The organism is Paraglaciecola sp. 20A4, from assembly GCF_011378905.1.
Classification (GTDB): domain Bacteria; phylum Pseudomonadota; class Gammaproteobacteria; order Enterobacterales; family Alteromonadaceae; genus Paraglaciecola.
The window spans coordinates 115,343-173,013 of record NZ_WTPY01000007.1; the positions used below are offsets into that span (position 1 = coordinate 115,343).

At 42.3% G+C, this 57,671-nt stretch carries 52 protein-coding genes and 5 tRNA genes (2 of these 57 running past the window's edge); 36 read left to right on the forward strand and 21 right to left on the reverse strand.

Translation table 11 applies throughout. The features are described from left to right. Positions 1–169, reverse strand: partial view of a phosphoribosylformylglycinamidine cyclo-ligase gene (gene purM, locus GQS54_RS09875; protein ID WP_166423833.1) — the beginning only. The gene continues 869 nt to the left of window position 1, outside the view; only the first 169 of its 1,038 coding nucleotides appear in the window; the start codon lies at positions 167–169; the stop codon falls past the left edge of the window. A 186-nt stretch (positions 170–355) separates the two neighbouring features. On the opposite strand from purM, the gene GQS54_RS09880 reads away from it, so the two are divergent. Beyond that, positions 356–1,444: a DUF2066 domain-containing protein gene (locus GQS54_RS09880; protein WP_166423834.1), complete on the forward strand. Its 1,089-nt coding sequence runs from the start codon at positions 356–358 to the stop codon at positions 1,442–1,444. Continuing rightward, a complete protein-coding gene (gene hda, locus GQS54_RS09885; protein ID WP_166423835.1) occupies positions 1,444–2,154 on the forward strand; it encodes a DnaA regulatory inactivator Hda in 711 nt (236 codons plus the stop codon). The genes GQS54_RS09880 and hda overlap by 1 nt, the downstream gene beginning before the upstream one ends. A gap of 51 nt (positions 2,155–2,205) precedes the next feature. On the opposite strand, the gene GQS54_RS09890 is transcribed toward hda, so the two are convergent. Genes GQS54_RS09890 through arsC form a run of 3 tightly spaced genes read right to left on the reverse strand, consistent with a single transcriptional unit; the run spans position 2,206 to position 3,620 of the window. After that, positions 2,206–2,634, reverse strand: a complete 429-nt coding sequence (locus GQS54_RS09890) for a DUF2069 domain-containing protein (RefSeq protein ID WP_166423836.1) — start codon at positions 2,632–2,634, stop codon at positions 2,206–2,208. 21 nt (positions 2,635–2,655) lie between these two features. After that, the gene (gene wrbA, locus GQS54_RS09895) at positions 2,656–3,252 is read right to left on the reverse strand and encodes an NAD(P)H:quinone oxidoreductase (protein WP_166423837.1); all 597 of its coding nucleotides are present in this window, start codon (positions 3,250–3,252) and stop codon (positions 2,656–2,658) included. After that, positions 3,249–3,620, reverse strand: a complete 372-nt coding sequence (gene arsC / locus GQS54_RS09900) for an arsenate reductase (glutaredoxin) (protein ID WP_166423838.1) — start codon at positions 3,618–3,620, stop codon at positions 3,249–3,251. The genes wrbA and arsC overlap by 4 nt, the downstream gene beginning before the upstream one ends. 79 nt (positions 3,621–3,699) lie before the next feature. Here arsC and GQS54_RS09905 point away from each other — a divergent pair, with 79 nt between their 5' ends. Continuing rightward, positions 3,700–4,170 (forward strand): TlpA disulfide reductase family protein, encoded by a 471-nt coding sequence (locus GQS54_RS09905; protein WP_166423839.1) that lies wholly within the window; start codon positions 3,700–3,702, stop codon positions 4,168–4,170. On the opposite strand, the gene GQS54_RS09910 is transcribed toward GQS54_RS09905, so the two are convergent. Then, a complete protein-coding gene (locus GQS54_RS09910; RefSeq protein WP_166423840.1) occupies positions 4,156–5,622 on the reverse strand; it encodes a M48 family metalloprotease in 1,467 nt (488 codons plus the stop codon). The two genes, GQS54_RS09905 and GQS54_RS09910, sit on opposite strands and share 15 nt — an antisense overlap. Positions 5,623–6,010: 388 nt before the next feature. Here GQS54_RS09910 and GQS54_RS09915 point away from each other — a divergent pair, with 388 nt between their 5' ends. Continuing rightward, the gene (locus GQS54_RS09915; protein ID WP_166423841.1) at positions 6,011–7,090 is read left to right on the forward strand and encodes an AI-2E family transporter; all 1,080 of its coding nucleotides are present in this window, start codon (positions 6,011–6,013) and stop codon (positions 7,088–7,090) included. 72 nt (positions 7,091–7,162) lie between these two features. On the opposite strand, the gene bcp is transcribed toward GQS54_RS09915, so the two are convergent. Both bcp and GQS54_RS09925 read right to left on the reverse strand, forming a co-directional pair. Beyond that, positions 7,163–7,627: a thioredoxin-dependent thiol peroxidase gene (gene bcp / locus GQS54_RS09920; RefSeq protein ID WP_166423842.1), complete on the reverse strand. Its 465-nt coding sequence runs from the start codon at positions 7,625–7,627 to the stop codon at positions 7,163–7,165. Positions 7,628–7,702: 75 nt separating this feature from the next. Next, positions 7,703–8,230 carry an ACT domain-containing protein gene (locus GQS54_RS09925; RefSeq protein WP_166423843.1) on the reverse strand — a complete coding sequence of 176 codons (528 nt, stop codon included), beginning with the start codon at positions 8,228–8,230 and terminating at the stop codon, positions 7,703–7,705. 161 nt (positions 8,231–8,391) lie between these two features. On the opposite strand from GQS54_RS09925, the gene dapA reads away from it, so the two are divergent. From dapA to asnB, 4 genes are all read left to right on the forward strand, one after another. Beyond that, complete coding sequence (gene dapA / locus GQS54_RS09930; protein WP_166423844.1) at positions 8,392–9,273, forward strand: 4-hydroxy-tetrahydrodipicolinate synthase; 882 nt, start codon at positions 8,392–8,394, stop codon at positions 9,271–9,273. 9 nt (positions 9,274–9,282) lie between these two features. Then, entirely contained in the window at positions 9,283–10,389 is a 1,107-nt protein-coding gene (bamC, locus tag GQS54_RS09935; protein ID WP_166423845.1) for an outer membrane protein assembly factor BamC, read from the forward strand. Between the two features lie 80 nt (positions 10,390–10,469). Further along, complete coding sequence (locus GQS54_RS09940; protein WP_166423846.1) at positions 10,470–11,573, forward strand: phosphoribosylaminoimidazolesuccinocarboxamide synthase; 1,104 nt, start codon at positions 10,470–10,472, stop codon at positions 11,571–11,573. Positions 11,574–11,825: 252 nt separating this feature from the next. After that, a complete protein-coding gene (asnB, locus tag GQS54_RS09945; protein WP_166423847.1) occupies positions 11,826–13,715 on the forward strand; it encodes an asparagine synthase (glutamine-hydrolyzing) in 1,890 nt (629 codons plus the stop codon). 378 nt (positions 13,716–14,093) lie between these two features. Here the strand turns inward: asnB and yfaE are convergent, their stop codons facing one another. The 5 genes from yfaE to ubiG all read right to left on the reverse strand — a co-directional run bounded on the left by yfaE (position 14,094) and on the right by ubiG (position 19,635). Further along, on the reverse strand, positions 14,094–14,363 hold the full coding sequence (gene yfaE, locus GQS54_RS09950; RefSeq protein WP_166423848.1) for a class I ribonucleotide reductase maintenance protein YfaE: 270 nt from the start codon (positions 14,361–14,363) through the stop codon (positions 14,094–14,096). Continuing rightward, positions 14,363–15,493, reverse strand: a complete 1,131-nt coding sequence (gene nrdB / locus GQS54_RS09955) for a class Ia ribonucleoside-diphosphate reductase subunit beta (protein WP_166423849.1) — start codon at positions 15,491–15,493, stop codon at positions 14,363–14,365. The genes yfaE and nrdB overlap by 1 nt, the downstream gene beginning before the upstream one ends. 65 nt (positions 15,494–15,558) lie before the next feature. Beyond that, a complete protein-coding gene (gene nrdA / locus GQS54_RS09960; RefSeq protein ID WP_166423850.1) occupies positions 15,559–17,874 on the reverse strand; it encodes a class 1a ribonucleoside-diphosphate reductase subunit alpha in 2,316 nt (771 codons plus the stop codon). 383 nt (positions 17,875–18,257) lie between these two features. Continuing rightward, complete coding sequence (locus GQS54_RS09965) at positions 18,258–18,914, reverse strand: HAD-IA family hydrolase (protein WP_205967701.1); 657 nt, start codon at positions 18,912–18,914, stop codon at positions 18,258–18,260. 1 nt (position 18,915) lies between these two features. After that, positions 18,916–19,635, reverse strand: coding sequence for a bifunctional 2-polyprenyl-6-hydroxyphenol methylase/3-demethylubiquinol 3-O-methyltransferase UbiG (gene ubiG, locus GQS54_RS09970; RefSeq protein ID WP_166423852.1), 720 nt, complete (start codon positions 19,633–19,635; stop codon positions 18,916–18,918). A gap of 280 nt (positions 19,636–19,915) precedes the next feature. On the opposite strand from ubiG, the gene gyrA reads away from it, so the two are divergent. From gyrA to pyrF, 9 genes are all read left to right on the forward strand, one after another. Next, positions 19,916–22,609, forward strand: coding sequence for a DNA topoisomerase (ATP-hydrolyzing) subunit A (gene gyrA / locus GQS54_RS09975; RefSeq protein ID WP_166423853.1), 2,694 nt, complete (start codon positions 19,916–19,918; stop codon positions 22,607–22,609). A 98-nt stretch (positions 22,610–22,707) separates the two neighbouring features. Then, complete coding sequence (gene serC / locus GQS54_RS09980) at positions 22,708–23,793, forward strand: 3-phosphoserine/phosphohydroxythreonine transaminase (protein WP_166423854.1); 1,086 nt, start codon at positions 22,708–22,710, stop codon at positions 23,791–23,793. A gap of 1 nt (position 23,794) precedes the next feature. Continuing rightward, entirely contained in the window at positions 23,795–25,084 is a 1,290-nt protein-coding gene (gene aroA, locus GQS54_RS09985; protein WP_166423855.1) for a 3-phosphoshikimate 1-carboxyvinyltransferase, read from the forward strand. A 125-nt stretch (positions 25,085–25,209) separates the two neighbouring features. Beyond that, positions 25,210–25,887: a (d)CMP kinase gene (cmk, locus tag GQS54_RS09990; protein WP_166423856.1), complete on the forward strand. Its 678-nt coding sequence runs from the start codon at positions 25,210–25,212 to the stop codon at positions 25,885–25,887. A 122-nt stretch (positions 25,888–26,009) separates the two neighbouring features. Beyond that, positions 26,010–27,683, forward strand: a complete 1,674-nt coding sequence (gene rpsA, locus GQS54_RS09995) for a 30S ribosomal protein S1 (RefSeq protein ID WP_158772242.1) — start codon at positions 26,010–26,012, stop codon at positions 27,681–27,683. A gap of 71 nt (positions 27,684–27,754) precedes the next feature. After that, positions 27,755–28,045 carry an integration host factor subunit beta gene (gene ihfB / locus GQS54_RS10000; protein WP_006991151.1) on the forward strand — a complete coding sequence of 97 codons (291 nt, stop codon included), beginning with the start codon at positions 27,755–27,757 and terminating at the stop codon, positions 28,043–28,045. Between the two features lie 163 nt (positions 28,046–28,208). Continuing rightward, positions 28,209–28,478 (forward strand): LapA family protein, encoded by a 270-nt coding sequence (locus GQS54_RS10005; protein ID WP_166423857.1) that lies wholly within the window; start codon positions 28,209–28,211, stop codon positions 28,476–28,478. A 2-nt stretch (positions 28,479–28,480) separates the two neighbouring features. Then, positions 28,481–29,650, forward strand: coding sequence for a lipopolysaccharide assembly protein LapB (gene lapB / locus GQS54_RS10010; RefSeq protein WP_166423858.1), 1,170 nt, complete (start codon positions 28,481–28,483; stop codon positions 29,648–29,650). A 6-nt stretch (positions 29,651–29,656) separates the two neighbouring features. After that, on the forward strand, positions 29,657–30,352 hold the full coding sequence (gene pyrF / locus GQS54_RS10015) for an orotidine-5'-phosphate decarboxylase (RefSeq protein WP_166423859.1): 696 nt from the start codon (positions 29,657–29,659) through the stop codon (positions 30,350–30,352). Between the two features lie 94 nt (positions 30,353–30,446). On the opposite strand, the gene ald is transcribed toward pyrF, so the two are convergent. Continuing rightward, complete coding sequence (gene ald / locus GQS54_RS10020; protein WP_166423860.1) at positions 30,447–31,577, reverse strand: alanine dehydrogenase; 1,131 nt, start codon at positions 31,575–31,577, stop codon at positions 30,447–30,449. A 148-nt stretch (positions 31,578–31,725) separates the two neighbouring features. Between ald and lrp the strand changes: the two genes are divergently transcribed. The 6 genes from lrp to serS all read left to right on the forward strand — a co-directional run bounded on the left by lrp (position 31,726) and on the right by serS (position 38,569). Further along, positions 31,726–32,211: a leucine-responsive transcriptional regulator Lrp gene (gene lrp / locus GQS54_RS10025; RefSeq protein ID WP_158770249.1), complete on the forward strand. Its 486-nt coding sequence runs from the start codon at positions 31,726–31,728 to the stop codon at positions 32,209–32,211. A 124-nt stretch (positions 32,212–32,335) separates the two neighbouring features. Then, a complete protein-coding gene (locus GQS54_RS10030; protein ID WP_166423861.1) occupies positions 32,336–34,873 on the forward strand; it encodes a DNA translocase FtsK in 2,538 nt (845 codons plus the stop codon). A gap of 3 nt (positions 34,874–34,876) precedes the next feature. Then, positions 34,877–35,539, forward strand: a complete 663-nt coding sequence (lolA, locus tag GQS54_RS10035; protein WP_166423862.1) for an outer membrane lipoprotein chaperone LolA — start codon at positions 34,877–34,879, stop codon at positions 35,537–35,539. After that, complete coding sequence (locus tag GQS54_RS10040; RefSeq protein WP_166423863.1) at positions 35,539–36,876, forward strand: replication-associated recombination protein A; 1,338 nt, start codon at positions 35,539–35,541, stop codon at positions 36,874–36,876. Before lolA ends, GQS54_RS10040 begins: the two co-directional genes overlap by 1 nt. Continuing rightward, a complete protein-coding gene (gene crcB / locus GQS54_RS10045; protein ID WP_166423864.1) occupies positions 36,877–37,260 on the forward strand; it encodes a fluoride efflux transporter CrcB in 384 nt (127 codons plus the stop codon). It begins immediately after the preceding gene. 10 nt (positions 37,261–37,270) lie between these two features. Further along, entirely contained in the window at positions 37,271–38,569 is a 1,299-nt protein-coding gene (gene serS / locus GQS54_RS10050; protein WP_166423865.1) for a serine--tRNA ligase, read from the forward strand. 135 nt (positions 38,570–38,704) lie between these two features. On the opposite strand, the gene GQS54_RS10055 is transcribed toward serS, so the two are convergent. The 5 genes from GQS54_RS10055 to GQS54_RS10075 form a co-directional block, all read right to left on the reverse strand. Further along, a complete protein-coding gene (locus GQS54_RS10055) occupies positions 38,705–39,043 on the reverse strand; it encodes a TusE/DsrC/DsvC family sulfur relay protein (protein WP_166423866.1) in 339 nt (112 codons plus the stop codon). Positions 39,044–39,083: 40 nt separating this feature from the next. Beyond that, positions 39,084–39,404, reverse strand: a complete 321-nt coding sequence (gene tusB / locus GQS54_RS10060) for a sulfurtransferase complex subunit TusB (RefSeq protein WP_166423867.1) — start codon at positions 39,402–39,404, stop codon at positions 39,084–39,086. Beyond that, on the reverse strand, positions 39,404–39,766 hold the full coding sequence (tusC, locus tag GQS54_RS10065; RefSeq protein ID WP_166423868.1) for a sulfurtransferase complex subunit TusC: 363 nt from the start codon (positions 39,764–39,766) through the stop codon (positions 39,404–39,406). Before tusC ends, tusB begins: the two co-directional genes overlap by 1 nt. Further along, the gene (gene tusD, locus GQS54_RS10070) at positions 39,763–40,152 is read right to left on the reverse strand and encodes a sulfurtransferase complex subunit TusD (protein ID WP_166423869.1); all 390 of its coding nucleotides are present in this window, start codon (positions 40,150–40,152) and stop codon (positions 39,763–39,765) included. Before tusD ends, tusC begins: the two co-directional genes overlap by 4 nt. A gap of 73 nt (positions 40,153–40,225) precedes the next feature. Next, a complete protein-coding gene (locus GQS54_RS10075; protein WP_158770239.1) occupies positions 40,226–40,894 on the reverse strand; it encodes a Bax inhibitor-1/YccA family protein in 669 nt (222 codons plus the stop codon). Between the two features lie 230 nt (positions 40,895–41,124). Between GQS54_RS10075 and GQS54_RS10080 the strand changes: the two genes are divergently transcribed. Both GQS54_RS10080 and GQS54_RS10085 read left to right on the forward strand, forming a co-directional pair. Continuing rightward, positions 41,125–41,216 (forward strand) — tRNA-Ser (locus tag GQS54_RS10080). A gap of 58 nt (positions 41,217–41,274) precedes the next feature. Then, positions 41,275–41,366: transfer RNA gene (locus tag GQS54_RS10085), tRNA-Ser, on the forward strand. A 554-nt stretch (positions 41,367–41,920) separates the two neighbouring features. On the opposite strand, the gene GQS54_RS10090 is transcribed toward GQS54_RS10085, so the two are convergent. Continuing rightward, the gene (locus tag GQS54_RS10090; RefSeq protein ID WP_166423870.1) at positions 41,921–43,093 is read right to left on the reverse strand and encodes a YbfB/YjiJ family MFS transporter; all 1,173 of its coding nucleotides are present in this window, start codon (positions 43,091–43,093) and stop codon (positions 41,921–41,923) included. Positions 43,094–44,166: 1,073 nt separating this feature from the next. Here GQS54_RS10090 and GQS54_RS10095 point away from each other — a divergent pair. From GQS54_RS10095 to GQS54_RS10140, 9 genes are all read left to right on the forward strand, one after another. Beyond that, the gene (locus GQS54_RS10095; RefSeq protein ID WP_166423871.1) at positions 44,167–44,400 is read left to right on the forward strand and encodes a hypothetical protein; all 234 of its coding nucleotides are present in this window, start codon (positions 44,167–44,169) and stop codon (positions 44,398–44,400) included. Positions 44,401–44,539: 139 nt separating this feature from the next. Beyond that, positions 44,540–45,184: a UvrY/SirA/GacA family response regulator transcription factor gene (gene uvrY, locus GQS54_RS10100; protein WP_158770236.1), complete on the forward strand. Its 645-nt coding sequence runs from the start codon at positions 44,540–44,542 to the stop codon at positions 45,182–45,184. 3 nt (positions 45,185–45,187) lie between these two features. Beyond that, positions 45,188–47,014, forward strand: a complete 1,827-nt coding sequence (uvrC, locus tag GQS54_RS10105; RefSeq protein WP_166423872.1) for an excinuclease ABC subunit UvrC — start codon at positions 45,188–45,190, stop codon at positions 47,012–47,014. A 69-nt stretch (positions 47,015–47,083) separates the two neighbouring features. Continuing rightward, on the forward strand, positions 47,084–47,662 hold the full coding sequence (pgsA, locus tag GQS54_RS10110; RefSeq protein ID WP_166423873.1) for a CDP-diacylglycerol--glycerol-3-phosphate 3-phosphatidyltransferase: 579 nt from the start codon (positions 47,084–47,086) through the stop codon (positions 47,660–47,662). 186 nt (positions 47,663–47,848) lie between these two features. Further along, a tRNA-Gly gene (locus GQS54_RS10115) sits at positions 47,849–47,923 on the forward strand. A 192-nt stretch (positions 47,924–48,115) separates the two neighbouring features. Continuing rightward, positions 48,116–48,189: transfer RNA gene (locus GQS54_RS10120), tRNA-Cys, on the forward strand. Positions 48,190–48,240: 51 nt separating this feature from the next. Next, positions 48,241–48,327: transfer RNA gene (locus GQS54_RS10125), tRNA-Leu, on the forward strand. 498 nt (positions 48,328–48,825) lie between these two features. Next, positions 48,826–49,071, forward strand: a complete 246-nt coding sequence (locus tag GQS54_RS10130) for a helix-turn-helix domain-containing protein (protein ID WP_166423874.1) — start codon at positions 48,826–48,828, stop codon at positions 49,069–49,071. 117 nt (positions 49,072–49,188) lie between these two features. Continuing rightward, positions 49,189–50,378 (forward strand): IS3 family transposase gene (locus tag GQS54_RS10140; protein WP_346766565.1). Its coding sequence is split into 2 segments (ribosomal slippage): positions 49,189–49,471 and positions 49,471–50,378, totalling 1,191 coding nucleotides; the frame shifts between segments, so codons are not numbered across the junction. A 180-nt stretch (positions 50,379–50,558) separates the two neighbouring features. Here the strand turns inward: GQS54_RS10140 and GQS54_RS10145 are convergent. After that, positions 50,559–52,913, reverse strand: a complete 2,355-nt coding sequence (locus GQS54_RS10145; protein WP_166423876.1) for a TonB-dependent receptor — start codon at positions 52,911–52,913, stop codon at positions 50,559–50,561. 844 nt (positions 52,914–53,757) lie between these two features. On the opposite strand from GQS54_RS10145, the gene GQS54_RS10150 reads away from it, so the two are divergent. Beyond that, the gene (locus tag GQS54_RS10150; RefSeq protein ID WP_166423877.1) at positions 53,758–54,603 is read left to right on the forward strand and encodes a transposase; all 846 of its coding nucleotides are present in this window, start codon (positions 53,758–53,760) and stop codon (positions 54,601–54,603) included. 86 nt (positions 54,604–54,689) lie between these two features. On the opposite strand, the gene GQS54_RS10155 is transcribed toward GQS54_RS10150, so the two are convergent. Next, on the reverse strand, positions 54,690–56,093 hold the full coding sequence (locus GQS54_RS10155; protein ID WP_240919892.1) for a PLP-dependent aminotransferase family protein: 1,404 nt from the start codon (positions 56,091–56,093) through the stop codon (positions 54,690–54,692). Positions 56,094–56,333: 240 nt separating this feature from the next. Between GQS54_RS10155 and cysI the strand changes: the two genes are divergently transcribed. Further along, positions 56,334–57,671, forward strand: partial view of an assimilatory sulfite reductase (NADPH) hemoprotein subunit gene (cysI, locus tag GQS54_RS10160; protein ID WP_166423878.1) — the 5' portion only. It continues 378 nt past the right edge of the window; 1,338 of the gene's 1,716 nt are visible here — the first part of the coding sequence; its start codon is at positions 56,334–56,336; its stop codon lies off the right edge, out of view.

Here is a 57,671-nt window from a genome sequence, read left to right on the forward strand (position 1 = left end):
GGTACTTGCTTGGAAGTGAGCACAGTGCGCCAAAACCCCCTAAACCCCCTCTGACTTCAGGACGATGTGTTTTCTTGCTAACTGATTTGATTCTTTCAACAAGTTCATTGCCCGCATCGATGTCGACACCTGCATCTTTATAGCTTAAGGAGGGTTTATTATCGGTCACGTAATTACCTATTTGAGGGTGAGGGTCCAAAAATGAGCGCGGATTTTACCAGTTCAGAATGGCAAAAGGTACTGAAAATCTACTCAATTTCAATATGTCTTGCATAAAGTAGGGTGAAACAAATGATGAAATTTGCACGTAAATCAATGACAATAGGGCCTTTATATTCTGGAGTTAAGTTGAAAAATGATCAAAACCGTCACTATTTTACCAAGATTTCATCTGATATTGCTGCTGTCGTTGTGGGTACTTGGTAGCGCGCATGCTGGAGAAGTCGACGGTTTGTACAGTGGAAAAGTTGCTGTTGCTGATCAATCAACTCGCACCCAAAGTGACGCAATTCGCCAAGGTCTTGAAGACGTATTCATAAAAGTCAGTGGAAATTCAACTTTGTTAAGTGATCCACAGATAAAACTTCAACTTAAACAAGCCAAAAGCTACCTGCGTAACTATCGTTTTGAGCAAACGCCTGAACAGCTTTATTTAGCAGTAAATTTTGATCAGGACAAGGTTGACAAGCAACTGCGCGATTCAGGTTACCGTATCTGGGATAGACGTCGCCCCGAAACCATTCTTTGGTTAGCCATTAAAGAGCCAAACGGGGAGCGTCAGTTAGTGTCAGAAAATAGCCATTTTGAGCTACTGGCCAGTGCTCAGAATGCGGCTCAGCGCCGTGGTATCGAAATTGTTCAGCCCCTATTAGATTTAGATGATATGCAAAATATCAATATTTATGACATATGGGGGGGCTTTGTCCATCAATTAGCCCAGGCAAGCAGTCGCTATGGGGTTGATAGTGTTTTATCTGCACGTATTTATCGTCTAGACAATACTGAGTCCGAACAAAATATTGATATTCAGTGGCAGGCCGACTGGACCTTATTGGAAAACGGCAGTACGATTTCAGGAACGGTAGCAGGGGTAGATCAAGCGCAAGTGGTTGTCGAACTTATTAATAGTCTAAGCGACACGCTTGCGTCTAAATATGCCATTGATTTTAGTCTTTTAGACCCTAATGCTCAGCGCACCGTTATCACGATAAATAATCTTGCAAGCCTTCGTCAGTATGGTGAAATCTTAACGTTTTTTAGAAGTCTAAGCGTAGTGAATTCTGCTAATCTTGTAAGCCAAACTGGGCAGGTCGCACAATTCGAATTAAGCTTGTTAGGAAATGTCGATAACTTAATGGACGCAATTGCTTTAGACAGCCGATTGTCACCGGTAAATCGCTTTGAGGCGGATAAGCAGAATCTGGAGTATTTCTGGAAACAATAATGAGCAAGCAACTGTCTTTAGCTGTACATTTACGCGATACCGAAACGTTTGATAGCTTCATCGTCGGGGAAAACTCGCACTTAGTGCATAGGCTTAAAAGTTTGCTCAAAAAAACCTTGGATATGCAAAATCAACCTTGGTTAACGTTTGTTAGCGGTGAGTACGGCGTAGGCAAGAGCCATTTGCTTTATTCTTTATGTCATAAAGCTCAGACAGCAAAAGTCAGTGCCGTTTATTTTAGTTTCAAAGACAAAGAGCAATATTCACCAGAAGTGCTTGATGGACTGGAGCACAGCCAGTTAATTTGCCTAGATGACGTTGATGCGCTCAAAGACTCACAGACTTGGCAAATAGCAGTATTTGATTTATTAAATCGAGTGAAAGAATTAGGTGCTAGCCATGTGGTGGTTTGCGCGAATGGTGGGCCGACCTCGCTAGACCTGCAACTTGCTGATTTGGCATCACGTTTTGCATGGGGAGTGAGCTATACATTGGCAAGTCTTAGCGATGAAGGACGCTGCGTAGCGCTATTAACCAGAGCCAAACAGCGAGGTTTAGTTATGCCTGAAAAGGTCGCGATTTATTTGGTCAATCATTGGCGCCGGGATATGCCATCCTTAATGAATACATTGGACAAACTGGATCAAATGTCCTTGCAGCAACAACGGAAACTCACCATTCCATTTGTAAAAGAAGCGCTTAACCTTTAGGCAACAGTTCCTCCAGAAAACCCATGAGGGCTGTGTCCTTAGTTGAGCAAATTACTTCTGCTGTTTCCGCGATTCAAATGCTTGTTTTTCTTCTAGTAATTCTTCTTTTAATTTGCGGATCCCAGTGCCGAGTTCTCTACCTCGTAAGCGCGCATAAAAGCTACATCCGCTAAATAATCCGACGCAGAGTAAAATTTCTATAGCAGCATAAATACGTTCACCTTCAACTGCATAAACTGCCGTCAGGCCATGTAACAAATAATACATTACGATGAAATTTGTCCAGGCGTAGGTATAAGGTTTTCCGGCAAGCAAGCCGCGGATAGGTAGTAATATTGGAATGATCCAAAAAAGAACGGTAAATGTAGTTGAGGTATTTTTATCTATAGTAAGTACAAAGTGCCAAATGACTAACCAAGCAACCAGTAGAAAATAACTGCTCAGAGCGAGGCGTTTGTAGAATTGGGTATTTAAAGTCATGTTATGTCCTGAGTTTAAAGGCTACTGAGAAGCAAGTTTTTGGGCGAGAGTGGCCAGGCGTTGGCCTTGAGAAAAGCATAACGTACGTTCATCTTCACTCAGTTTTTCAATGCTGCTGCCATGTGCATAATGCGTGGCACCGTATGGGCTGCCCCCAGTTGTCGTGTTATGTAATTCAGGGTGAGTGTAGGGTAGCCCTGCGATCACCATTCCATGGTGTAATAGGGGTAACATCATGCTCAATAATGTGCTTTCTTGCCCACCATGCATGCTACCTGTCGAGGTAAACACTGAAGCTGGTTTATCAACTAATGCACCTGATAGCCATTCATTACTGGTGCTATCAATAAAATATTTGAGCGCACTGGCCATATTACCAAAACGTGTTGGGCTACCTAACGCCAAACCTGCACAGGATTTTAAATCATTTTTCTGGACGAAAAGATCCCCCGAGTCTGGCACGCCGGGCTGATGGTGGTCAATGCCATCAGACACTTCAGGCACGGTGCGCAGTTTTGCCTGCATACCTGTCGATTCAACACCTTGAGCAATGCGATTTGCCATTGCTTTTGTCGCACCATTGCGGCTGTAATACAAAATGAGAATATGCTGGTTCATAGTAGCTTTAACACGTTTTCAGGGGGACGGCCGATTACCGCCAAGCTGTCTACGCTGGTAAGAGGGCCTTTGATCACGATCGGTCGTTCAATTAATTTGGGCGTGACATGCATCACTCTGAGCAGTTCATCAGGGGAAATGTTATCGCTGTCGAGATTAAGCGCTTTATATTCCGCTTCTTTTGTTCGCATTAATGAACGGGGATCCAACATACCCAACATTAGCAGTATGGACTGCAATTCATCTTCACTGGGCGGGTGTTTGAGATACTCAATGACGATTGGTTGTTGGCCGTTGTCTTGTAATATTTTCAGGGTTTCCCGGCTCTTAGAGCAACGCGGGTTATGTAGTATGGTCAACTGCGACATGTTAAGTTTCTACTGTGCTTAATTTTGAATAGCGATATTCTATCGTTTCGCTCTCATGGGTAAAAGGGAAGGCAGGACAATGTTACGTAAATTTTTATTTTCGGTGCTAATTATTGCGGGATTAATGGCTGGCATAGTAGGTTATTCGCTGGTTAGAGCTGATTTCACAACAGATGACGGAGTTTCCCATCAGTGGAAGAACTATGAAGGCCAATGGGTTGTTGTTAACTATTTTGCACAGTGGTGCGCACCATGCCTAAGAGAAATCCCTCAGTTAAATGACTTCTATCAGCAATATTCGTCAGATGTTCCTATGTTCGCCATTAGTTTTGACGCAGTCACACCTGAAGAATTAGCGCAATTAAAGCAAAAATTTGATATTCAGTTTCCGCTTATTGAAACCGTAGAGCGCGCTTTGCCTATGACCAAACCCAATAGCCTGCCCGCCACTTTTATTATTGGGCCTGACGGACAAGTGAAAAAACAATTATTAGGGGAGCAAACTGCGGCGTCGTTGCGCCGCGCTATCGATATTCTAAAGACTCTCTAAACGGGTTTGAAATTCGCGAAACTGCTCTATACGTGCGCGGATCCGCTGCTTTTCGATATTCTGATCACTGGCGTAATTATAGGCATTGTGTAGTTCATCTATCGCTCGAGGGTAGGACGCCGCTAATCCATATACTTCAGCGTTTGTTTGGTACATTTCAAGCTTCTTGTTACTTTTACCATAGGCATCAGACAATATTTGATGCGCTAACATATTGTCGCTCTCCACTAACAGGTAGTCTTTTAAAATACGAATAGCGAGATCATATTCTTTATTTTCCACTAACGCATTGGCCAAATTCAGGGTAATAACACGGTTACGCGGGGTTAATGTCGCTTGGGCTGTTAGTTTTTCTATGGCGTCCTTGACCCGTCCCGTAGCTAAAGCAATATCGGTATACGTATCTAAATAAAACAAATTGCGTGGATCATCGTTAAGTAACGTATCGATGAGTTTTTGTGCTTCTTCATATTGCTTATTGGCTAGATATGCTAAGGCTAAACCGTACTCAGATGCTGCTTTAAAGGCATAGCTACCGCGCTCAAGACTGGTTTTAAAGTAGCTAATATTATATTCGGGTGTAGCATAATAACGTGCCAATATTCGACTTTTCGCTAAATGGAAACTCAAGCTTTCTGGGATCCGTCCGGTGTTATAACTCGCTGCCCGTGTGCGCGCATCTGCGACCCGAGATTCTGGCAATGGGTGAGTCAATAAGAAGGCAGGGGGTTTGGACTTCAAGCGATACTTTTCTACTAACGTCCCAAAGAATTCACCAGCTGCGTCGGGATCGAATCCAGCCCTGGCAAGAATACGTATGCCGATACTATCCGCTTCTTTCTCATTTTGCCGAGTATAATTGATTGAAGCTTGTGCTGATGCTGCAGAACCTGCGCTTATGGCGGCAATACCGGCCTCAGGGTTGGCAATAGCAAGTAGAATACCCCCTAGAGCTGATGCCAACTGAAGAGGAGATGATTTCTGTTTTGCTTCTATACTTCGCGCTATGTGTCTTTGCGTGACGTGACTAACTTCGTGAGCAAGAACTGATGCGAGTTCACTCTCGTTTCTAGCGTTATAGATTAGACCGGTGTGCACACCAACATGGCCGCCAAAAAAGGCAAAAGCGTTTATTTCTGAATTATTAAGCAAGAAAAATTCGAATGGAAATTTTACATTATCAGCTTGGGCGACCAATCGATTTCCCAAATCTTGAATATATTCATCTAATAACGGATCATTAATAATCGGCGCCTGACCGCGCAATTGACGCATCAATACATCACCAATTTGCATTTCTTTATCTAAACTAATGGCGCTCGATGCTACAACACCAATTTCAGGTAAATCATTTTTCTGATTGGCAGCAACAACGGCGCCACTAGCAAATATAGCGAGTGATACGCTTAGAGTGACCAACGCTTTTTTGCAAACATGGGTTGTTTTAATCATTTCACCTATTTAATCAATTACGGCTTCGGTACTAAGAAAGGCTATAGCTTGATTTAGTTCCGAAAAACTGACGATATCTTACTATATTGCGTTTATAAGGCAGAACATCAAGTATTTTATCCGCTCTATTACCATATCTTTACATTCATGTTGTATCGTCAGATATATTCTTAGCGACAATGCCATGGTGCGATCAGTCATTGCCGGTAAAAAGAGCATGGAAGTTAGCTAAAATCTTATCTTTCTTTATTCACACAATATAATATGTTGCGCCTTGTAGATTTTAAGTCATTTTTCATTAATATCCGGCTAATTTGTTTAGCTAGTTCAAACGTTAAGTTTTTTTATCAATGTTTTTAACCGTATGTTTTAGAGGTACAGCAGTCATATGTTAAGTGTGTTTGAAAGGTGGTATAAGCGCAAGTTCTCGGATCCTGACTCAGTGATGTTGCTGATTATGCTCATTGCTGTGTCGTTATTGCTGGCGTTGCTTGGCACCATTTTAATGCCTGTGCTTGTTGCTGCAGTGCTTGCCTATTTATTAGATTGGCCAGTGAGTCAGCTTGTGCGGATTGGCATGCGGCGCGGTATTGCATGCAGTCTGGTTATTTTCAGTTTTTTAACCCTGTGTATTTTAACTTTTATTGGTATTGTGCCGGTCGTTTCCCAACAAAGTATTAACTTGATCCGTGAGATGCCACAAATTTGGGGACAAGCTCAAGTATGGTTGCTGCATTTACCTGAACAGTATCCTGATTTTGTTCATCTAGGTGACGTGCAAGATATGCTTGATGGCGTTAATGAACGGATTGTTAGTCTAGGGGAACAGCTCCTTTCAGCTTCCGTTAGTTCATTAGGCAGTTTAGCTTCGCTTTTAATTTATCTTGTACTTGTGCCGTTGATGGTATTTTTCATGCTAAAAGACAAAAATCAACTATTAGATAATCTGGCTCCACTTTTACCATCACAGCGCCGTTTGATTAAACAAGTCGGCAGTGAAATGAATACCCAAATTGCCAACTATATTCGTGGCAAGGTCATTGAAATAGTGATTGTGGGAACAATCTCGGCGGTAACATTTGCCCTGATGGATTTACGGTACGCCTTGTTATTGGGTGTTTTGGTAGGCTTTTCCGTCCTTATTCCGTATATAGGCGCAGCCGTTGTAACTATACCGGTAGCCGTTGTGGCATTGTTCCAATGGGGACTTACTCCTGATTTCTGGTATTTGATGTTTGCTTATAGTGTTATACAAGCACTCGATGGCAACGTCTTAGTGCCTGTTTTGTTTTCAGAAGCGGTTAGTTTACATCCCGTATATATTATTATTGCGGTATTGTTTTTCGGCGGTTTATGGGGGTTTTGGGGAGTGTTTTTCGCAATACCATTAGCTACTTTGGTCAAAGCGGTGATCAATGCTTGGAAGGCGCCGAACCATTACCCGGCGCTGGAAGACCAATCTAGTTAGATGAAGTAAAGCGTTTGTATGCAGCGAGAATTAATGTGCTGTCTACAAACGCGCTGGGCGTATGGCGATTAACTATTGATTAAGATAATCGAGTACAACCTGATGATGATCTTTGGTCTTAAATTTATCAAAAACGTGTTCAATGACACCTTTCTCATTAATCAAAAAGCTAATACGATGAATGCCATCGTATTCCTTACCCATAAATTTCTTTAAACCCCATACTCCGAATTGTTCGGCTACCGCGTGATCTTCATCTGATAGCAGGCTAAAATTGAGTTGTTCTTTTTCAATAAATTTTGGTAGGCGTTTCACAGCATCTGGGCTAATACCTAATACAACCACATTAAGTTTATCCAGTTCATTTTTGCTGTCGCGTAAATTTTGGGCCTGAACTGTGCAGCCGGGCGTCATCGCCTTAGGATAAAAATATACCAGTACTTTCTTACCGGAAAAATCAGTTAGATTAACGGTTTCACCGTTTTCGTTCAGTAGTGAAAATGCCGGCGCAGTTGCGCCTGCGGTCAGTCTATTCATGTCATTTTGTCCTTTGTTTTAAATGCATCGATTAGTTGATTAATTGATTAATTGATTAATTGATTAGTGAAATCATCAATGATTTTGCTTAATCGCACCGTGTAAATGTAGACCTTCGAGCAAGCTGTGAAATTGGCTTTCAAAGTCTATTAAGTTTATGTCGTGAGGCATACTTACTACCATTTTACATTTGACCTGCGCGTTTTCTTCAGCCGGTGTTTGGATTGTTTTTAAGCGCAGAGCACTGACGGTCACACAGAATGTTGAAAAAAATTGGGTAACCTCTTTTATAACGCCTAAAGCATCCACTCCGGAAAATTCCACATCCGCTAAATGCTCTAGGTTTTGTTTTGAGTGTCGCTTAGTACGCTTCATCATAGATAGAAGATCAAGCTGCTGGCAGGCCACGGGGATTGCTAATTCAACCCGCACAATTGCGCTCTGTAAGCCTTCTACAATCATAGTAAGTGAAAAATCTTGACCATAAACAGCTTGCCTACTGTCTAATATATTACAACCCGCGGCACTAACAACATCGGTTAGTGTACTAAGCATGGTGACCTTATTGGCACCCAAAATGGTGATGATTAATTGTTGTTTCATTAAAATATTGAGCTTAATTATAAATTTCTGACCCTACTAACATACCTGATTTCACCCTAGTATTTCCAGTTTCGGTGTTGGTTTCGCATTCTGCGCATTCAATGCTTGTTTTTACCCCACAGGCTCATTACCATAAGGCGCGAATTTTTTATGGAGTAGGTATGTTTACTGGTAGTTACGTTGCTTTAATCACCCCCATGTACCAATCTGGCGAGATAGATTATCCGTCCTTAAAAAAATTGGTCGAATTTCATATTGCTAATGGCAGCCACGGTTTAATCGCAGTGGGCACCACGGGTGAGTCTGCTACTTTGCCCTTCGATGAACATATTGAAGTCGTTAGGCGTATGGTTGAGTTTGCGGATAAGAAAATCCCAATTATCGCCGGAAGTGGCGCTAACTCAACGGCTGAAGCTATTTTTCTAAGTGAACAGATGTCTGACACAGGCATAGATGGCTTCCTTAGCGTGGTACCTTATTACAACAAACCTCAACAAAAAGGCATGGTAGCGCACTTTAGAGCAATAGCTGACGCGACCGACCTTCCGGTACTGCTGTATAACGTACCCGGACGCACAGTGGCTGATATGTTACCTGAGACAGTAGCTGAGTTAGCTACCCACCCAAAAATTGTTGGGCTTAAAGACGCCACAGGTGATATGGCTAGGTTGAAGCAAACCCTGCCTTTGGTTGACAAAGACTTCGTCTTTTTAAGCGGTGATGATTCCACTGGCTGCGAATTTTTAACCTGCGGCGGTCATGGTGTAATTTCGGTTACAGCTAACATCGTGCCTAAACAAATGGCACAAATGTGTGAAGCGGCATTAGCCGGTGACTTTGTGAAAGCAAAGGAAATCGATCAAAAAATTGCAGGTTTGCATAGCTCGCTATTTATTGAACCAAATCCAGTCTTGCCTAAGTGGGCATTATATAAAATGGGGCTCATTCAATCTGCATTTTTGCGTTTACCGCTAATTGAATCGGAACTTGATAGCCAAATTCATATCGAACAAGTCATGCGCAATTCGGGCGTATTATCTTAAGGAGATTGCATGACAACTAAGTTTTTCATTGGCGGGGCTATTGCGATTGGCGTATTGAGCGCCTGTAGTTCTTTAGAAGAGCGACAAATCGCTAGCGGTAATTTTGAATATACCAAGCAGCAACCCGGCAAGGATATTCAAGTACCCGCCGATGTTGACCGCCCTAATTTTAGTCAGGCTTATAAGCTTCCTGCGCTAGATAAAGACGCTCCTCGCAGTTTTATAGGCAAAAAGCTTAAGGTGATATCACCTGCTTTAGTATTGCCTTTAGTCACGGGCTCGCATGTGGACGATGGCAGTAAAGATGCTAAAGTTAATTTTGATCAAGTGGATGATAGTCAACCACTCGACACAACAATTTGGAACTCTTTGCTTAGCTACCTTGAAGAACAAGGGATTGGCATTGAGTCTTTTGATAAGGATAAGCAACGTCTGGTAACTGATTGGGTTGTCGCCAAAGAAGTATTGGATGATCATTGGTACAGCTGGACAAGCGTTGAACGTGATACCAGTCAACGTTTCGAGTTTGATCTAGAAATGAAAACTCACGGGCGAACTGCAACGCTTAACGTCCACTTGGTTGACTATGAAGAACGTCAAGGTAATAAAGTTATTGCTGAAAAATCGGATGTCGATGGGCGAGCTAAAGAAGTCGACATTCTAAATAAAGTTATCGGACACTACGAGTATCAAATTCGGGTTGCCGATGCTAAGCGGGTACGTGAAATTCGCCGTGGAATGCAATTAACGATTGGTATTGATGAAGAAGACGCACCAGCGTTTATTATTGATAGCAACTACAACACTGCTTGGCCTCGCGTATTATTAGTCCTACGTAAACTGGGTTTTGACGTAAAAGATTACGATAAATCTAATGGTTTATTGTTTGTTAAATATAACGGCACTGAAAGTGGTTGGTGGGATTCAATATGGTCAAACGATGCCAATGCCTTACCGCTGGAAAAACAGGAATATCGCTTTAGAGTTGAAGAGGTCGGTGAGAAAACGTCATTGACCGTTCTCGATAATGAAAGCACGCCGTTTACGCAAGAAAAACTATCTAGTTTATATGACGTTTTTGCTCGTGTAATGGCTGACGACAACTTAGACATTTAACCTTTATCGCATATTTTGAAAGAGCACCGCAAGGGTGCTTTTTCATTTTGTAGACAACCCTTTTCTAAGGACAATCTTGTATGAGCTTCGCTGACCAAGTGCTTGCTGTTAATGATAATCTACCTATTCGCACAAATTTACCGGTACATAGTGGAAAAGTTCGCTCTGTTTACTGGTTAACCGAAGAAGATAGCTATCGCCTCATTGAGCAACATAACTACCCTGTACCGAAAGATACACCGTTAGCGATAATGTTAATCAGTGACCGTATTTCTGCATTTGACTGTATTTGGCATGGCGAAGAGGGAATGAAAGGTGTGCCTGGTAAAGGTGCTGCATTAAACGCAATATCTAATCATTGGTTCGGCTTATTTAAAGAGCAAGGTTTAGCGGATAGCCATATTTTAGATATTCCTCATCCATTAGTGTGGATAGTACAAAAAGCGCGGCCAGTCATGATTGAAGCTATTTGCCGTCAATATATTACGGGTTCAATGTGGCGCGCCTATGAAAAAGGCGAACGTGAATTCTGTGGCATTCGCCTAGAAAATGGCTTAAGCAAAGACAGTAAGCTCGAAAATGTGTTGATTACACCTTCAACCAAAGGTGTGCTAAAAGGTATTGATGGTGTGCCTGAAGCAGATGATGTAAACGTTGCCCGAACTGATATTGTAAAAAACTACAGTGCCTTTAATTTTAACGCAGTCACCGACATCGATTTATACGAAAAGTTACTCACCGATGGTTTCGCTGTTATCAGTGAAGCGTTAGAAAAATTAGGGCAGATTTTTGTAGATACTAAATTTGAATTTGGCTATGTAAAAGATGTGAACGGCGACGATAAATTAATATATATGGACGAAGTCGGTACGCCAGACTCTTCGCGTATTTGGGATGAAGCGCAATATAAGCAAGGAAAAATAGTTGAGAATTCTAAAGAAGGCTTTAGACAACTACTGCTCAATCATTTCCCTGATGCTGATATTCTACTTAACAAAGAGCGCATGGCAGAACGGCAGGCTTTAGCAAGAGATAATGCCCTTCCGGTGAGTGTCTTGATGGATATCTCGGCTACTTACACCCAAATAGCTGAAAAAATAACTGGCCGTAAAATTATTTTAAGCGAGAATCCCAAAGCAGAAGTAATTGATGTATTACGCAGCCGTTACCAGTTAATTGATTAGGTAATCCACCATTTTCGATTAGTCATTCTCGGTGTCGTCATAAAGTAAGTTGACGGTTTAAGCCAGCATTCTAGCTGGCTTTTTTGTTAATTGATGTGGCCACAAATACCGCGTTGCTCCAAGAACTTAATAACATCTTTGGTCACCGTAAACTTCATGTCGTGAACGTGTTATTTTTGCTGTAAATGTGCTAATTTCCTGCTCTTAAAATATATTTTCTAACATAATAATTACAATAATGAGCCATCTTTTATGTGCGGTATTACCGGTCTTTTTCGTTTAAACGCTTCTTCTAACCTTTCTGCCATTTTAAAAAACATGAACACAACATTGGTCCACCGGGGGCCAGATGATAATGGGGTTTGGGTAGAAGAGCCGGGTATTGGTTTAGGTCACACCCGTTTGGCGATACAAGATGTTAGTCTTTCTGGCCATCAACCTATGTCATCTTCCTGTGGGCGCTATGTGATGGTGTTCAATGGAGAGGTGTATAACTTTGAAGAGATACGTAAAGAGTTAACACAGCAGCGATTTAGAGGGCATTCAGACAGTGAAGTGGTGCTGTGCGCTATCGCGCAATTTGGCTTGGCAGAAGCTTTACGCAAATTTAACGGTATGTTTGCCCTAGCGGTATGGGACAAGCAAGAGCTGACCTTATCTTTAGCCCGTGATCGGGTGGGTAAGAAGCCACTTTATTTCGGTCGTAGCGCCGGCTATTTTTGCTTTGCATCAGAGCTGAAAGCGCTTAAAGCGATCCCCGGTTTCAAGCCCGAGTTAGATATGCAAGCGCTCGGACAATATATGCGCTTTAACTATATCCCTGCACCATATTCTATCTATAAAGGGATATACAAACTGGAGCCTGGGAGTTTTATCACGTTGCGTGTTGATGCCCTCAACAGCGAACCAGATTTACTGGCTCAATGTCACAAGTATTGGTCTGCCCTTGATGTCGCAGCTTACAATTTCAATCATCCTTATGGTGGTACGCTGGGCGAAGCCCAAGCACACTTGACAGGTTTATTAGAAGATTCAACCAGATTACGCATGATATCTGATGTGCCTTTCGGCGTGTTACTGTCTGGCGGCGTTGACTCAAGTTTAGTAGCGGCGATGATGCAAAAGCAATCATCTCGTCCAGTAAATAGCTTCTCGATTGGCTTTAGTAATAGTGATAAAGACGAAGCGCATATTGCAAAATCTATCGCCGGTTACTTAGGAACATCTCATAACGAGCTCTATGTTAGCGGCCAAGATGCGCTTGATTTAGTGCCTGATATTGCCCAGCATTATGATGAGCCTTTTGCCGATTCATCGCAAATCCCAACGTTTATCGTTTCGAAACTGGCGCGTAGCAAAGTAACCGTAGCATTAAGTGGTGATGGTGGTGATGAATTGTTTTACGGATATAACCGCTATTTTAGAAATATTAATAACTGGCAAACCAGTCAAAAAATACCTGATACATTGAAACGCCTGGTTTCTAGCCAATTATATAAATTAGGCAGCAAACAAAAGCTTGGATTGACTGCCAACAAATATGCCAATGAAATAGGTGCTATGACAGTGCTCGATATGTATATGAGCCGTATTTGTAAATGGGTCGCACCGGAGAGTTTAATGCGTAACCCTCATGTGCCTGTGCAACATAAATTGCAGCAAGTTAATGCATTGTCTTTGCCTCACCCAGAACAGTATTTAATGCTCTATGATTATTTAACCTACTTGTGTGATGACATTTTGGTTAAGACTGACCGTGCGAGTATGGCCAATAGCTTAGAGCTGCGAAGCCCACTATTGGATCACCGCATAACTGAGTTCGCTTGGTCGTTACCGATGTCTATGAAGTTTCAAGAAAATAAGGGTAAACACATCCTCAGACAAATTTTGGACGCACATATTCCTAATGCGTTAACCAATCATCCCAAACATGGTTTTGGCTCTCCCGTACGTGATTGGTTGAATGGCCCATTGAACGATTGGGCTGAAGATTTGCTCGCCAGAGATAAATTGGATCAACAGGGTCTTTTTGATAGTGAAAAAGTCGCAACTCTATGGCATGACTTCAAATATAAAAAGAAAAAGTACCATACTCAGTTGTGGAATATGTTGATGTTCCAATCTTGGTACCAGAGTCAATAACGTATCGATTAATCCTGGTTAACATCTAAGCATTTGGTAGAAATTCTAACTGCCTAAATGCTTAAGACTTGTAAGCCCATTTAATAAAATGTACGCATTGTTCTTTCGTATTTGGGCTTGCAGCTTACGTAGCCTACAAAATCCTCTAACCGAACTGATGTCCGTTACGTTGGCTCTTGTTATCGCCATCTAGAAGAGCAGGGGAGTCCGATACAAATTTGCTAGATGAATTCTGAAATGGCAAGTATTTAATGGAATTGGTATTAATGGAACTGATATTAATGGGAGAGGGTTTTGGTTGCTTGATAGGGTTACGTATTATCTTGTTTTACGGTATTTAAATGTAATTCAAATTAGAGGGCATGAAATAGAAAATCGCTAGGCTTTGATTGTTATATCACCTAACGGTTTACAACAGCAGGCCAGAATTTCGCCATCATCGATATAGGCAAGGGGATCAAGCAAGTATTCCACATGGCCTTCTATTAGCTCAGTGCGACATGCGCCGCAAAAGCCCTCTTTACAGTGGTACTCTTTAGCAATGTTGTTATTGAGTAAGCAATCGAGAAGATTGTTGTGAGCAAACGATAAGGTTTGCTCACAAGGTATGTCTGAGTCGTATTTAACAACCGTGACTTTTTTGCACACTACAACTCGAACTCGTCGAAGTCGTTGCTACCCACCTCAGAGTCAATTTGACCAACAAGGTACGAGCTAATTTCAGATTCTTGTGGAGCGACCTGTACATTGTCTGAATTCAAATAGTTATTCATCCAAGGCAAAGGATTATTTTTAATGTCGAAAGGTTGGCCAAGACCAATAGCTGACATTCTATGGTTCGCAATAAACTCCACATATTGGCAAAGAATTTCTTTATTCAGCCCGATCATTGAGCCATTTTTGAATAAGTACCCAGCCCATTCTTTTTCTTGAGCAACGGCATCGAGAAATATATCTCTGGCTTGATCTCTGAACTCAAGGGCTATATCCGCCATCTCAGGATCATCTTTACCTTTTGCCCACAAATTCAAAATATGTTGGGTAGAGGTTAAGTGCAAATTTTCGTCGCGAGAGATTAGACGAATGATTTTGGAATTACCTTCCATTAACTCCCGCTCAGCAAAAGCAAAAGTACACGCAAATGAAACATAAAAACGTATTGCTTCGAGGGCGTTTACTGAGTTCATACATAAAAATAATTTAATTTTTAGGGTACGCATGGTCACTATGTGCTTTTCACCATGTATGGTATGAGTGCCTTCACCGAGTGTTTGCCAAAGCTGGGTGTAAAAAATCAAATCATCATAGTATTTAGATATATCAGCGGCGCGCTTTTTAATTTCCTCATTCTCTACAATGTCAGAGAAAATACTGCTTGGGTCGCCAAACAGATTACGTAAAATATGGGTGTACGAGCGAGAGTGAATCGTTTCAAAAAAAGACCATGTTTCAGTCCATGTCTCAAGCTCCGGGATAGAAATAATGGGCAAAAAAGCAATGTTCGGACTACGACCTTGAATTGAATCTAACAGAGTTTGATATTTCAAGTTAGAAATAAAAATATGCTTTTCAGAATCGCTTAGCTTTTGAAAATCAACCCTATCTTTACTCACATCAACTTCTTCTGGACGCCAAAAAAAGCTAATTTGCTTTTCGATCAATTTTTCAAAAATACTGTGCTTTTGTTGATCATAGCGAGCCACGTTGACCGGATTGCCAAAGAACATAGGCTCCAATAAAGGGTCGTTATTTTTTTGATTAAACGTCGTGTATTTCATGGGGGTAAATGGCCGTATTGAGTTGAATTTGCCCTTTTGTATTACGCAAAAGGGCTCACAAAGGATTAAATTTTACACGCACCGCCGGCGCAATCATCGTCTTCTTCGATAATGGCCTCTTGGGGAACAAACTTGGTTGATTTCAGTTCTTGCCCAGAGGTGTCTGATGCACCATCACGAGTGTTGTGGTAGTACAGGGTTTTAACACCGAGTTGATAAGCTGTTAGCAAGTCTTTTAACAACAGTTTCATTGGCACTTTTCCACCGTCGTATTTATTTGGATCGTAACTTGTATTAGCAGAAATGGTTTGATCAACAAATTTTTGCATAATACCAGTTAACTGTAAGTAACCATCGTTTGACGGTAGATCCCATAATAGTTCGTACTTGTCTTTCAAGCGCTCATATTCAGGTACCACTTGCTTCAACACGCCATCTTTACTCGATTTTACGCTAATATGGCCACGTGGTGGCTCTATGCCATTAGTCGCGTTTGAAATTTGTGATGATGTCTCAGACGGCATCAATGCTGACAATGTACTGTTACGTAGACCGTATTGCTTTATATCTGCGCGTAAGCTATCCCAATCATAATGTAGAGGTTCGCTACAGATTTTGTCTAAATCTTTCTTATAGGTGTCAATCGGCATTAAGCCTTGAGAGTAGGTGGTTTCGTTAAACTTCGGACAGGCACCTCTCTCTTTAGCCAAGTTACATGATGCGCGCATCAAATAATATTGCATGGCTTCAAACGTGCGATGAATAAGTGCATTTGCACTGCCATCAGAATATTTAACATTGTTTTTAGCCAAGTAATAAGCAAAGTTAATCACACCTATACCAAGGGTACGACGACCCATAGTGGCGTTATAAGCAGCAGGTACAGGGTAATCTTGATAATCGAGTAAATTATCTAATGCGCGAACCGCTAAATCAGCCATTTCTGCAAAGTCGTCAAGGCTCTCAATTGCCCCTAAATTAAAGGCGGACAAGGTACAAAGGGCTATCTCACCATTCTCGTCGTTAACGTGTTCTAACGGCTTAGTAGGCAGAGCAATTTCAAGACATAGATTGCTTTGACGTATAGGAGCAACTTTAGGATCAAAGGGACTATGCGTATTACAGTGATCAACATTTTGTAAGTAAATACGGCCTGTGCTCGCACGTTCTTGCATAAACAGGCTAAATAATTCTACTGCCTTAATTTGAGTTTTGCGGATACTCTCGTCTTGCTCATATTTAACGTAAAGTTCTTCAAACTTAGGTTGATCAGCAAAGAATGCGTCGTATAGTCCTGGCACATCAGATGGACTGAACAAACTAATATACTGGTCTTTAATCAAACGTTGGTACATCAACTTATTAAACTGCACGCCATAATCTAAATGTCGAACACGATTTTCTTCCACCCCACGGTTATTTTTCAATACCAGTAACGATTCAACTTCCATATGCCAAAGAGGGAAGAACAACGTTGCAGCACCACCGCGTACTCCGCCTTGCGAACAACTTTTAACAGCCGTTTGGAAATATTTATAAAAGGGTATACAACCTGTATGGAATGCTTCTCCACCGCGAATCGGGCTACCTAGAGCGCGAATACGTCCAGCATTCACACCAATACCAGCACGTTGACTCACATACTTAACGATGGCACTGGCTGTTGCATTAATTGAATCGAGGCTATCACCTGTTTCAATTAATACACACGAGCTGAACTGTCTGGTTGGTGTGCGTACTCCCGCCATAATAGGTGTGGGTAACGAGATTTTGAATTTCGACGTAGCATCATAGAAACGCTTGATGTAATCCATGCGGGTATCTTTTGGATAATCTGCAAACAAGCAAGCGGCCACTAATATATAAAGAAACTGCGCACTTTCATATATTTCACCGGTAACACGGTTTTGAACAAGATATTTACCTTCAAGCTGCTTCACTGCTGCATAACTGAAATCCATATCACGCCAATGATCGATATAATCGTCCATTTCATTAAACTCAGCTTCGCTGTAGTCGCTCAATAAATGCTTATCATATTTTTGCATTTCAACCATTTTCGAAACATGACTGAAAAGAGCAGGTGGCTCAAACTGGTCGTAAGCTTTTTTACGTAAATGAAATATGGCTAAGCGCGCTGCCAGGTATTGATAATCTGGGGCATCTGTAGAGATAAGATCTGCTGCTGAGCGGATTAAAGTTTCATGAATATCTGCCGTCTTGATACCGTCGTAGAACTGGATGTGCGCTTTAATTTCCACCTGAGAGACAGACACATTATTTAGACCTTTAGCAGCCCAAGTAATGACTTTGTGGATTTTTTCGAGGTCAATGCTTTCGCGCTCGCCAGTCCGCTTAGTAACGAAGAGATTGTTATTCATTTATACGCCGTTTTGATAATAGTTTTTACAAAATAATAGAAAGGATAATGTTCATCAATTCTGTGGAAATTATGCTTGACGAGAAGGGAAAGTTAAGATTCTTTATTTACTCTCACCGCCTTGTCGAGAAACACAAGATAGTGAGGTTTTGACACCTTTGCAACCCCACATCTGGTGCTTTTGTAGCCGCTTAAAAGCACAAAAAAATTATGTTAGTGGAGACTCACCTAACAACACTATTCGCTTTTCGTGTATAGGGAATGCAAGATCATTTTTAGAAATATTTTTTTATTAAACTTTTTTAATCAAAAAAGGCATTTTTTATAATTTCACGATATATAGTGTTGCAATGGTTGCAAAACCACTACATATCGTGTTTGGCGCTATAAGTGCTGGAGTAGCATTTGTGGATGATCTATATACAGATCGGCATTCCAGCTATGTGATTGGTGTTCAGGACCTATATAACCGTAGTTAGCGACTACACTGGTCATGTTTGCAGCTTTAGCTGCATCAATGTCACGTTTAGCGTCGCCGACATACCATATGTCTTGAGGAGCGACATCAATAATTTCGGCAGCGTAGGTCAGGGGCAACGGATGGGGTTTTCGTTTGGCTAATGTGTCGCCGCTAATCACGACCTTACAGGCATCAAATTCGGTAAAGTTGGGCAATAACAATTCCGTTAACCATTGTGGTTTGTTGGTAACAATACCCCAAGGAATATCAGCCTTATTTAGACCGTTTATGAGTGTTACTACGCCCGCAAAAGACACTGTATCGACGCATATTTTCTGTTCATAACGTGCCAGAAATTGGTTTTTTAAGGTGTCTATATCGTATTCAAGCAAACGGCTACCGAATCCAATTTCTAATAAACCTTGGGAGCCATCAGAAGCGATGTTGCGATATACCTCGTACTCGCAGGTCGGCTGATTGTACTGGTGCAATACCCAATTTAATGCGTTGCCCAAATCACGGGCGGTATCTAATAATGTGCCGTCTAAGTCGAATAAAATGCCTTGGGGTGTTCCCAGCATCTTATGCATCGCCTGTATGCTGACAATGGACTATATAATTAACGTCGACATTTTTATCAGACAAATAAAACTGTTGTGTCACTGGGCTTAAATGCAGTCCCGTCATATGTTTGCTTAAAAGCGGCGTCGCATCTATCCAATTCAACAACTCTGACGGCTTAATGAATTTGTCATGATGATGAGTGTGCTTAGGTACCAGCTTTAAAATATGTTCAGCACCGACAATCGCCATTAAGTAAGATTTGATATTCCGATTTAGTGTTGAAAAGAATACCGTTCCTCCAGGTTTAACTAATCGACTACATGCCTCGACGACTGAAGAAGGATCAGGTACATGCTCAAGCATTTCCATGCACGTGACGACGTCAAATTCTCCGGCATGCATTTCCGCGAACTCTTCTGCTGTCGATTGCTGATAGTCGATCGACAACGTAGAATCTAAGGCATGCAAACGCGCAACCTCAAGCGGCGCCTCACCCATATCAATGCCTGTTACATCAGCACCGGCCCTAGCCATGCTTTCGGCTAAAATACCGCCGCCACAGCCAACATCTATGACTTTTTTAGCGTTAAGCCCTTGAGTGCGCTGTACAATATAATCCGTTCTTAAAGGATTAATGGTATGTAAGGGTTTAAATTCTCCCTCTAGGTCCCACCAACGAGATGCCAAATCGGCAAATTTTTGTATTTCTTGATGGTCAACGTTTTGCACTGAGTTCATATTGGGGTCCAAAAATTCGAGTTTCGCTATTATAGCCAGCATGTATTAAAGCTGGCTAGCGCAATATATGCGGTTTTTTAGCGTCTTTGGCTACTATATGAGCGGATCCTATCTATTTATTTTTTGCGGTCAGTGATAGAATCCCAAGGCTCGATAGTACGAAATTCCAGAGTTAATCGTTGACTGTTATTTTGAGGCCTAGCTCAAATGCACTGACGCGGATTGTAAATTTTATGTCTAATTCTATTTCTAATAATAATGACTAGGGACAAGGCTGTATATGACTGAAAACGCCGGAGAAATTCTTCCTATTAATATTGAGGAAGAACTTAAAACCTCTTATCTCGATTATGCAATGAGTGTAATTGTAGGCAGAGCACTGCCTGATGTAAGAGATGGCTTGAAGCCCGTGCATCGCCGGGTTTTGTTCGCTATGAACGAGCTGAAAAATGATTTCAATAAACCTTATAAAAAATCGGCTCGTGTGGTCGGTGATGTTATAGGTAAATATCACCCACATGGAGACTCGGCGGTATACGATACGATCGTACGTATGGCCCAGCCGTTTTCTCTACGTTATATGTTGGTTGATGGTCAAGGTAACTTCGGTTCGGTTGATGGAGATTCAGCGGCGGCAATGCGTTACACCGAAATCCGCATGGCTAAAATCTCCCATGAGTTATTAGCGGATCTAGAAAAAGAAACTGTTAACTTCGTACCTAACTATGACGGTACTGAATTTATTCCTGAGGTATTACCGACCAAGGTACCTAATCTACTTATCAATGGTTCTTCTGGTATTGCCGTTGGTATGGCGACGAATATTCCACCGCATAACTTAACCGAAGTTGTGAACGGTTGTATCGCGTTAATCGATAAGCCTGAGCTTTCAATCGAAGAGTTGATGGAATATATCCCAGGCCCTGATTTCCCTACTGCTGCCTTTATTAGTGGTCGTAAGGGAATTGAAGAAGCCTATCGTACAGGTCGCGGTAAAATTTACATGCGCGCTCGTGCTGAAGTAGAGCGTGAAGACAATGGTAAAGAAACTATCATTGTTCATGAAATTCCTTATCAGGTTAACAAAGCGCGATTAATCGAAAAGATCGCTGAGCTGGTAAAAGAGAAAAAAATTGAAGGTATCTCTGCCCTGCGTGACGAGTCTGATAAAGACGGTATGCGTATCGTTGTTGAAGTTAAGCGCAACGAATCTGGTGAAGTACTGCTAAACCATCTGTATTCGCAAACACAAATGCAAACTGTGTTTGGGATCAACATGGTGGCGCTGGATAAAACCCAGCCGAAAATTTTCAACTTGCTAGAAATTTTGCAAGCATTCGTACTGCACCGCCGTGAAGTCGTTACACGCCGAACCGTTTTCGAACTGAAAAAAGCCCGTGAACGCGCACACATTCTTGAAGGTCTGGCGATTGCACTCGTTAACATAGATCCTATTATTGCCCTTATAAAAGCCTCGAAAAGTCCTTCAGAAGCAAAAATTGCTTTGACGGCGCAAGGCTGGCAGTTAGGTGATGTAGCCGAGATGCTTGAGCGTGCAGGTAATGATGCAGCTCGTCCAGATTGGCTAGAGCCAGAATATGGTATACGTGATGGTCTGTATTTCTTAACTGAACAACAGGCTCAAGCGATCCTTGATCTACGATTAAATAAATTAACGGGTCTTGAGCACGAAAAAATTCTCTCTGAGTACAAAGAGTTACTAGACGTTATTGCAGAGTTGCTACATATATTAGGTAGCGCCGAGCGTTTGATGGAAGTCATAAGAGAAGAGCTTGAGAAAATACGTGATGAATTTGGCGATGCTCGTCGAACTGAAATTACCGCGGCATCCCATGATATCGATATCGAAGATCTTATCGAACGTGAAGAAGTGGTCGTTACACTTTCCCGTGAAGGTTACGTTAAATACCAGAAACTAAACGATTACGAGTCTCAACGCCGTGGTGGTAAAGGTAAATCAGCGACTAAGATGAAAGAAGAAGATTTCATCGAAAAATTATTAGTTGCTAACACACACGATCATATTCTGTGCTTCTCAACCCGTGGCCGTTTATATTGGTTGAAGGTTTATCAATTGCCGTTGGCCAGTCGAAATGCCCGCGGTCGCCCAATTGTAAATATATTGCCGTTGGAAGCGAATGAACGTATTACTGCCATTTTGCCGATCAAAGAATTTGAAGAAGGCAAATACGTGTTAATGGCGACAGCAAACGGCACAGTGAAGAAAACAGCGTTAAGTCAATATTCTCGTCCACGGGCTAACGGTATTATTGCCGTTAACTTGAACGAAGGAGATGAACTAATCGGTGTAGATATCACCGACGGTAGCAGCGATATCATGCTGTTCTCTGACGCGGGTAAAGTCGTACGCTTTAATGAAAAAGCACGAGATTCAGAAACCGGAGCGGTGAAGCTTGATCCAGAAACAGGTGAAGAAATTTTAGCGCTTCGTCCTATGGGTCGTACGGCAACGGGTGTTCGTGGTATTCGTTTGAAAGATGACCAGAAAGTCGTGTCGTTGATTGTGCCTCAAGGTGATGGCGCAATATTAACTGCTACCGAAAACGGTTTCGGAAAACGTACCCCAGTTGAAGATTATCCTGCGAAGAGCCGTGCTACCCAAGGGGTAGTATCAATCAAGGTTTCTGAGCGTAACGGTAAAGTTGTTGGTGCAGTTCAGGTCAATGAAAGCGATGAAATTATGCTTATCAGCGACCAAGGTACGTTAGTTCGTACCCGTGTCGGTGAAGTATCTACTGTTGGTCGTAACACTCAAGGCGTACGTTTGATACGCACTGGCGTAGACGAACACGTTGTAGGCCTTCAGCGCATTGATGAAATTGAAGAGTTAGAAGAAGATTTAGAGGCGTTAGTCGAAGGTGACGAAGCAATCGAAATCGAAGCGACAGATGTGGATAACACCACGGATGAAGACCCTCAAAACGAAGAGTAAAGCCAGTAGATGATGAAGTAAGCTACGCGCTTATTTCATCTACCTATAGTTTTTTAAAACGAGCGGCTTAGCCGCTCTTTTTGTATCGGAAAAAGATAATGACCAAGGTTTATAATTTTTGCGCCGGACCGGCAATGTTACCCGAAGCTGTTATGCAGCAAGCTCAAAGCGAATTCATTAACTGGCAGAACCAAGGTTGTTCAGTGATGGAAATGAGTCACCGTAGTAAAGAATTTATTGCGCTGGCCGAAACTGCAGAGCAAGATTTACGCGACTTACTGTCAATTCCAGACAATTATAAAGTGTTGTTTACCCACGGTGGTGGCCGCGGTCAGTTTTCTGCGGTTCCTCTTAATTTATCAAATGAACATGACAGTGCTGATTATGTTGTCAGTGGTTCATGGTCGAAAAGTGCGGTTGATGAAGCGCAAAAATATCTTGATGTAAATGTGGCTGCGACCACGACTATTCAAGATGGGTTAGTGGTTATGCAATCACAAGCGAACTGGAAATTAAATCCAGATGCAGCTTATGTGCATTATTGCCCGAACGAAACAGTAGACGGTGTTGAAATTAATTGGATCCCCGAGACAGGCGATATTCCCCTCGTTGCAGATATGTCATCCAATATCCTATCTCAGCCGATTGACGTGAGTAAGTTCGGCGTTATCTACGCTGGTGCCCAAAAGAACATTGGTCCGTCAGGGTTGTCGGTCGTTATTGTCCGTGACGATTTATTGGAAAAAGCCAGAAGTGTAACGCCTTCAATTTTTGATTATACAGTTATTGCTAAACATGATTCTATGTACAATACCCCGCCGACTTTTGCTTGGTACCTCGCTGGATTAGTCTTTAAATGGTTAAAAGAGCAGGGCGGTGTTGAAGCCATGGCTGAGCGTAACTTAGCCAAGTCACAATTGTTGTATTCTTGTATAGATAACTCAGGTTTCTATACCAATAATGTTGCGCCAGAATATCGTTCACGCATGAACGTGACGTTCCATTTGCCTGGTACTGAATTAGACAAGCAATTTTTAGCAGAAGCAGAAATCGCTGGCTTAAAAGCCCTCAAAGGCCACCGTATTGTCGGTGGAATGCGAGCCAGCATTTATAACGCGATGCCAATTGAAGGCGTGCAAGCACTGGTTAACTTCATGCAAGATTTTGCTAAAAGGAATCGTTAATATGAGCCGTTCAGCGCCTCTTTTACTTAATCCTATTTCTGCCATAGCAGGTACGGTAAATGTACCAGGCTCTAAAAGTTTGTCTAATCGTGCACTGCTTCTCGCGGCGATCGCAAAGGGTGAAACGCACCTGACTAATCTGCTTGATAGTGACGATATAAGGCACATGCTGAAAGCATTGAGCCAGTTGGGGGTGAATTATCGTTTATCCGACGATAAAACCCAGTGCTGGGTAAAGGGCTTAGGTCAAGCCTTTACGGTGAGTAAACTAGAGACCTTGTTTTTAGGTAATGCAGGAACGGCCATGCGCCCACTGTGCGCGGTACTAGCGACCTCAGAAGGGGAGTTTGAGCTCACTGGCGAGCCTCGTATGGAAGAGCGGCCTATCGGTGCATTGGTTGATTCATTACGTCAAGCTGGCGCTGATATCACCTATTTGAAAAACGAAGGCTACCCACCGTTAAAAATCCAAGGGGCAGCACTTAACGGCGGCAAGATAAGCGTTGAAGGAACGGTGTCTAGCCAGTTTCTAACCGCGCTGTTGATGGCTGCACCTTTGTTTCAAAACGATAGTGAAATCAACATTGTAGGCGAGTTAGTATCTAAACCTTATATCGATATAACCTTAAATACGATGGCGCAATTTGGTGTAGCAGTCGAAAATAACAATTATCAACGTTTTAATGTGAAAGGGAATCAGCAGTATCAAGCTGCGGGTGACTTTTTGGTTGAAGGTGATGCATCTTCGGCATCGTACTTTTTAGCAGCAGGGGCGATTAAAGGCGGGACAGTACGTGTTACTGGCGTCGGCAAAAAAAGCATTCAAGGCGATATCCGTTTTGCTGACGTGCTTGAAAAAATGGGAGCCAAAATTACCTGGGGTGATGATTATATTGAGGTAGAAGGCGCCCCCCTCGTTGCCGTTGATATGGATATGAATCATATTCCTGATGCGGCGATGACGATTGCGACCACTGCGTTGTTCGCGAAAGGAACCACGTCTATTCGAAACATCTATAATTGGCGCGTCAAAGAAACGGATCGTTTAGCTGCGATGGCATGTGAGTTACGCAAAGTCGGCGCTGAGGTAATAGAAGGGCATGACTATATAACCATCACACCGCCAACTCAGATAATCGAAGCGGCTATCGATACTTATGACGACCATCGGGTAGCGATGTGTTTCTCGTTAGTCGCGTTAAGCGATACACCCGTGACCATCAATGACCCAGATTGCACAGCAAAAACCTTTCCAGATTATTTTGCTCGCTTAAAGCAAATCAGCGCATAAATTACTGACCACTGTAAATAACACATTTTATTTACAGCGGTCACATAATTGTAAACTTGCTTACATTGCTTATCTAAATCCAATGGGTATAATTGCGCGCGATTTTCATTAGCTCAGGAGAGAGCATGCAAGTATTTCCCGTCATCACAGTAGACGGCCCGAGTGGAGCAGGTAAGGGAACAGTCAGTACCTTGTTGGCTAATCGTTTAGGTTGGCACTTCCTCGATAGCGGCGCGATTTATCGTGTTTTGGCTATTGCCTCTATCCACCATCAAATCGATCCTAGCGACGAAGCTGGCTTGTTACCGTTAGCATCTGGTCTTGACGTTAACTTTGAACCTGCTGAGTTTGGCTGCAAAGTAATTCTTGAAGGCGAAGATGTTAGCGACGATATTCGTACTGAAGAAGTGGGTGCAGTTGCATCTAAGGTGGCGTCATTGCCGACTATCCGCGAAGCGCTACTTCGCCGTCAACGCGCTTTCAAAGCCGCGCCGGGTTTAGTGGCAGATGGACGCGATATGGGCACCATTGTGTTTCCAGAAGCCGAAGTAAAGATTTTCTTAACCGCTAGCGCTCAAGAACGAGCCAGTCGAAGATTTAAGCAGTTGAAAGAAGCTGGGCATGATGTTAGCATATCGCGCCTTTTGGCTGACATCGAAGCCCGCGACGATCGCGATTCAAATCGTAGCGTAGCGCCCTTAGTACCAGCAAAAGATGCTCTTGTTATTGATTCTACGGAATTAAACATAGAGCAAGTACTTGAAAAAATTAACGAATTTGCCAATTTGAAAATAGCTATTTAATTATCAAATTTTTAAGTTCACTTTGTAGACTGCCCAACATCAGGATGAAGTTGGCAATGAATAACAACCCCACGTTAGCCGGATTGCAGTGTGGATGTCAAAATGAAACAATTAATCTAACTATGACTGAAAATTTTGCTCAACTATTTGAAGAAAGCTTAAAAGAAATCGAAACCCGTCCAGGTGCCATTGTTAAAGGTACTATCGTATCTATCGATAAAGACATCGTTTTAGTAGACGCAGGTTTGAAATCTGAAAGCGCTATCCCAGCGGAACAATTTCGCAATGCAGACGGCACATTAGAAGTTGAAATCGGAGATGTAGTTGACGTTGCACTTGATGCAATTGAAGACGGTTTCGGCGAAACAATCTTGTCGCGCGAAAAAGCAAAACGTCACGAAGCCTGGGTTGAGCTAGAAAAAGCTTACGATGACAAAGAAACGATCAAAGGTGTTATCAATGGTAAAGTCAAAGGTGGCTTTACGGTTGAAGTGAATACAGTTCGTGCATTCTTACCTGGTTCATTAGTAGACGTACGTCCAGTACGTGATACTACTCATCTTGAAGGTAAAGAACTGGAATTCAAAGTTATCAAGCTTGATGCTAAGCGTAACAACGTTGTTGTATCACGTCGTGCGGTTATTGAAGCAGAAAGCAGCGCAGAGCGCGATCAACTTCTTGCTAACCTTGAGGAAGGTCATGAAGTTAAAGGTATCGTTAAGAACCTTACAGATTACGGTGCGTTCGTTGACCTTGGTGGTGTTGATGGTCTTCTACACATTACTGATATGGCTTGGAAACGCGTTAAGCACCCAAGTGAAATCGTTAATGTTGGCGATGAAATCAACGTTAAAGTACTTAAGTTCGACAAAGAAAAATCTCGCGTTTCATTAGGTATGAAACAGATGGGCAACGATCCTTGGCAAGAAATTGCAGAACGTTACCCTGAAGGCTCTAAATTGAGCGGTGCAGTTACAAACTTAACTGACTACGGTTGTTTCGTTGAAATTGAAGACGGTGTTGAAGGTCTAGTTCACGTATCTGAAATGGATTGGACTAACAAAAACATTCACCCATCTAAAGTTGTTAACTTGGGTGACACTGTTGAAGTTATGGTTCTTGAAATTGACGAAGAACGTCGTCGTATTTCTCTTGGTCTTAAACAATGTAAACCTAACCCTTGGGAAGAGTTTGCTAAGGCACAGAGCAAAGGCGATAAAGTTAGCGGTAAGATTAAATCTATCACTGACTTCGGTATCTTCATCGGTCTTGATGGCGGCATCGACGGCTTAGTACATTTATCTGACATTTCTTGGAACAAGACTGGCGAAGACGCTGTTCGTGAATACAAGAAAGGCGATGAAATTTCAGCTGTTGTTTTACAAGTTGACCCAGAGCGTGAGCGTATCTCTCTAGGTGTTAAACAGATTGAAGAAGATCCGTTTAATCAATATCTGACAGATACTAAGAAAGGTACTATCGTTATCGGTACTGTTACTGAAGTTGACGCGAAAGGCGTAACTGTTAAACTTGCAGAAGAAGTTGAAGGTTATATCCGCGCTACTGACTTGGCTCGTGAACGTGTTGAAGATGCATCAGAAGTCGCATCTGTAGGCGACGAAATCGAAGCTAAATTTATGGGCGTTGACCGTAAGAATCGCATCGTTAACTTGTCTGTTAAAGCGAAAGATCAAGCAGATGAGAAAGAAGCACTTGACAAAGTTAACCAACAAGAAGATGTTGGGTTTGCTAACGCATTTGCAGAAGCCTTTAAAGCGGCGAAGAGCGAAGATTAATCAGCTTAGGTGCGTGTTATGCGCACCGTTAGATTTTTCACAACGTACTTATATATTGAAGGAGAGTTTTAATGACCAAGTCAGAACTTATCGAAAGACTAGCGGATAAAGCCCGTCACGTACCTTCAAGAGACGTTGAGTTGGCTATTAAGGAAATGTTAGAGCAAATGGCGCAAACCTTACAAAAAGGTGAGCGCATCGAAATCCGCGGATTTGGAAGCTTTTCTCTGCATTACCGCGCACCTCGAGTAGGTCGTAATCCTAAAACGGGCGAGACAGTGGAGTTAGATGGTAAACATGTACCTCACTTTAAACCCGGCAAAGAATTACGAGAGCGAGTCAACGAAGATTTAATTGCTTGATTTATCTATAAAACATCAAAACGGCACTCCAATTGGGGTGCCGTTTTTGTTAGAGTGTAGTAAATTATAAGTTACTACTAGCGAAGCTTAATTAAAGATACAATTAAACGCTTACTATCAGTAAATATTCCAATTCGAAAGCCCAATTAGGAGGCAAATAAGTATGAAGTTCAAGGGATTACTATCTCTTATTGCTGTATTAGTCTTACTGTTAATTGGTGGCTTTATTGGTTCTCAAAATACCCACAGCGTAACGGTAAACTATATTGTAGCGCAAAGTGACCTACGTGTTTCCGTGCTTATGTTGATCCTCTTTTTATGCGGAGCAGTGCTCAGTACAATGGTATTCCTATTGTATACGTTACGATTGAAGTGGCGAGTAGCAAGCTTGGAACGTCAACTTAAAAAATCTAATCGCGTTGATAATTCTTAATTATGCTTGAATTGCTCTTTTTACTATTGCCCGTAGCCGCTGGTTATGGATGGGTGATGGGGCGTAATAGTGTTCGTCAAGCACAGCGTAAGCAATCCAGTATTTTATCTAAGCACTATTATAAAGGCTTAAATTTTCTTCTGTCTGATGAGCCTGATAAGGCTGTCGATACGCTTATTAAAATGATCAATCTCGATAGTGATACGGTCGAAACCCATATTGCCATGGGCAAGTTTTTCCGACATCGTGGCGAGTTAGATCGCGCCATACGTGTACATCAAAATTTAGTTAGTAAAGAACAAATTTCTCCTACCCAGCGTGAATCAGCCCTTAAAGAGCTGGGCAAAGACTATGTATTAGCGGGCTTCTTAGAGCGCGCTGAAAATGCATTCCTGCAGTTACTTAATTCCGACAAACATTTTCTTGATGCTCAGCAACAGTTATTTGATATCTATCAGGCCACTAAAGAGTGGGGAAGAGGTATAGAACTCGCTGAAAACATGATGGAAAATAACGGCGATAGCGATGAATTATGCATTCGCATCTCACATTTCTACTGTGAACAAGCTGCTATTTATGTTCGAAAAGACGAAATTAATCTTGCAGAAAAGAATTTGCAAAAAGCCATTATGGCGGATCAGAATACAGTTAGACCTTGGTTAATGCTTGGGCAGATTGCCATAAGCCAAAAGCAGTACCAAACCGCGATAGAGTATTTACAACAGATACCCCTGAGAGATATTTCTTGGCTTAGTGAAGCGGTGCCGTTGATCGAACAAAGTGCAGAAGCGCTGGGGGATATGACCCAGTTAGAAAAAATTCTAGATGAGTACTGGCAACAATGCGCGACGTCGTATTTAGCTAAAGTTAATTTAATGGCCCGCAAGGGAATGACCAAAGAAGCCGCCGACGTCTTGTTACAACAATTACGCCAGCATCCGACTATGAAAGGGTTTAAAACGCTTATGGGCTTGTATATAGAGCAGCAAGCCCCCTCTGAATCTATGAATGGCTTAGTTCTATTAAAAGGGTTAGTCGAAGAGCAGATTAATCAGCGCCCCAAATACCGTTGCCATAGTTGCGGCTTCTCTGGACGACAGATTCATTGGCTGTGTCCATCATGTAAAAAGTGGGGACAGGTCAAACCGATTAAAGGCTTAGACGGAGAGTAAGAGTTAATGCAAGATCCTAAAGTGGTTATCGCCCTCGATTTTGATGTAAAAAAACAAGCGTTAGATTTTGTAGATAAGATAGACCCGTCTCAGTGTCGCCTTAAAGTAGGCAAAGAAATGTTTACCTATTTCGGCCCGGAATTTGTTCGAACATTAGTCGCTAAGAAATTCGATGTTTTCCTCGACCTTAAATTCCATGATATTCCTAATACTGTTGCTAAAGCTTGTATAGCGGCAGCTGATCTAGGGGTGTGGATGGTTAACGTCCATGCATCCGGTGGCGAGAAAATGATGTGTCATGCAAAAGAAGCATTGCTTCAATTTGGCGCTAACAAACCTCATCTTATCGCGGTAACAGTACTAACGAGTATGGACCAGCATCAACTGACACAAATTGGCATTAATTCAACCCCTATGGAACATGTGCTTAGACTTGCTTCGTTAACGAAACAAGCTGGCTTAGACGGTGTTGTATGCTCAGCTCAAGAAGCAGAAGTATTAAAGCAAACCCTCGGTAAAGACTTTATGTTAGTCACACCAGGTATACGTCCAGTAGGTTCAGATGTAGGAGATCAAAAGCGTGTAATGACGCCTCAGGAAGCAATGCGTGTTGGGGTGGATTATATGGTGATTGGCCGACCGATAACTCAAGCAGCGGATCCCGTTGCAGCCCTTGAATCGATAAACGCTTCTATCCGTTAGTGAGCAAACTCGTTTAAACGTTTTTTAAAGACTAAAAAGGGCACTTCACGAGTGCCCTTTTTTATATTAGCAAGACTGAGTCTTAGCCTTAACGTTAAGCGTTTAAAGCTGTTTTAGGATCGGTATACGTCAAGCCTAAAGATTTTCCTAATGCATCTACAACCGCTTTATAGGTTACTTTGCCTTCATGTACATTTAAGCCATTTAATAGATGAGCGTCATCTAACATAGCCTGCTTCGGTCCTTTATTAGCTAAAGCGAGTCCGAAGGGTAGGGTGGCGTTGTTTAAGGCCATAGTCGAAGTCCGTGCTACGCCGCCTGGCATGTTAGCCACGCAGTAATGAACCACGCCATCTACAATGTAAACAGGATCTTGATGGGTCGTAGCTTTTGACGTTTCAAAACAACCGCCTTGATCGATAGCCACATCGACTACAACCGAACCTTCTTTCATATTTTTAACATGTTCAGCAGTCAGCAATTTAGGTGCTGTAGCACCTGGCACCAATACAGCGCCTACCACTAGATCGGCTTTAGAAGAGTAATGTTCAATTGCATCAACCGTAGAAAATACAGTCTTAACACGTCCGTCAAAAATATCATCTAATTCACGTAAACGCGGTAACGAACGATCTAAAATTGTCACATCTGCACCTAATCCTAGTGCCATTTTAGCGGAATTTGTACCCACCACACCACCACCGATAATAAGCACTTTACCAGGTGCAACACCAGGTACGCCACCGAGTAAAGTACCGCTGCCGCCTTGGGCTTTTTCTAAATAATGTGCGCCAGCTTGAACGGCCATACGTCCAGCTACTTCGCTCATAGGAGCCAATAAAGGCAATGCGTTGCGGTTATCGGTTACGGTTTCGTAAGCGATACAGGTTGCACCAGATTCAATTAACAACTGAGTTTGTTTGGGATCAGGAGCAAGGTGTAAATAGGTATATAGGGTTTGTCCTTTACGTAGCATTTTGCATTCAATTTCTTGAGGCTCTTTAACTTTAACGATCATTTCGGCTTTGGCAAAAACGGTCGCTGCGTCAGGCGCAATTTGCGCACCTGCAGCAATATAATCTTCGTTCGGAAAGCCAATTGACGTACCCGCATCGTCTTGAACCAACACTTGATGGCCGTGAATAATAAATTCTTTTACTGCTGCAGGTGTCAGACCTACGCGGTATTCATGATTTTTAATTTCTTTCGGTACACCAATTAGCATAAATAAACCTTTTAAACGTTAAGAGTAATAATAAAATGCGCAAGTGCACAATGCGCAAAGTATAAAGTAAGCGCCAAAGAAAATTATTCTGAAGATTAAAGTCTTTAAGTATAAAATACCGATAAATATCAAAAATGCAGAATTTTATATGTTGATAAAAACCCCAAAACATCTTGATAGAATTGATCGTAATATTCTAAGTGAACTTCAGAAGAACGGAAGACTATCAAATATCGACTTAGCAACTAAAGTTGGACTTAGCGCAAGCCCTTGTTTAGAAAGAGTTAAGCGTTTAGAGAATCAAGGTTATATATTGGGCTACCACGCCAAAGTTGATCCTCATAAATTGGGTGCCGCGATGCTGGTATTTGTTGAAATTACGTTGGTAAAAACGTCACCAGATATTTTTGAGCTATTTTCTGCTGCAGTCAAACAGCACGAAGATATCCAAGAGTGCCATTTGGTATCTGGGAATTTCGATTTTTTACTCAAGGCCAGAGTCGCTGATATGTCGACTTATCGAAAATTACTCGGTGATACGTTGCTGCGATTACCGGGGGTGAATGAATCGCGAACTTATGTCGTTATGGAAGAAGTTAAAGACACCACCATAGTGAAAATTAATCAACGTTGAGCTCATCGTGAGCAGATTGTTCAATTACTGTGCATAAGGGCGTCGTCGGCTAGGATTTTTCGCTAAGCACTGGTATCTTATACAGCTAATTTTACGTGGTAACCCTAAGTTGAAAGAAAACCCTATGGCAAGACTCACTGGTATCCAACGGATCATGGAAGTAGGCATGATGCTCAGTTGCGCATTTGCTTTTTTCTTGTTGCTCGCATTGGCTTCTTTTAATCCGGCAGATCCCAGCTGGAGCCAAGCAGGCTTACAAGGCGATATCCACAATTGGGTGGGGGCAATTGGCGCTTGGTTAGCTGATATTTTATTTTTTACATTCGGTTATATAGCCTATATTTTTCCGTTTACCGCCGCTTTTGCTGGTTGGTTTATGTTCCAGCAGCGCAAACGTATTTCTGAATTTGATTACCTTACTATCGGCTTACGTATTCTAGGCTTGTTACTGGCCCTCGTGGGGGCTGCAGGTATCGCAAGTCTTAATTTTAACGATTTATTTTATTTTTCAGCCGGCGGGATGCTCGGTGATGTGATCAGTTCGTCACTTCTACCTTATCTAAATTTTGCCGGTACTGTACTGATTTTATTAAGTTTGTTCTGTACTGGCTTTACATTCTTAACCGGTATTTCTTGGTTGACTGTAGTGGACAAAACAGGCGCTTTAGCCATTGCATTTGCGACGGGCGCATGGACCTTACCCAAAAAAATCCAAGAAGCACCCATTTTACGTCTCGGTTTCAATCGGGCTGAAAAAACAGATGCTCAAGACAATACTGCGGCAGACCCTAACAACACCGACAGCCACCCACCGGCTTATAGTTACGCCAAAGAACGGGTTGAGCCAAAAGTATCGGCCTTTGATGAAGCCAAGCAGCAGCCAAGTTTTAGTATTCCCCAAGAGGTGTTGTTAGACCCAGAACCTAAGTCGGATGACGCAAGTCTTATCTCTATTAGCGAACTACGCGATAAAATCGGCTTTGGTCGCAAAAAGAAAGCACCAGAGGAGGAAGAAGAAAATACCTCCAACGATCCAGTTGAGGACACGAGTGCGACAGTGAATAGCACCAGTGCTAATAATACTGTGCAAGTCTCTGATGATGTTAAAGCAGCAGCTGAGTTACGCGCAGCTGAAAAGGTGGAAGCGGATGCTGCAGCTGCGGCACATGCACCAATGCCTTCATTTGATTTACTGCAACGTGCAGATAAAATCAAAAATCCAATAACACCTGAAGAACTAGAGATGGTTTCTCGATTACTAGAAGAGAAGCTCAAAGATTTTAATATAGATGCCCACGTAGTCGGAGTGTATCCAGGCCCGGTTATTACCCGTTTTGAAATGGACTTAGCGCCAGGTGTTAAGGTAAGTAAAATAACGGGTTTATCAAAAGATCTAGCCCGAGCGATGTCTGCTATTTCGGTGCGGGTAGTAGAGGTTATTCCAGGTAAATCCGTTATCGGGTTGGAATTACCAAACAAAAAACGCGATATGGTGCGCTTGAGTGAGGTGATTAGTTGCGACGCCTTTCAAACTGCCGAATCTGATTTAACGATGGTATTAGGTGCGGATATTTCAGGCAAGCCGGTTATTGTTGATTTGGCTAAGATGCCCCATTTATTGGTCGCGGGTACCACGGGCTCAGGTAAATCTGTCGGCGTTAACGTGATGATCTTAAGTTTACTCTATAAATCAACGCCTGAAGACGTGCGTATGATTATGATCGACCCGAAAATGCTCGAATTATCAGTGTATGAGGGGATTCCACATCTGCTAGCTGAAGTCGTTACCGATATGAAAGAAGCCGCTAATGCGCTGCGCTGGTGCGTGGGGGAAATGGAACGTCGCTATCGTTTGATGTCAGCATTAGGTGTACGTAACCTTAAAGGTTATAACGCGAAAGTGAAGCAAGCCATAGCGGACGGTCAACCCATAAAAGATCCCCTTTGGAAGTCAGAAGAGAGCATGCTCACCGAAGCGCCTGATCTTGAAAAACTGCCTGCGATAGTGGTTATCGTAGATGAGTTCGCCGATATGATGATGATTGTTGGCAAAAAAGTGGAAGAACTGATTGCTCGAATTGCCCAAAAAGCGCGAGCGGCCGGAATTCATCTTATCTTGGCAACTCAGCGGCCTTCGGTTGACGTCATTACAGGCTTGATTAAAGCCAATATACCGACCCGTATTGCCTTTCAAGTATCCTCTAAAATTGACTCCCGCACCATACTCGATCAGCAAGGCGCTGAAGCGTTATTAGGTATGGGAGACATGTTATATTTACCACCTGGCACAGGCGTGCCAACGCGTGTGCATGGCGCGTTTGTTGATGACCACGAAGTACACGCAGTCGTAGCCGATTGGAAAAACCGCGGTGCGCCGCAATATATTGATGAAATATTAAATGGTGATGCAAGCGCTGAGGTTTTACTCCCCGGCGAACAGCCAGAAGGGGTTGATCAGGAATTTGACGTGTTTTACGACGAAGCAGTTTCTTTTGTGACTGAATCACGCAGAGCGTCGGTATCCAGTGTGCAGCGTAAATTCAGAATTGGTTACAATCGAGCGGCGCGTCTTGTCGAACAAATGGAACAGAGCGGTGTCGTAACTCCGCCTGGCCACAACGGTAATCGTGAGGTGCTTGCGCCTCCACCACCAAGAGATTAATTTATGATAGGTTTTCAACATGCCACGTTCGGCTTAAAACACTTTAAAGGCGGAATGATAAAAACGGCGTTTATATTATTCGCGTTCAATGCATCATTCAATGCACAAGCGCAGCAATCTGATGTAGATATGCTTAAAAGCCGCTTGCAAACGTTACATAATTTCAGTGCCTCTTTCACACAAAAAGTGACCGATGCAAATCACGAAATATTGCAAGAAGCGACAGGCGTGATAAAGCTAAAACAACCTAATAAGTTGTATTGGGAGTTGAACCCGCCCAATGAAAATATACTTATCGCGGATGGCACAACATTGTGGAATATTGATCCCTTTGTTGAGCAAGTAACTGCCATTAATCAAGAGCAAGCCGTGGCCAACAACCCGCTTATATTACTGACGCAGCCTAACAGTGCCGCTTGGGAAGATTTTACCGTGTCCCATAGTAATGATACGTTTCGTATTGATGCTAAAAACGCTGATTCGGCCGTTCGTTCATTGGTTCTTGTTTTTGAAAATGACCAGTTAAACTCAATGAGTATGCAAGACAGCCAACAACAAATCAGCGATCTTTATTTTAATGATATTCAACAAAATAAGACTATCAGCGAAAATATTTTCAGCTTCAGTTTACCCCAAGGGTACGATTTGGACGATCAGCGTAACTAATGTCTGACGGATTCGATTTTAGCCATGAAGATGTGCAAGATTTTGCGCCATTAGCTGCCAGAATGCGGCCACAGAATATCGCACAATATTTTGGTCAACAGCACATAGTAGGTGAGGGTAAGCCATTACGCAGTGCTATTGAGCGTGGTCAGTGTCATTCGATGATACTGTGGGGGCCGCCAGGGACGGGTAAAACGACCCTTGCTGAAATTATAGCGCTGCATTGTGATGCGCATATAGAGCGGATTTCCGCTGTGACATCGGGTGTCAAAGACATTCGCAGTGCCATTGAGAAAGCCAAGCAAAATGCTCTCAGTCAAGCTAAGCGTACGATCTTATTTGTTGACGAAGTTCACCGATTTAATAAAAGCCAACAAGACGCCTTCTTACCTTTTATTGAAGACGGTACGATTACGTTTATCGGCGCAACCACCGAAAATCCCTCGTTCGAGCTAAATGGCGCCTTATTATCACGGGCCCGCGTGTATGTGTTGAAATCTCTCACAACCGACGACCTTATCGATATTGCCAAGCGCGCCTTAACCGATAAGAAGCGTGGCTTAGGGACTTTAGCCCTAAAAATTGAAGACAATGGTTTAGCGTTATTGAGTGAATTAGCCGGCGGTGACGCTAGGCGGTTATTAAATTATATTGAATTGGCCGCGGACTTTTCATCACAAGGCTATATTACACTTGAGGCAATTAAAGAAGCCGTAGGCGAAAAAGTTGCACAGTACGATAAAGGCGGAGACAAATTTTATGATCTTATTTCAGCCTTTCATAAATCTGTGCGAGGATCTGCCCCTGATGCGGCCTTATATTGGTATGCCCGAATGTTAAACGCGGGGTGCGATCCATTGTATATAGCACGGCGATTACTGGCCATTTCCACTGAGGACATTGGTAATGCCGATCCAAGAGCGATGCAAGTATGCTTAAACGCGTGGGATATCTTTCAGCGCGTAGGGCCAGCAGAAGGTGAGCGAGCGATTGCCCAAGCGACTTTGTATTGTGCAAGTGCTGCAAAAAGTAATGCGGTCTATACGGCATTTAAGCAGGCTATGAATGATGCTAGAACACTGCCCGATTATGAAGTACCAAGTCACTTGCGTAATGCGCCTACCAAATTAATGAAAGAAATGGGATTTGGTGAAGGATATCGTTATGCTCATGACGAACCCAATGCGTTTGCCGCAGGTGAGAATTATCTTCCACCGGAGATGGGCACAACACAATATTACCAACCCAACGAGAGAGGCCTTGAAATTAAGCTCAAAGCCAAATTAGATTATTTAGCTGATTTGAATAACCAAAGCGCTTATAAAAGGTACAAATAAATGCAGCATAGTTTTGCTATATACACTTATATTGCGCTTGGGGGCGCAACGGGGGCTTGTTTACGCTTTTTTCTGTCTAATTTAATGTTGCAATGGTTTGGCAAAGGATTTCCTTTTGGTACACTTCTTGTCAATATTGTGGGTTCGTTCAGTTTGGGGTTTCTTTACAGCTTAATTGAACAGGGGCATTTGGAAATCGTTATCTGGCGCACCGCTATCGGTATCGGTTTTTTAGGTGCACTAACCACATTTTCTACCTTTTCAGTGGACACCCTAGTTTTGCTTCAAGAAGGGATGTGGTTGAAAGGGGCGTTCAACATAATTATTAATATCACCTGTTGTTTATTTGCAGCGTGGTTAGGTACACAACTAGTTAAAGGTTAAGTCAAACAAGATGTTAGATGCTAAGTATTTACGTAACGATATAAACACTGCAGCGCAGAAACTTAAAAAGCGCGGTTTTACGCTAGATGTTGCTCAGTTCAGTGCACTAGAAGAAAAGCGCAAAGCACTGCAAATGCGTACGCAAGAATTACAAAATGACCGTAATGTGCGATCCAAATCAATCGGTAAAGCGAAAGCGTCAGGTCAAGACATCGCGCCTTTGTTAGCGGAAGTTGGCCAACTAGGTGATGAGCTGAATCAAGCGAAAGCAGAGCTCGCAACATTGTTAGACGAAATACAAACGTTAGCATTACACCTCCCCAATTTGCCTGATGACTCGGTTCCTCAAGGTAAAGACGAAGCCGATAACGTTGAGATATCACGCTGGGGTACGCCGCGGGTATTCGATTTTGATGTGAAAGATCACGTAGATTTAGGTGCCAATATTGGCAACGGACTAGATTTTGAAACCGCAACAAAATTAACGGGTTCTCGATTTGTCGTGATGCGCGGTCAAATAGCGCGCTTAAACCGAGCTATAGCCCAGTTTATGCTTGATTTGCACACTGAGCAGCATGGCTACCAAGAGATGTATGTACCGTATTTGGTGAACGAAGAAAGCATGCTAGGAACCGGGCAGTTTCCAAAATTCATTGGCGATGCTTTTCATACCAAACCGGCAACTGAAGAAGGTCAGGGTTTATCACTTATTCCTACATCAGAAGTGCCGCTTACCAATATCGCCCGTGACTGTATTTTTGCAGCCAATGAGTTACCGATTAAAATGACCGCCCATACCCCATGTTTCCGTAGCGAAGCGGGTTCGTATGGTCGCGATACCCGTGGGCTTATTCGTCAACACCAGTTCGACAAAGTAGAAATGGTTCAACTTGTGGCCGCTGATCAATCCTTTGAAGCGTTAGAAGAGCTTACTGGACATGCTGAGAAAGTACTTCAGTTATTAGAGCTGCCGTACCGAAAAATGCTGCTTTGCACAGGTGATATGGGCTTTGGTGCCACTAAAACCTATGATTTGGAAGTGTGGTTACCGGCACAAGATACCTATCGAGAAATATCCTCTTGTTCAAATATGCTCGATTTTCAGGCGCGCAGAATGCAAGCCCGCTACCGTGATCCACAAACTAATAAAACTGAATTACTGCATACCTTGAATGGTTCAGGTTTAGCGGTAGGCCGAACCTTAGTGGCAGTGTTAGAAAATAATCAACAGGCCGATGGCAGTATCACCGTGCCAAAAGCCTTGCACTCTTATATGAACGGTATAACCGTTATTGGTGAGGTTAAGTAAGCGCAAGCTTGCAAGCCAGTTGAGTGAATACAAAAAAGGGCGCGAATGATTACCTAATTGATTAGATAGGGTAATTACCGCGCTTTTTTTATTTTTGATTTAAAATTTTTACTAAGCAAAATTAATCGTTGGGTTTTACAAACATTTAGCGGGTTTAGGTAAACCTGCTATTTTGGTTGCTTGTTTGGCTGGGCCTTTTTTAAATAGGCGGAACAAGTAACGGCTATTGGCCTTTTCAGGTCCAAATTTCAGCTGCATTGCTTTGACCAATGCTCGCATGGCTGGGCTCGTGTTGTATTCTAAGTAGAATTCCCGTACAAAATTAACGACTTCCCAATGACTTTCTGTTAACTCTATACCTTCATCTGCAGCTAATAACGGCGCTAGACTGGGATGCCACTCATTAACGTCGAGTAAATAGCCCGCCTTATCAACTAATATTTTTTTACCATCGTATTCTATAAAACCAGTCACGTGTTTTAGTTTCCCCTTGGGTATTTAGTATGGTGTTGAATCACCAGCTTATCGATGCACTATGGCTTAGGGTCAACGTAACAAAATCTTCAACGTTTATACGCTTGATAAAGCGACTGCTGTTGTCCAAGATATCTTTTGAGCTATAACTACCTCTAGCCGTTATATCGTCTTCTAATGCGTAACACAGAACCTTTTTTGTTTTATACATACCGTCGAGCTTCGCTAACGTAGGCAAGTGACTAACGCCATAAACACCATCTTGAATTAATATGATCCCATCATTTTGCGCACAGTGGTTAACGACAAGGTCAATCACATTAGCGCAATAAGGGCTACTACTGATGATATGCAATGTCATTAAAACCTCACCAAATGGTCGTGCAGGGCTATGCGAACATTAAGTTCATCGTGGGGCAGTGAAGTGACGTCAATACACAAGTCACTTTTCGTTAGCTGCCGGTCGATAAGGCTCTGCTCACATACGTAAATATCATCGATATCGTAAAAGGTTAAAGCAGGAAATGTTTTACTGTAATTTTTTCCCTGTTCAGGTAGAGGCTGTTGTGACTTAACGAGTTGAAAAACACCGTCGTCTACAAAGAACAAACTAACATCTTGACCAAAATTAGCGGCGGCTAACGCCAAGTCGAGACTCTCTTGACCGTTGGACACCCCATAAGGAGCTGTACTGTTAATGATGCCTACACTCTTTGTTATCAAAACTGTATTACTCTGTCACTGATTTGCATTAGTTCTACCAATTCACCCAAGCCTACCTCGATGAAAGGGTCAGCGAGGTTAAAACCTTCTTGGCTATTATCTGTGGCATCTTGCTCGTTTATTACACCGCGCCTGTTCGCAGCGGTAACGCATACGTTCAGTGGTATTGAATGCTGTACGCTTAACGCAACCCAAGCCGTGTACAAGTCAAATTCATCGCTATGACCTGATTGAAAACGGTTGGCATTTTGTACACCGCCCTGATAAAAGAAAATGCCTTTTATATCATGACCTAAATTCAACGCCGCGCACACAAAACGGTAAGCGCTAAACGCGTATTGTTGCTCAAAAGGAGCATGAGTGACCAATAAACTAAGGGTAGCCATTACTAAAATACCTAAGGTTAGTACAAATAAAAACACCCCGACTAAGCGGGGTGTTTTAGCAACACATTAACGATTAGTCATCGCCACCGAAAACACCTAAAAGATGCAAGATAGACGTGAACAAGTTGTATATATTCAAGTACATAGATACTGTTGCGCGAATATAGTTAGTTTCACCACCGTTGATGATACGGCTTGTATCAAACAAGATGAAGCCAGACATAATAAACACGATAGCAGCACTGACTGCTAAGCTAAGCGCAGGAATTTGGAAAAACAAGTTAGCGAGTGATGCGACAACCGCAACAATCAAACCCACAATTAAGAAACCACCCATAAAGGAGAAGTCTTTCTTGGTGGTTAATACATAACCTGATAAACCAAAGAATACTAATGCCGTAGCGCCAAAGGCCTGCATAATCATTTCAGGACCGTTTTGGAAACCAGCATAGTAGTTCAATGTATAACCTAATGAGCCGCCGAGTAAACCCGTAAAGGCAAACACGAACAAAATACCCATTGAGCTTTGCGACGCTTTATTTAAAAAGAATATCATGACCAACGCAGCTAGGTTCATACCTAAAGCAGCACCTGGGCCGATATTCATTGCTGCAGCTACTCCAGCACAGATTGCACTAAATGTGAGAGTCATTGCCAATAGTAAGTACGTATTGCGCAAAACCTTGTTTGTTTGCAGGGCCGAAGCCTGTGCAGTATTGCTATACGTAGAGCGATGTTCCATTTGTTACCTCCAATAGGTAAAGTGATGTTGTAAAACAGTTAATATATCTATGATGCCTTTGTATGGGGTTTTGTTCAATTATTCAAGTGCTAGCGTCGACTATTATGCGAAATATTAGTAACTTGATGTAAAATCACCCAGTATGATTAAATTGTAGTCGGTCAGCAGGTTTAGGGTAATAAAGGCTTTACAAGCACAGGAAACGTCATTATTATTCTGCTCCTCAATTCGGAGAGGTGGCAGAGCTTGGTTTAATGCACCTGACTTGAAATCAGACGTAGGGTCAAACCTACCGTGGGTTCGAATCCCTCCCTCTCCGCCATATTGTGTTAGTAAGTAGATTTATATTAGTTGAATTAAATCTACTTACAGAAAAAATTGGATAGCTGGCAGAGCTCGGTTTAATGCACCTGACTTGAAATCAGACGTAGGGTCAAACCTACCGGGGGTTCGAATCCCTCGCTATCCGCCATAAAAACAAAAAAGCCTCAACGTTTTTCGTTGGGGCTTTTTTGTTTTCGCTGTGTCGGATTGTGAGGGTGAGAACCCCCGCGGTTCGAGCGAATGTCAGGAACATTCACTACCGCCGCAGGCGCATGTAGCGTCAGGCACAGGGACGTGCCTGAGTACATCCCTCGCGCTTTGGCTCGTATTATCAGATAGTTAAATCAACAACCGTATCCGTTGGGGCTTTTTTGTTTTCGCTGTGTCGGATAGCGAGGGTGAGAAGCCCCCGCTGTTCGAGCGAATGTCAGGAACATTCACTACCGGCGCAGGCGCGCGTAGCGTCAGGCGCTGGGATGTGCCTGAGTACATCCCTCGCGCTTTGGCTCGTATTATCAGATAGTTAAATCGACAACCGTATCCGTTGGCTTTTTTGTTTTCGCTGTGTCGGATTGTGAGGGTGAGAACTTCCGCGGTTCGAGCGAATGTCAGGAACATTCACTAGCGGCGCAGGCGCGCGTAGCGCCAGGCACAGTGATGTGCCTGAGTACGGAACTAATTTTTCCATGCTAATCAGCAATATTACGGAATTTCGTCTCGTTTTATTAAATAAGTGATCAGCAACGTACCAATTAACATAGTGCCTGCCGACAGATATAGCCCCAAATTATAACTCCCTAACCAAGCCGTTAGTAAGCCCGTACTGGCAGGAGCAATAATCTGCGCGACACCGTAAGCTAAAGTCATTTTCCCCATAAATTTTGCTGGATTAGACGGATAAAAGTGTCCGGCCATGGTCAAAACAAGGCTAACGATCGCAACAAACGTGGCGCCAAACAAAATCGCACTGATTGCAATAACAATTAGGTTAGCACTGAGAGTTGGTAGCATTATGCCTACGATTTGCAGGCAAAAAGCTAAAAACAGCGTCATCAAATAGCCCCATTTACGTGCAATCCTATCCGCTATCAAAACAGCCGGTGTAGCCGCTAAACCTAGGAGAATAAATACCTGTTGGCCGCGGCCTGTTAGTGACGGAATACCTTCAACAATATCTACGATAAATGTTGCGCTGACCACATAACCGTAACCCGCACAAAAATAAGCGGCCATGATGACCCATGTAAAGACTTTACTCGGTGGACAGTCTTTTACTTTATTCGCAACTAAACTGTCCATGTTACGAGCTGGGTTAGGTATCCAGATCCAGGCCGGTATAGCAAATACGATTGCCATCAACGAAAGATATAGCCATTGATACTGCCAACCTACTGATAACCGAAGTAATATTTCAACCAAAATGGCTGCGATAAAAATACTTAGTCCAATGCCAGAAAAATGTATACCCAGCTCACCTCTTTTACCATGATGAACAAGCCACTTAAGAATTAAGCCTGACGCAATAATAAAGCCCGCAGAGGTACATATACCGGATATAAAACGCAATATTGCCCACAGGTAAATATCTGTCGTTAGTCCCATCGCTGCAGTGGTGACAACGGCCAGAACTAAGTAGAGCCGATAAAGAAGATATTTATGCGTAAGGTTATTTAGATTTGAAACAATTAGTACACCGACTAAATATCCTAAATAGTTAATGGTCGCCAGCCATCCACCACCCACCTCGGTTAAACCTGCATCAGACTGCATTAATGGCAGCAACGACGTATATGAAAAACGAGCAATGCCGGCAGTGACGATCAAACTGCAAATTCCCGCTGTATATACTTTAATTTTCGATAGCTGATTACTCATGTTTCTTCTTATGCAGGGGTAATAAGCAGTAGTCTACGGGCTTTTTAATTTAGTAAAAATTGAATAGTGTTGAATTAATGTTTCAATATATGAGCATTTTTCGAAGATGCTCGGCCTTCGCACGTTCAAAGCGATAGTTCCGATGGGATTAAAGATGCGTCCGCTCTTTTGTACACAGTGTCATTGAATATTCCAACGCGCATCCAAAAACTCGAAAACGAGCTAGGGGTAAAGCTATTTAAAATGAGGCTTCACAAGCTAGAACTTACTTCTACGAGGTATCAACTTTACGATTACGCTAAACGAATCCTCAACTTAACTCAGCAAGCCGGGTTTGCCGTGCAGATACACAAGTAACTTAGATAACTTATTATCAGAACAACTGAAATATTTGCTGAGGTGTATTTGCCAAATGCCCTTAAAGACTTAAAACGAATGAAGCCGAGCATTAAGCCGATGATTCAGACCGCAACGAGCGCGGAGTTAATAAGGCGTGTTTGAACACTAAATTCATTATGCTTTTGTTGGCAATAAGGTGAGTCATGAGCGCTTGATATTCTTGCTGATTGTCAAAGAAGATCATGTCATTGTTGAGCCAAATGACCAGCAATACGAAAAGATATTGATTGTTCGTCAAAGGGGGGGGACCGCCAATCGGCAGTTTAATGGCAAAACAGTGCTGGGCGCAGTGACGAGCAGGTCATGACGATGGGCAGTGTCGAAGGCCTACATAGCTGTATTGCTGCTAACCTTGGTACAAAGTTATTGGCAAAGGGATGGTAATGAACAGACGTAATGAGTCTTCATTGCGTAAAATCCAAGTCATTGAGCCGCAAAAAATTTAATATTTCTCTTATTTTTCTTTAAGATAATCCGTTAGTAGAGGACATCAGATCGATTGCTAACGTCTATTGATAAAGCATAAAGAACGCTATCGCCAGAACGTGTATAACAGTCGCTCTCATATTAGATAAACCAGCAATTTTAATATCTCTCAAAAATATAACCGTGACTTTGTAGGGTTATTTACTTTATGCTCTTTCGCCTAACAGTAAAATCGGTCTAGTGAAATTATGAATCAGAATCATGAAGTGGGTAGTTTGGTTAAGCGCTTCGCCGATATAGCTGAAGTGCCAAGCAAGTGTCGATGTGGTGGAGCACCGACAGCGCCAGTAAGGGTACCTGACTGCGAAAATCGTTGGACCATTAAGTGCTCCGCCCACACCTGTTTAGCGCGCAATACTTGTCAAGGTTTGAAAGATACGATAAGTGGTTGGAATAGGTTGAGTACGCATTTTTACCGATAAGTACAAATTTCGAGCAGTTTTGCGAAATATTTATTAATAAAGCGTAAATTTAGTCAATTGAAAGCTGAAATTACTTCGCATTTATGTGATATTTAGACACTATTACAGAGAAAAATTACACTCCTCTAGGAGCACTTGTTTGATAAAAATATTGTTGGTTGATGATCACGAGCTGGTCAGAACCGGTATAAGACGTATTTTGGAAGATGTACAAGGTTTTGTCGTAGTTGGAGAAGCTACAACAGGTGAAGAGGCAGTCAAGTTCTGCCGTAAAAATGCACCTGATTTGGTATTAATGGATATGAGTATGCCTGGCATTGGTGGTTTGGAAGCGACCAAGCAGATCTTGCGTTTTAGCGAGAACACACGAATTATTGTGTTATCGGTTCACAAAGAAAATCCTATCCCGGCGAAGGTTATGCGCATGGGGGCATTTGGTTATTTGACTAAAGATTCAGATCCTAAAGAAATGGAACTAGCTATTCGCAAAGTTGCAGCAGGGCAAAAATACGTGTCACCAGACATCGCCCAGCAAATTGCGATCGGTGCGTTAGATTTTAGCGACGGTAATCCGTTCGAATCCTTGTCTGAAAGAGAGTTAGAAATAACCCTCATGCTAACAAAAGGTTCAAAGGTGCCTGATATTGCAAAGTTCTTAAATATCAGTGCCAAGACGGTTAACACCCATCGTTATCGCATGTTTGAGAAACTGAGTGTCAGTACCGACGTTGAACTTACGCATTTGGCATTGCGTCATAAGTTGATAAATTCAGAAAATTTGTAATTAATGAACGACAAGCTTCCGTTTGATTCTAAAGCTTTTCTTAAGGATCTGACTAATCAACCCGGTGTTTACCGCATGTATAATCACAATCAGGATGTGATTTACGTCGGTAAAGCCAAAAATCTTAAAAACCGTGTATCGAGCTACTTTCGAAGTCAGGTCGATGGCATTAAAACTCAATCTCTGGTTAAGCAAATAGCCCATATGGATGTCACTGTGGTTCACAGTGAAGCCGAAGCCTTTATTCTTGAAAATAATTTTATCAAGAAGTACAAGCCACGCTATAACGTTCTACTTAGAGATGATAAGTCATATCCGTTTATCTTCTTGTCGGAGCATACACACCCACGTTTAGCCAACCACCGGGGTCCCAAAAAGCGTAAAGGTGAGTATTTTGGTCCTTATCCAAGTGCTTGGGCCGTGCGTGAAAGTCTGCGTACCATGCAACGAATTTTCCCGATTCGCCAATGTGAAGACAGCTATTATCGCGCACGCTCGCGCCCATGCTTGCAATATCAGTTACAACGCTGCGCTGGGCCCTGCGTTGAAGGCCTTGTTAGTGATGAAGAATACCAAGCACAAGTCGACTTGGCCCGACTGTTCCTCAAGGGTAAAAACAAACAGGTTATTGATTCTCTTGTACAACGAATGGAAACCGCCAGTGAAAACCTGCGCTTTGAAGCGGCAGCGCGTTATCGCGATCAAATTAGCGCGCTAAATAAAGTTCAAGAGCAGCAGTGGGTCAGCGGTAATCAAGAAGAAATGGATGTGTTTGGCTTTGCTTATCGGAATGGCATTGCTAGCATTCAAGGCCTGTTTATCCGAGACAATAAGTTACTCGGCAGTAAAAGCTTTTATCCCAAGGTACCCGCCAATGCTAGCGATGAAGAGGTATTTCAGTCTTTTATCCTGCAGTTTTACTTAGCGGGTAATAAAGTGATACCTAAGCAAGTTATTACGCCTGTTGAACTCACAGAGCAGAGCGCTATTGAAGAATTGCTAACAAAAGAAGCAGGGCGTCGTATTCAGTTTTATCGTGGCGCAAGGGATGAAAAACGACGTTATTTAGAATTAGCCAATACCAATGCTGAGAATGCGCTTATTGCGCGTCAAGGCCAACAGAAATCTGTTTTTGCCCGCTACACAGAATTAGAGAAAATTCTCGACTTTGAGCAACCAATTCAGCGCATGGAATGTTTCGATATCAGCCATACGTCAGGGCAGTTAACTGTAGCGTCTTGTGTGGTATTTAATCGCGAGGGACCTTTTAAAGCGGATTATCGTCTCTATAACATCGAAGGGATCACGCCCGGAGACGACTACGCAGCAATGGCACAAGCGCTTGCGCGTCGTTATCGAGATGTAAAAGATGAAAGTAAAATCCCTGATATATTGTTTATTGACGGCGGAAAAGGGCAATTAACCCAAGCCGAAGATTACTTTGAGAATTGGAAACACGAGAAAAAACCCTTGTTGATAGGGGTGGCTAAAGGTAGCAGTCGTAAGGCGGGTCTCGAAACGCTTATTTTAGCGGGTAACCATGCTACTATCCCGTTATCAGGCGACTCAATAGCCTTACACCTGATCCAACATATTCGTGACGAATCACATCGATTTGCCATCACCGGACACCGAGCGAGGCGTCAAAAAGATAAAAAGACGTCAAAACTTGAATCAATCCCAGGAGTAGGCGCTAAGCGTAGGCAGAGCTTACTTAAATACATGGGCGGCATGCATGGTATTTTGCAGGCCAGTCGCAGTGAAATTGCCAAAGTGCCAGGGATCAGTACAGAACTAGCGGATACGATTTATGATCATATCCATAATTAAAACAAGCTCGTTAAAAACACGAGACAGTAGGTTCGCCTACTCAACATAATCACGAGGACTAACCGCTAAATGTGGACTATCCCTAACATCATCACCTTGATCCGCGTTTTATTAATACCTATCTTTGTCGCGGTGTATTTTCTCGATTGGAAATGGGCGCATCAGGCCGCAGCATTTATTTTTTGGTTTGCTGCTATCACCGATTGGTTCGACGGCTATTTAGCCCGTAAGTTAGAGCAATCTACCGCGTTTGGTGCTTTTTTAGACCCCGTGGCCGACAAACTCATTGTCGCTACGGCATTACTGCTTATTACTGATACGTACGCCACTGCGTGGATAACCGTACCGGCAATATTATTATTAGCGAGAGAAGTCTATATTTCGGCCCTGCGGGAATGGATGGGCCAAAAGGGCTTACAAGATACTGTTAAAGTATCATTTATGGGCAAAGCAAAAACCATGGCGCAAATGCTCGCCTTGATCGGTTTGCTCTCAGAGATGCAATATTTTATGGGAATTCCCATCTATTGGGTGACGCTAGGGTACATTTTATTGTATTTTGCCGCGGTATTATCGCTATGGTCTATGGTGACTTATACAATTGCAGCTTGGCCTTCGCTATCAAAATCCGAAAGTAAACAGGCTTAAATGGGCAAAATTGTTTGAAAATAACGCGCATTAGTCAAAAATCAAGCAGTCAGTCATAAAATGTTATTTTTGTTGTTGACAGTCTTGATAGTGAATGTAGAATGCAGCCCAGATTTAGAGAGCAGCACACAACTCGCTAAGTAAACAAAACATCGTTACTTAACAAGTTTGCTTTTTAAAACAGGTGCGGGAATAGCTCAGTGGTAGAGCACAACCTTGCCAAGGTTGGGGTCGCGAGTTCGAATCTCGTTTCCCGCTCCAAATTAATGCAGTAAGTAGTAAAGATGTTTTTGCTACCGGTAGCTCCCCCAAGGGGTCGCAACCACGCGGTGGCCGGATACGAATATCGTTTCCCGCTCCAAATTTAAAGAAGTAAGAGTAACAGCGTTTTTGTTATTCGGAGAGCTTCCAAAGGAAGCAATGAATGTTTCATTCATTATTAACTCCAAATGTGGCGGAATGGCAGAATGGCTATGCAGCGGATTGCAAATCCGTGGATCTCGGTTCGACTCCGGGTTCCGCCTCCATAATCGCTTCAGCAATACCAGCTTGTTATTATTAACAAGTATCCCCCCGATGCCCGGGTGGTGAAATTGGTAGACACAAGGGATTTAAAATCCCTCGTTCGTAAGGACGTGCCGGTTCAAGTCCGGCCCCGGGCACCATTTTTTGTTTTGTACTCTTGTTACACATTCAAATTCGATATTTTTTTAAAATACCTCTTATGACCGGATTTAAATCGACGCTTCCCGTGATGTGATTGTTGTTGACGTTTAAAAATCTAGGGCGGTCAAATCATGATGTTTAACCCATCCATGGTGCACCTGCCAGCCATTCATCCCTGAATGTCCTTCAGGCAGAACACTGCTTCGCAGCGAAAACATCTACCTTCACCCAGCCCAAGGCACCATTTTTTGTTTTGTACTATTGTTACACATTCAAATTTAATACTTTTTTAAAATATCACTAATGACCGGACTTATACCGACGCTTCCCGTGATGTGAGTGTTGTACTCTAAAGCCTTGAGTGAAGTGGTCTAATACCAATCACCTTAAATTTATGATCTAATTACGTTCAATCTCATCGATAAAAATATAGTTCATGCACTTCTTAAAGAATTTTTAATTTTCCGTTACTTATCGCCAGAGAAAAAAATGGCCGTATGCGTATCAGGTTGATGGCGCTTTCTCATATTAAAAATGGTGCCAATCGAACACAAACAGCTCAATACTTACACGTCAGTCGCAGAATGGTAAACGAGTGGGTAAAGCGCTTTAATGCACACGGTCTCGATGGGCTAAAAGAAAAACGCGTTCTGGCCGCCCTCGGGCATTGTCTACTGAGCAGTTGGAACAATTTAAAGCGTATGTGGTGTCTCATGCCATCAAACCTGATGGAGGAAGGCTAAAAGGCACCCTTATGATCTCCTATGTGGAGCGGGAGTTTGGAGTCAGCTATAGCCTGACAAATATATACCGCCTTCTCCACCAGTCAGGTTTTTCCTGGCTTACGAGCAGCTCCAAACATCCCAAACAATCAGAAGAAGCTCAAGAGACTTTTAAAAAAATTCAAAACTGAAACGATCAATGCGATCAGCTTGGTATTAGAGCAACAATATACGCGAGCTGAAGCCGCCCGCAGTTTGGAACTGAATCCAAATTTAATCACTCGCTGGATCAAAGAGCACGAGCAAGACAATGACGGTCAGGCGTTTCGCGGCAATGGCAAACTCACACCCGAGCAAGAAGAAATCCGGGCGCTCAAAGCCAAGGTTCGCCAGCTTGAAATGGAGAAAAACATTTTAAAGGAAGCGACGGTCTTCTTCGCCAAAGAAATCAAATAAAATACCAATTTATTGCCCAAAAGAAGAAGACCTATCCCATCGATGCCATGTGTCGATTGTTGGGGGTAAAGCGCAGTGGTTATTATCGTTTTGCAAAGCAAATGCATGACGATATTGACCCTACACATAGCGAGATGATTGAGTGGGTTAAGAAGATAGCCGTGGCGGCAGAAAACCTTTATGGCAGCCGTAGAATGCAACATGCGCTGAATTGTTTAGGTTATCCGGTTAGCCGCCACACGGCGCGTAAACTGATGAGAGAAGCAGGTGTGTGGGTGAAATACCCTAAGAAGTATAAAGTCACCACCGATAGTAATCACAACAAGCCGCTGTTTGACAACCTGGTCAAGCGCCAGTTTGATGTTAATGCGCCGGATCAGGTTTATGTAGGGGATATCACCTACATTTGGACGCGTGAAGGGTGGTTATACCTGGCCGTTGTGATTGACCTCTATTCACGTAAAGTGGTGGGTTGGAGCATGAGTTCACGGATGAAAGCTCAATTGGTGGTTGACGCCTTACGCATGGCCATCTGGCAGCGTAAACCGACAGCGGGTTTGATTATGCATACTGACCGAGGCTCGCAATATGCGAGTCATCAATATAGGGAATTGCTATCGGCTCACGGTATTAAAGGTAGTATGAGCAGCAAAGGCGATTGTTCGGATAAAGCTGTAGCAGAAAGCTTCTTCGGGAGCCTGAAACAAGAGCGAGTGCAATGGCAAAATTACCAAACTCGGCATGAAGCGCAAAAGAACATCTTGAACTACATCACGATGTTTTATAACAGTCACAGACCGCATTCAAATCTTGGGTATCAAAGCCCAAATCACTATGAGCAGCAAATGGCTATATTACAAAAAGTAGCTTAACTAGGATGTCCGAAAAATGTTGACCACGTCATGCGCAGGTTTTCAATAATTTCGTGGGGATCCCTCAGACTCTGACCCTTTTTATTATTACTTGAAAAAAAGCGATATGTAGAAACATATCGCTTTTGAATTGAAATATTGAATTAGCTAAAATTACTTAAACCTATTCGTTATCTGCAGTTAGAAATGCATTAAGAAATTCAAACCAAAAGTACGTGGGGCTCCTTTCAAAAATGTGTCTGGGGTTAATCCTGTCGTCGGGAAGAATCCCACATCATAATCTTCGTCAGCTAAATTTCTTACCCATAGCGCAACTTCCCAATCGGCTGATTCCAAAGCCATTCGAGCATTCGCTATGGCATATGAGTCTACCTGATCATTGTTTTGTATCGTCTGGTAGTGCTCACCTGTACTACTTGCGTCAATTTGAGTACGTAGAGTAAAGTTATCACCTAACGGAGCTGCATAAACTACAGCAAAATTCCAAGAAACATCTGCTGAAAAAGGTAGGTCATTACCCTCAAGAGTTGTATCTTCACCTTGAAAGTTATCAATTTCAGAATTAATAAAAGTAGCACCCGCTTTAATATTTAGTCCATCAATAGGGTTTAAGGTTAGGGCAAGTTCAGCGCCCTGAATAGTTGCGTCTGATACGTTTGCACGAACATTAGTGCTAGCTCCAGCCACTATTAATTTAGCGGTAGACTGATAATCGGAAAAATCATAATAAAATAGATTAGCTTCAGCAGAAAGCAAACCGTTATTTGAACGGTACTTAGAACCGACTTCATAGGCAATTACGGTTTCTGAATCAATCGGCAAGGCTTCTTGTGCCGACAAGATAGTCGAACCATCGAAGCCACCTGCTTTATAACCTGTGCTAACCGTGCCGTATAGTCGCCATTCTTTTGCGGGTGTAAATATACTACTAATTTTCCAGGTAACTTTGCTGTCATCAAGAGATTCATCAAATACTAGTGGTGATGCAGGATCAATAGGCACGCCTATATACACTTGTCCTGCAGGGAAAAAGCTTGGTGGTGTACCATAAACCCCATAAGGGTCATTGTTTTGCGTTTGCCCTGTGAATGTCACTTCGTCTGACGAATAACGTAAGCCTGCCTCTAATGTAAACCAATCTACAGGTGTCCAGTCAGATGATGCAAAAATCCCTAAAGAATCGCGCTCTTGAATATAATCTGTTTGTACATCGGTTTGCCATAAACCAGAGTTTAAGAATAATAAATTAGTCCCAAAGTCAATTTTATCTTGAAGAGTAAATGCACCCAATAACCAACTCGCGTTTTCCGAGTATTGTCCGGCTAGGCGAGCTTCGATAGTAAATTGCGAAAAATCGTTATCAAACAAATAATCGGCAACTGAAAATGGTAAGTTATCTGAGGTTGTATAATTACGATCAAGTGACTCGTAACCGATTAAAACGGTTGCAGTAGTATCACCCGAAAATTCGTGATCAATTTGTAGATTTGCACCAACTTGTTCAGAATCTAACTTAGGCAGCATATTTGAGTAAACCGTAAAGGGATCATTATCTAAGGCATTAGCAAAATCAATGAGTGCCGGATCTTGTGGATTAAGAAAGAATGATGCTGAGCTTGCGTACTCTGCCCAATTTTCGGCTGTAACGTCGGGTATAGCTAGTTCAGATTTGTCTTGTCCTAGGGTCACTTTTGTTGTGACAAGCGTCGCGTCTGATACACTCCATTCTGCGGTTACACGAGCAGAAACGCGATCAGACCCACCCCAGCTGCCTTGTGCCGCCACGCTTTCTTGTGGAGTGATGGTACCTGGTGAATAAGAATAGTCAGTGCCAGGTCCTGTACCTAAATGTTCGTAAAAACCATCAGAAGATTCATACATGGCCGCGACCCGAACTAAAAAGTCTTCAGAAATAGGAAGATCAACAGCACCTTCTCCACGAACTGTTCCAAAGTTACCTAGATCTAAATCTAAATAGCCCCCAAAATCAATATCGGGCCGTTTAGTGATTATATTAATTGCGCCGGCGGTAGCGTTACGTCCGTATAATGTGCCTTGTGGGCCCTTTAATACTTCAACTCTCTCAATATCGAAATACTGTCCGTTTAACAAACCATTAGTACCTTGATAAATACCATTTACGTGAATCGCGGCTGATGAAGAACCGTTCGGATTAAAATCATCATCACCAACGCCACGGATAGTTATGCGCGGGGAGGATGCGCCTGCATAGGTTTCACTATAAATCACGCCCGGTGTATTTAAGGCTAACGATTTTGCATCACCTGTACCATTAGCTCTAAGCTCTGCGGTACTGAGGACGTTTACAACACCAGGTATATCCTGAATTGATTCCGTTTTTTTACGAGCCGTTACCGTAATGACTTCTAAATTATCGGCTTCTACATTTAAAGTTTGCGCATAAGCTTGTGATGTGAAAATTGTTAGCCAGGAACTAGCAATAAAGACACCTGTAACTGCTGAGCTGATAATTTTTTTCTTAAAATGATTATTTTTAATTGTGTACGTAGACATTAATTTTCCAAAAATGACGTTTATCGAGAACCGATATTTCATCTAACTTGAGTTTCAATAGTATCACCACCCATATTTATGGCTAGAACATTTAGCCTAAAAATTAAATGTTTCATATAAAATTCACATTAAATTTTATTTTGAATATTTGCTAAAAATCTAGTTAATTGTTTTTAAAAAATCACTACGAACTTAAATGGACACCCAAGATAAATTTGGCCGTTTTATTTAGTTGAACTAAGCGTTTAAGGTTAATTATTTAAAAGGATTCAATGATGCCCCTGTCCCGTAAATCTCAGATTAGTTTGTTAGATACGCCTTATTGTGTGCCCAGAGTTCAGCACTAGCATGGAATGCTTTAATGAACCACGAGTCTATCTGAAATACATGAATAATGCGGCAGGAGCCAAAGTATTCATGGCGCTATCTGGTTGTGCAGATAGTTGAGTTTAAGCGACAGTGACTTATCGTATGCTGATAAGGTGATGTAACTCGCTGACAACGGGGAGTGAGGCGAATTCGTTACGCCAACAGGCTTATCTAAACTGAGTATTGGACGGATGAAGAATATGAACCGATTAACCCGCATCTAAGGGCTGAAGTGTCGCCACTACCTACACGAATTAACAGGTAGTATTATGCTGTGATATTGTGAATAGTTCGGACAATATTACCAATTTTCAAGTGTGTATACGCTTGTCATAGATAAACGTTTATACCACAATTCTGCGTTTGAACAAACGGGGTCAAGTCTTGTGAACAAACGGGGTCAAGTCTTGCATTTTGCAACATTCCAAAGGTTAACTATATTTAGTTAACCTTTTTGGTTTCGGGGATTAATAAAATGAGTAGGCCACTACGACTAGAGTATGCAGGTGCGTTATATCATGTGACTTCACGAGGAAATGAACGCAATCCTATTTATCGAGATGAAGCTGATTTTGACATGTATCTAGACGTTTTAACTCAAGCTTGTGAGCGGTTCAATTGGATTATCCATGCTTATTGTTTAATGACTAATCATTATCATTTATTAGTCGAAACGCCAGATGGAAACTTATCAAAAGGAATGCGCCACTTAAATGGAGTGTACACGCAAAAGTTTAATCGAAAGCATAAACGCGTTGGGCACTTATACCAAGGCAGGTATAAATCTATTTTGGTCGACAAAGACACTTATTTATTAGAGCTTAGTCGCTACATTGTCTTAAATCCTGTAAGAGCTAAAAACATGGTTGAACATCCACAACAGTGGAAGTGGAGTAGCTATTTATACACCACAGGAGAACTAAATTCACCAAACTGGCTAGCTACCAATGCTTTACTATTGTTATTTTCCAAAAAGAAGAAATATGCGATAAAGAAATACCAAGAATTTGTCATGCAAGGGCTTGGGATAGATATATGGGACAATTTACAAAGCCAAATTTATTTAGGAAGCCATGAGTTTGTAGAAAAACACAAACTAGCATTAAGTGAGGACATACAATTATTGTCTGAAATCCCCCACAAACAAACAAGACGAAAAGCTAAACCAATGCTCGAAATATATAAGAAAAATGTAAATAATAAAAAGCAAGGTATGATTGAAGCTTACGTGACTGGGGGATACACAATGAGTGAAATTGGAAGCGTTTTTGGTGTGCATTATTCAACTGTAAGTAGGGTAGTTGCAAAATTCAAGACTTGACCCCAGTTGGTTCCTGACCCCAGTTGGTTCCCAGTTGGTTTTTCTTTAAAAGCTTGTCTAAAGTCTAAATAATACAACTCATTAATTTAAGTCCAAAGTAAACTCGGTAATTTGCGAATAGCACGCTCCCTTTCTCCAACGGTGGGATGAGCAAAACTAATTCTTAAGAAATTTTTGTAGTACCCAGAAACTGAAAACAATGCACCGGGGGTAAGTACGATCCCCAGGCCTAAAGCCAACTGATAAAGCTGAGCGGTATCGATATGTGGATCAACTTGCACCCATATAGCCAATCCACCTGCGGGAATGCTGAAACGAATAGAGTCAGGCCAATGTGTCTGTAAACAGACAATTAATTGGTCTCGTTGGCGTTTTAAAACTTGACGATAAAAATGTAAATGCCGACGATAATAGCCTTCGGCCATAAATGCATGCATACCTTGTTGGATAGATTGATTACCAGCCAATTGAGTTACGAGTTTTAAATCACAAATTTTTTTATGCCAGCGACCTCCAGCGATCCAACCCAATCTTATATCTCGGGATAGGGATTTTGAAAAAGAGCTGCAGAGTATTACCCTGTCTTGACTATCAAAAGCTTTCAGAGGGGGGGCTCGTTCAGTAAAATGAAGATCGCCATATATATCATCTTCAATTAAGACCATATCAAAACGATTTGCTATCTCAACAAGTTGTTTCTTGTGGCCCGCAGGCATACTAGCACCACTTGGGGTAGCAAAACTTGGCGTAACAACACAAGCACGAATTTTCCATTTTTGTAAGGCTTTTTCCAGCTCCGTAGGGTTAAACCCATCAATAGTAGATGACGCGATTTCAATAACATTTAACTGCAATTTTTCCAACAATTGCAGGACTCCATAAAATGCAGGACTCTCAATCGCAACGTTATCTCCAGGTTGACACGTTGCCATTAAGGCTAAAAACAGGGAGTTTTGACATCCCGCAGTAATACAATAGTCTGATGCCGTAATGTTTAAGCCCACTGAACGATAATGTTCTTTGATTTGAAAACGTAAGTCTACAGAACCCAAAGGTGAGTCGTAGTGCATTGCTTTTTGTTGAGTATGGCTACGTTGAGCTTTATTTAAGTAGCGATTGAGAATATTTATATGGTTAGAAGGCGAAGTATTTGAGCCATGAGGCAAAATGTCAAAGGCCGCGCCACGCTGCATAATATCATTAAACAACTCAGATAAATTTACTGCCATAGGTGCCAGAGTTTCAGAATTCGGGCTAATAGGATTTTTCTGTTCGAACAAATTAGTAACAAAGTATCCAGTTTTAGGTCGAGCTTCAATAAGTCTCGAAGCTTCTAGCTCACGCAATGCATGAATTACCGTATTTTTAGATACCTTATACTGTTCCGTCAGTTTCTGAATAGATGGAAGTTTTTCACCGCCAATCCACATTTTGTCTATGATTTTACTTTCTAAGTTTTGTGCAATTATTTCGTACTGGTATTTTTTCAAAACTCAAACCTCCGATACTTGGTTTTGCAATATTTACGTTAGCAAAAACCATCTCATAACAAATCTGTACCCATAATATTTTATTATCTTGTATCTGTAATCATTTAACTCAAATTACTAAAATTCACACTCTCTGTTGCCTTAATGTTTGAGTGAATTTGTCATAGTGTTATTTGATATAGATTCTTTGTGCAGCAGATTATCTAAACAAGAATGTAAATATCTAAGGGCCTGCAAACAATGAACAACAAAGAATCACAAGTCGTTACTGGTAAACTATCAGACAACGAACGTTTAAAAGCACAAAGTAAAAATCTCCGCGGCACCATATCTGAAGACTTAGATGATATAATGACAGGTGGTTTCAACGGTGATAATTTTCAGCTGATACGGTTTCATGGCATGTATCAACAAGATGATCGTGATATCCGTGCTGAACGCGCTAAACAGAAACTCGAGCCCCTACAAAATTTGATGTTACGGGCACGCTTACCCGGCGGCATAATCACTTCTAAGCAATGGTTAGCTATAGACAGTTTTGCAGGTGAAAACACCTTGTATGGCAGCATTCGCTTAACCGCTCGCCAAACCTTTCAGTATCACGGAGTACTCAAACCTAAACTCAAAGCTATGCACCAACTTTTGAGTCGGGCTGGTATTGATTCAATTGCCACAGCAGGCGACGTCAATCGTAACGTTCTATGCACTTCGAATCCTATGGAGTCTGATTTACACCAGCAAGCCTATGAGTGGGCGAAGCGAATTAGTGAGCACTTGTTACCTAAAACTCGTGCTTATGCAGAAATTTGGTTGGATGGTGAGAGAATTGAATCAGTAAAATTAGAAGAAGAGCCTATCTTAGGAGGGAATTATTTACCTCGAAAATTTAAAACCGCCGTTGTTATACCCCCACAAAATGATGTGGATGTACATGCTAATGATTTGAGTTTTGTAGCCATTGCACAAAACAATGAGCTAATCGGCTTTAACGTATTAGTGGGGGGCGGTTTGGCAATGACACACGGCGATAAAAATACTTATCCACGAAAAGCCAGCGAGTTTGGTTTTATCAAGTTAGATAAAGTGTTAGCCGTGGCTGAAGCCGTGGTAACGACTCAACGTGATTGGGGGAATCGGGTCGAACGTAAAAACGCTAAAACGAAATATACCATTGAACGCGTTGGCGTTGAGACGTTTAAACAAGAAGTAGAGCGTCGAGCTAAGGTGCAATTTGTCGAACCTAAACCTTACGTATTTACCGAAAGAGGCGATCGAATTGGTTGGGTTGAAGGAATTGATAAAAAGTTTCATCTTACTTTGTTTATACAAAATGGCAGGATCTTAGATTATCCAGGCAAAGCATTAAAAACGGGTTGTGTGGAAATAGCCAAAATCCATCCTGGAGACTTCCGATTAACGGCCAATCAAAATCTGATAGTGGCTGGTGTACCTTCTGAATTGAAAGATAAAATTGAAGACATTGCACGTCAACACGGATTAATAACAGACCATTTAAGTACCCAAGCTAAACACTCTATGGCCTGTGTATCTCTGCCGACCTGTCCGCTAGCTATGGCC

Excerpts from the sequence above, each read along its gene's own strand:
- tusD (WP_166423869.1), bottom strand. The coding sequence starts at position 40,152 with ATGGCTACCCTTAGTTTATTGGTCACTCATGCTCCTTTTGAGCAACAA.
- GQS54_RS10075 (WP_158770239.1), bottom strand. The coding sequence starts at position 40,894 with ATGGAACATCGCTCTACGTATAGCAATACTGCACAGGCTTCGGCCCTG.
- serS (WP_166423865.1), top strand. The coding sequence starts at position 37,271 with ATGTTAGATGCTAAGTATTTACGTAACGATATAAACACTGCAGCGCAG.
- GQS54_RS10130 (WP_166423874.1), top strand. The coding sequence starts at position 48,826 with ATGCGTATCAGGTTGATGGCGCTTTCTCATATTAAAAATGGTGCCAAT.
- tusB (WP_166423867.1), bottom strand. The coding sequence starts at position 39,404 with ATGACATTGCATATCATCAGTAGTAGCCCTTATTGCGCTAATGTGATT.
- nrdB (WP_166423849.1), bottom strand. The coding sequence starts at position 15,493 with ATGAAATACACGACGTTTAATCAAAAAAATAACGACCCTTTATTGGAG.
- dapA (WP_166423844.1), top strand. The coding sequence starts at position 8,392 with ATGTTTACTGGTAGTTACGTTGCTTTAATCACCCCCATGTACCAATCT.
- gyrA (WP_166423853.1), top strand. The coding sequence starts at position 19,916 with ATGACTGAAAACGCCGGAGAAATTCTTCCTATTAATATTGAGGAAGAA.
- ubiG (WP_166423852.1), bottom strand. The coding sequence starts at position 19,635 with ATGAACTCAGTGCAAAACGTTGACCATCAAGAAATACAAAAATTTGCC.
- asnB (WP_166423847.1), top strand. The coding sequence starts at position 11,826 with ATGTGCGGTATTACCGGTCTTTTTCGTTTAAACGCTTCTTCTAACCTT.
- lapB (WP_166423858.1), top strand. The coding sequence starts at position 28,481 with ATGCTTGAATTGCTCTTTTTACTATTGCCCGTAGCCGCTGGTTATGGA.
- bcp (WP_166423842.1), bottom strand. The coding sequence starts at position 7,627 with ATGAATAGACTGACCGCAGGCGCAACTGCGCCGGCATTTTCACTACTG.
- GQS54_RS10030 (WP_166423861.1), top strand. The coding sequence starts at position 32,336 with ATGGCAAGACTCACTGGTATCCAACGGATCATGGAAGTAGGCATGATG.
- uvrC (WP_166423872.1), top strand. The coding sequence starts at position 45,188 with ATGAACGACAAGCTTCCGTTTGATTCTAAAGCTTTTCTTAAGGATCTG.
- hda (WP_166423835.1), top strand. The coding sequence starts at position 1,444 with ATGAGCAAGCAACTGTCTTTAGCTGTACATTTACGCGATACCGAAACG.
- GQS54_RS09905 (WP_166423839.1), top strand. The coding sequence starts at position 3,700 with ATGTTACGTAAATTTTTATTTTCGGTGCTAATTATTGCGGGATTAATG.
- aroA (WP_166423855.1), top strand. The coding sequence starts at position 23,795 with ATGAGCCGTTCAGCGCCTCTTTTACTTAATCCTATTTCTGCCATAGCA.
- bamC (WP_166423845.1), top strand. The coding sequence starts at position 9,283 with ATGACAACTAAGTTTTTCATTGGCGGGGCTATTGCGATTGGCGTATTG.
- GQS54_RS10040 (WP_166423863.1), top strand. The coding sequence starts at position 35,539 with ATGTCTGACGGATTCGATTTTAGCCATGAAGATGTGCAAGATTTTGCG.
- pgsA (WP_166423873.1), top strand. The coding sequence starts at position 47,084 with ATGTGGACTATCCCTAACATCATCACCTTGATCCGCGTTTTATTAATA.
- crcB (WP_166423864.1), top strand. The coding sequence starts at position 36,877 with ATGCAGCATAGTTTTGCTATATACACTTATATTGCGCTTGGGGGCGCA.
- GQS54_RS09940 (WP_166423846.1), top strand. The coding sequence starts at position 10,470 with ATGAGCTTCGCTGACCAAGTGCTTGCTGTTAATGATAATCTACCTATT.
- GQS54_RS10005 (WP_166423857.1), top strand. The coding sequence starts at position 28,209 with ATGAAGTTCAAGGGATTACTATCTCTTATTGCTGTATTAGTCTTACTG.
- GQS54_RS09915 (WP_166423841.1), top strand. The coding sequence starts at position 6,011 with ATGTTAAGTGTGTTTGAAAGGTGGTATAAGCGCAAGTTCTCGGATCCT.
- lolA (WP_166423862.1), top strand. The coding sequence starts at position 34,877 with ATGATAGGTTTTCAACATGCCACGTTCGGCTTAAAACACTTTAAAGGC.
- serC (WP_166423854.1), top strand. The coding sequence starts at position 22,708 with ATGACCAAGGTTTATAATTTTTGCGCCGGACCGGCAATGTTACCCGAA.
- wrbA (WP_166423837.1), bottom strand. The coding sequence starts at position 3,252 with ATGAACCAGCATATTCTCATTTTGTATTACAGCCGCAATGGTGCGACA.
- ihfB (WP_006991151.1), top strand. The coding sequence starts at position 27,755 with ATGACCAAGTCAGAACTTATCGAAAGACTAGCGGATAAAGCCCGTCAC.
- lrp (WP_158770249.1), top strand. The coding sequence starts at position 31,726 with ATGTTGATAAAAACCCCAAAACATCTTGATAGAATTGATCGTAATATT.
- GQS54_RS09965 (WP_205967701.1), bottom strand. The coding sequence starts at position 18,914 with ATGCTGGGAACACCCCAAGGCATTTTATTCGACTTAGACGGCACATTA.
- GQS54_RS09890 (WP_166423836.1), bottom strand. The coding sequence starts at position 2,634 with ATGACTTTAAATACCCAATTCTACAAACGCCTCGCTCTGAGCAGTTAT.
- GQS54_RS09910 (WP_166423840.1), bottom strand. The coding sequence starts at position 5,622 with ATGATTAAAACAACCCATGTTTGCAAAAAAGCGTTGGTCACTCTAAGC.
- GQS54_RS09880 (WP_166423834.1), top strand. The coding sequence starts at position 356 with ATGATCAAAACCGTCACTATTTTACCAAGATTTCATCTGATATTGCTG.
- GQS54_RS10150 (WP_166423877.1), top strand. The coding sequence starts at position 53,758 with ATGAGTAGGCCACTACGACTAGAGTATGCAGGTGCGTTATATCATGTG.
- GQS54_RS10095 (WP_166423871.1), top strand. The coding sequence starts at position 44,167 with ATGAATCAGAATCATGAAGTGGGTAGTTTGGTTAAGCGCTTCGCCGAT.
- GQS54_RS10145 (WP_166423876.1), bottom strand. The coding sequence starts at position 52,913 with ATGTCTACGTACACAATTAAAAATAATCATTTTAAGAAAAAAATTATC.
- pyrF (WP_166423859.1), top strand. The coding sequence starts at position 29,657 with ATGCAAGATCCTAAAGTGGTTATCGCCCTCGATTTTGATGTAAAAAAA.
- arsC (WP_166423838.1), bottom strand. The coding sequence starts at position 3,620 with ATGTCGCAGTTGACCATACTACATAACCCGCGTTGCTCTAAGAGCCGG.
- ald (WP_166423860.1), bottom strand. The coding sequence starts at position 31,577 with ATGCTAATTGGTGTACCGAAAGAAATTAAAAATCATGAATACCGCGTA.
- GQS54_RS10090 (WP_166423870.1), bottom strand. The coding sequence starts at position 43,093 with ATGAGTAATCAGCTATCGAAAATTAAAGTATATACAGCGGGAATTTGC.
- nrdA (WP_166423850.1), bottom strand. The coding sequence starts at position 17,874 with ATGAATAACAATCTCTTCGTTACTAAGCGGACTGGCGAGCGCGAAAGC.
- rpsA (WP_158772242.1), top strand. The coding sequence starts at position 26,010 with ATGACTGAAAATTTTGCTCAACTATTTGAAGAAAGCTTAAAAGAAATC.
- cmk (WP_166423856.1), top strand. The coding sequence starts at position 25,210 with ATGCAAGTATTTCCCGTCATCACAGTAGACGGCCCGAGTGGAGCAGGT.
- GQS54_RS09925 (WP_166423843.1), bottom strand. The coding sequence starts at position 8,230 with ATGAAACAACAATTAATCATCACCATTTTGGGTGCCAATAAGGTCACC.